Origin of the sequence: Achromobacter sp. B7, from assembly GCF_003600685.1 — a bacterium.
Classification (GTDB): domain Bacteria; phylum Pseudomonadota; class Gammaproteobacteria; order Burkholderiales; family Burkholderiaceae_B; genus Achromobacter; species Achromobacter spanius_B.
This window is the reverse complement of the sequence record NZ_CP032084.1, coordinates 5,643,659-5,698,266: the sequence shown is the minus strand read 5'-3', so window position 1 is coordinate 5,698,266 and position 54,608 is coordinate 5,643,659. Positions and strand designations below refer to the sequence as shown.

Here is a 54,608-nt window from a genome sequence, read left to right as displayed (position 1 = left end):
GGCGCGTGGCGAATCGCCCGAAGCCGTGCTGGAACAGCTGGCGCACGGGCTGACGCAAAAATACCTGCACGGCCCGCTGGCGGCCTTGAACCGCAGTGAAGGCGACGACCGCAAGCAACTGCTTGCCTGGATGCCGCGCCTGTTTCCCGGCCGCGACTCCCGCCGTTAGCGAATCTGCCCCACGTCCCGCCTCCTGGCGGGCGTTCGTCTTGTGGGCGCCCGCTATTCCCGTTTTTTCTTTGGTCATTCCCCCATGAAATCTTCCATGCGCAGCCGGCTGGAGCATCTGTGTAACCGCCTGACCGAGGTGGACGCGTTGCTGGCCCAACCGGAAACCGCGTCCGATATGGACCGTTTTCGCAAGCTCTCGCGCGAACGCGCCGAGCTGGAACCCGTGGTCGACGCGTTCACCGCATTTGCCCGCACTGAAGAAGACCTGGCGACGGCGCAGGAAATGCTGTCCGACCCCGACATGAAGGCCATGGCCGAAGACGAGATCAAGTCGGGCCGAGGCAAGCTGGAAAGCCTGGAAAGCGCGTTGCAGCTCTTGCTGCTGCCGCGCGACCCCAACGACGGGCGCAGCGTGTTCCTGGAAATCCGCGCCGGCACGGGCGGCGACGAAAGCGCGTTGTTCTCGGGCGACCTGCTGCGCATGTACACCCGCTATGCGGAAGCGCGCGGCTGGCGCGTCGAGCTGATGTCGGAAAGCGCCTCGGAGCTGGGCGGCTACAAGGAAGTGATCGCGCGCATTGATGGCGACGGCGCCTACGGCCGCCTGAAGTTCGAATCCGGCGCACACCGCGTGCAGCGCGTGCCGGCCACCGAAGCGCAAGGCCGCATCCACACGTCGGCCTGCACCGTGGCCGTGATGGCGGAAGCCGACGAGATGTCGGAAATCGTCATCAACGCCAACGACCTGCGCATCGACACGTTCCGCGCCAGCGGCGCGGGCGGCCAGCACATCAACAAGACCGATTCAGCGGTGCGCATCACCCACTTGCCGACCGGCCTGGTGGTGGAATGCCAGGATGACCGCTCGCAGCACCGCAACAAGGACAAGGCCATGCAGGTGCTCGCCGCGCGCCTGAAAGACAAGGAAACGCGCGAGCGCCAGAGCAAGGAAGCCGCCGAGCGCAAGAGCCTGATCGGCACGGGCGACCGCTCCGAGCGCATCCGCACCTATAACTTTCCGCAGGGCCGCGTGACGGACCACCGCATCAACCTGACGCTGTACAAGTTGCAGCAGATCATGGAAGGCGACCTGGAAGAGCTGACCGGCGCGCTGATCGCCGAGCATCAGGCCGAGCAGTTGGCGGCGCTGGGCGACGACCTCTGACGCGCGCGCCATGACGACGCCCCAGCTCAAAAGCCTGCTGCTCGACACCCGCCTGCCGCGCCTGGAAGTGCGGATGCTGCTTGAGCACGTGCTGCAAAAGCCGCGCGCATGGCTGCTGGCGCACGACACCGACCCGCTGGACCCCGACGTTGCCGCCGCGTTCAACGCGCTGCTGGCGCGCCGGCTGGCGGGCGAGCCGATGGCGTACCTGCTGGGCCACCGCGAATTCATGGGTCACCGATTCACCGTGACGCCCGACGTGCTGATTCCCCGTCCCGACACCGAAGTGCTGGTGGAAACCGCGCTGGAGTGCGTGGCGGGCATCGCCGGGCCTGCCGTGCTGGACCTGGGCACGGGCAGCGGCGCCATTGCGATCTCCATCGCCCTGGCCCGACGCGATGCGCGCGTGATGGCGTCCGACGTCAGCGCCGCCGCGCTGAAGGTGGCGGCGGCCAACGCGTGGGATCTGACCGCATCGGTGCGGTTCGTGGAAGGCAGCTGGTTCGATGCGGTGCCGGCCGGCGAGGGTTTCGATCTGATCGTGTCCAACCCGCCCTATGTGGCCAGCAACGACCCGCATCTGGACCAGGGCGATCTGCGCTTTGAACCTCGCGGTGCGCTGACCGACGGCGCGAGCGGGTTGCAAGACCTGAGCCGCATCGTGACGGGCGCCGCCCAGCACCTGAGGCCGGGGGGCGCGCTGTGGCTGGAACACGGCTGGGACCAGGCGCAGGCGGTACGCGGCTTGCTGGCCGATGCCGGGTTCGAGAATGTGCACAGCCGCCACGACCTGGCCGGCATCGAGCGAATTTCCGGCGGACGCCGGGCTGCCGCGCGCGGTTGACCCGGGCCGTCTGTTACAAGAGTTTGGCGCGGAAAACGCGTTTGGCCTGACCCGCTTCCGGGGATTTCGGGCGGATTTTTCCGCTGTACCTATAATTGGCGTATTCCGTTATGCCTGTCCAAGAGACCACCATGAGCGACGTTCAAGAATTCATCCGCGAAACCGTGACCCAGCACCCCGTTGTGCTGTTCATGAAGGGCACCGCCCAATTCCCGCAGTGCGGCTTTTCCGGCAAGGCCATTCAAATCCTGAAGGGCTGTGGCGTGAAGAAGCTGGTCACCGTCAACGTGCTGGAAGACGACGAAGTCCGCCAGGGCATCAAGGAATTCTCCAGCTGGCCCACCATTCCCCAGCTGTACGTGGCCGGCGAATTCATCGGCGGCTCGGACATCATGAACGAGATGAATGAATCCGGCGAACTGAAGACGCTGCTGGAGCAATCCGGCGCCACGGCTTAACGCCGCGATGCGGCGGCTTGTTATCGGCATCACCGGCGCCACGGGCGCGTTGTACGCGGTGCGCATGCTGCAAGCCTTGCGCGGCGTGGATGATGTCGAGACGCATCTGGTGGTGTCCGCCTCTGGTGTGCTGAACATCAAGCACGAGCTTGATGTCAGCCGCCACGACGTCTACGCGCTGGCCGATCACGTGCATTCGGTGCGCGATGTGGGCGCCACGCTTGCCAGCGGCGCGTTCCAGACCGCCGGCATGGTGATCGTGCCGTGTTCAATGCGCACGTTGGCGGCGGTGGCCCATGGCCTGTCCGACAACCTCATCACCCGCGCGGCCGACGTCACCTTGAAGGAACGCCGGCGCCTGGTGATGCTGGTGCGCGAAACGCCTTTCAACCTGGCGCACCTGCGCAACATGACGGCCGTAACCGAAATGGGCGGCATCGTGTTTCCGCCGCTGCCGGCCTTCTATCACCGCCCGTCGTCCATTGAAGAAATGGTGGATCACACCGTAGCGCGCGTGCTGGAATTGTTCGACATCATCGTGCCCGGCCCGCATTGGGAAGGCATGAAGTAGCCAGGCCGCTGCCGGTGTGCCGCGTGAAATGAAACAGCCCCGCATGCGGGGCTGTTTGCATGGTGGCGGCGCCCCGGGCTTACTCCACCAGCCCCAAGCCATTAAGCGCTGCCAGATTTTCCGGCCATTGACGCGCGCGGGCGTTTTGCAATTCGATGCGCGCCCAGGCCATCCAGCCCGCCCACTCAATGCGCTTGTCCCACGCCGTGCCCCAGGCCTGCAAAGCCGCCAAGCCAGCTGCCGCATGCGTTTGGGCCGCGTCGAAATCGCCCGAGGTCAGCGCCAGTTGCGCCAGCAGCAAACGCGGTTCGCCCACCCACGGGTTATGCGCCACGGCGGCTTCCAGTAGATGGCGCGCGCTGTCCATTTCCGTCAGCGGGTGCATGCGCGTGATGACCTGCCAATACAGCGCGCTGGCGGCGGCTTCGTCGCGCGGGCTGAGCGTGGCGCGGCACGCGTCGAACGCCGGCGGGACGGGGATGCCGGTATCGGCTGGCATGCCAGACAAGGGCGCCAGCAAGTGCGACAGCATCGACAGGATATTTGACGGCGGCTTCAGCGGGCCGGGCCACAGCGACGATGCCCAGTTGGCTTTCAGATCACGCCGCTGCTGCTGCGGATAACCGGCGAAGATTTCGTCTTGCCAGCTGTGCCATTGTTCGCCGATGTCGGCGGCGGACACGACGATGAACGCGGCGACCTGGCGCGGCGTCAACGTAAATACCTCGCCATCGGTGCCTTCAAGCGTCATGCCCGCACTGCCCGTGCCTTGGCCCGCCAGCACGGCCTGCACGAACTTCGTGCGAGGCATGGCGCAGAACAGGCTGACCCATTCCTCGGCTTCGTCGCCCAGCACGTTGCGCAACGTCTCGCGTTCGCGCTCGCGGTCGAACAAGGTCAGGTCCACGTATTCGTTGCCGTACACGCTGTGGAACAAGCCCAGCATGCGCACTTCGCGCGGCTGGTTCCACAGCGCCAGCGTGCGGTACACGCCCAGCAGATGGTGCTTGAAGGTGCCGGCCTTGTGCCAGTCTTCACCGGCGCTGCGGGCGAACAGCAGGTCCAGCAACGCGGGCAGGTCCGCATCGATGGCTTGGTAGTGGTCGGCAAGCAAGGAGCGCGCGTGCGGGTGTAGTTCGGCGGATGTGGGCATGGCGTGAATGCGGATGATTGATGGCAGCCGCTATTGTGTCCGCATGACGCGGGCTTGTCATGGCGCGGCGCTTTATACGATTTCGCGCATATCAATATGAATATTCATCGCTTCCGGTTTTGTAGGGCCCTGCATAGAATCGCGGGTCATTCTTTCTACTTTCAGAGATCCCTATGCGCCCCATGCGCCTTCGCCATTCCCTCGCCGTATTCGCCGTTGTGCTCGGTTTTGCCGGCACCCAAGCCATGGCGCAGGACGCCGAACTGAAGGTCGGCGTCACCGTGGGTCCGCACGCGCAGATCGGCGAAGTGGTGCAGCAGGTGGCGGCCAAGCAGGGCCTGAAAGTGAAGCTGATCGAATTCAGCGATTTCATCCAGCCCAACGCCGCGCTGGACGCCAGGGAACTGGACCTGAACATCTATCAGCACAAGCCTTTTCTGGACTCGCAGAACAAGGCGCGTGGCTACAAGCTGGTGCCGGTGGCCACCGCCGTGGTGCAGCAGATGGGCATCTATTCCAAGCGCCTGAAGTCGCTGGACGACCTGCCGCAAGGCGGCAAGGTGGCGATACCCAATGACCCCACCAACGGCGCCCGCGCGCTGCTGGTGTTGCAGGCGGCCAAGCTCATCAAGCTCAAGGACGGCGTGACGGTGACGGCGTCGCTGTTCGACATCGTTGAAAACCCCAAGCAGCTAAAGTTCATAGAGATCGAAGCGGCGCAGTTGCCGCATTCGCTGTCGGACGTGGACGCGGCGGCGGTCAACTCGGCCTACGCCATCCCGGCGGGCCTGTCGCCCGCTAAGGATGCGCTGGCGCTGGAAAGCAAGGACGCGCCCTTTGCCGCCGTGGTGATCGCCGCGCGTGAAGACAATAAGAACGACCCGCGCATTGCCCGCTTCATCAAGGCGTACCAGTCGGACGAGGTGAAGGCGTTTGTGGCCAAGCAGTTCCCGGGGGCGTACTCCACGTCCTGGTAAGCGTCGCGCCTGCGTCTGGCGCCTGACGATCAGGCGTAGCGCCTGAGTCCGGCGCCCACGATCAGGCGTACTTGCCCGTCAGCCCGCCGTCCACGACCAGCTCGGTGCCGGTGATGTACGACGCATCGTCCGACGCCAGGAACGCCACCGCTTTCGCCACCTCCCAGGGCGTGCCCATGCGGCCCATGGGCACCTGCTTGTCGCGCGCGGCCAGCGCGGCTTGCAGGTTGTCGGGGTCGAACATGCGCGCCACGTTCTGCGCCACGCGCGGGGTGTCGATCAGCCCGGGGATCACGGTATTCACGCGGATGCCGTCACCGGCATATTGCTGCGCCGCCATGCGCGCAAAGTGGATGACGGCAGCCTTGCTGACGCTGTAGGCCAGGTGTGGGTAACCCGTGTACCGGATGCCAGCAATGGACGACACCGTGACGATGGCGCCGCCGCCCTGTTGCCGCATCACGGGCGCCAGCAGGCGCGTGGCGATCAGCAGGCTGGTCACGTTCACCTGCTGGATGCGGTCCCAGTCTTGCAGCGAAATATCTTCCGGCCCGCCCACCTTGCCGATGCCCGCGTTGGCTTGCAGGATGTCGATGCGGCCATAGCGGCGCAGCGCGGCGTCCACCGCCGCCTGCATGGCGTCGGGGTCTGCCACGTCGGCTTGCACGGCCAAGGCGCTGCCGCCAATTTTTTCGACTTCATGGGCGGCGTCTTGCGCGGCCGCCAGGTTCACGTCCAGCGCCACGATGGCGGCGCCTTGCCGCGCCATCGTCACGCAGCTGGCGCGGCCGATGCTCCAGCCGCTGGCGGACGCGCCGGCGCCGGCCACCAGCGCGACCTTGCCCGCCAGCCGGGTATCGGTGCCCTGCGCCGCCGTCATGCCGGTCCTCCGTCCTCTTGCTGATGCGTCTTGCCCTTGCCGACGTAAGGAATGGCGTGGTCAATGGTTTCCCAGATGTAGCGGCCCGATGGGCTTTGCTGTTCTTCGGCCACGTGCGACACCAGGCCGGCCGCGCGCGAGATCACGGCAAAGCCGCGCATCAGGTTCGTGGGTACGCCGATTTCGCTAAGCAACGCGGCCACCGCGCCCGTGGCGTTGATGGTGATGTGCTTGCCATAGGTCTCGTCCACGGCGGCGGCCAGCAGGCGCAGCGCGTTCAGCGACGCGCCCTCCAGGTCCGGCTCGGCCTCGGCCAGCGCCAGCAGCTTGATCGAACGCGGGTCGTCGGGCTTGTGCAGATGGTGGCCAAAGCCGGGCAGCGCCTGGCGCTGTTCGCGGAATTCGCGCGCGATGGCCAGCGCTTCGGCACGGCCGTCCGCCGCCTGCTTGATACGGTCCAGCAGGCGCGAGCAATTTTCCATGGTGCCCACGAATTGGCTGCCCACCGCCATCAAGCCGGACGCGACGGCGCCTTGCAGGTTTTCGGGGGCGCTCATGTAGATCAGGCGCGTGGCGATGGCGCTGGGCGTCATGCCGTGTTCCATCAACGTGACCAGCACCGCGTCCACGATGCGCATGTCCACCGGGCGCGCGTCGCGGCCCAGGATCTGCATGATCATGACTTCGGTAAAGGTCTTCTTGCCGATCAGGCCGTCAACCAGATCGACGTCGCGGTACGACATGCCGGTCAGGTGATGGGCGCAAAGGCGGGTTTCAGGTGGGTTCATGGCGTCTCCTTTTGTGCGGCGTCGCGCACGGCATTCTTCAGGACCTTGCCCACGCTGGAGCGCGGCAGGCTGTCGTGGATATGGAATTGCTTGGGCGTGGCGACCGGCCCCAACAGTGCGCGCACATGCGCCTTCAGCGCGTCGGCATCGGCCTGCGCGCCTGGGTGGAACTGCACGGCGGCGTGCACGGCTTCGCCCCATTTGTCGTCGGGCAGGCCGAACACCGAGCATTCGTACACGGCCGGGTGCGACGACAGCGCGTTCTCGACATCGACCGGGTACACGTTGAAGCCGCCGGTGATGATGACGTCGCGCAGCCGGTCTTTCAGGAACAGATAGCCGCGTGCGTCGATCAGGCCCGTGTCGCCGGTGTGCAGCCAGCCGTCCACCAGCGTTTCGGCGGTCTTCTCGGGCAGGCGCCAGTAGCCCGTCATCGTCAGGTCGCCCTGCACCACGACTTCGCCGATGTCACCGCGCGGCAACAGCGTGCCGTCGGGCGCCATGATGGCGACGTCGGACAGCCATGTCGCCCGCCCGACCGAGGCGCGGTTGCGCGGGTCGTTCAAGTCCGACGGGCGCAGCACGGTGGCGATTTGCGGCGCTTCGGTCTGGCCATAGGTGGTGCCCAGCACGGGGCCGAAGAAGTCGCGCGCGCGGTCTATTTTCTCCGGCGGCATCGGCGCGCCGCCGTAGATCAGGTTGCGCAGCTTGGGAAAGTCGGCGCGCGACACGCCGTCCTGCGCCATGATCATGTAGATCAGCGTGGGCGGCATGAAGCTCAGCGTGCCGCCGCGCTCGCGAAAGGCGGCGGTGATGGTGGCCGGGGTCACGCTGTCCAGCAGCAGGTGCGCGCCGCCGCAGGCCAGTATGGGCAGCATGTAGGTGCCGGTGCCGTGGGTGATGGGCGCGGACACCACGTAGCGGTCCTCGCACGTCAGCTGCCAGCTGGCGATCTGGTTGATGATGCCGGCGTTCCACGCGCGGTACGGTTGCATGACGCCCTTGGGCAGCCCGGTGGTGCCACCCGTGAACTTGATGGCCTGCGTGGCGTCACGGGACAGCGCGTGGCGCGTGGGCTCGTGTCCGGCGTACTGACGCAGCAGCGCGTTCAGGCGCAGGTTTGCACCGGTGCGGGTGCTCGCGCCCTTGCCGCTGCCCGTGGAGGTATCAGCGGCTGTGGCTGTGCCCGTGTCAGCGTTCCCGTCTCCGTCCCGGTCGGCATCGTCAAGATGGATGCGTGCGCCGTCCGCCCACGGCGCCAGCGGGTCGCCGGTGGCGTCCACGATGACGATGGACGGCGTGGTCGCATCCAGGATGCGCCCGATCTCGCGCGCGGTGCTGCGATAGTTAAGCGGGACCCAGATCTTTCCGCTGGCCAGCACGGCCAGCAGCGCCAGGATGTGCCGCGCGGAATTTCCCGCGCACAGGGCCACGCGCGTTTGCGGTTCGGGGTCCAGGTCTTGCAACGCGGCCGCCAGGGCGCGGGTACGGGCAGCCAGTTCGGCGTAGGTCACCGCGCCTTCGGGGCCGTCCAGCGCAATGCGTTCGGGATACTGCTCGGCCGCGCGGAAAAAGAAATCGATCGGGTACACCCTGTGCTCCTGAAAACTAGTTGGCCTTGATGTCGGCGCGTTTGACGACGGCGGCCCATTTGTCGATTTCGCTGTCGATCTTCTTGGCGAAGGTCTCCGGCGTGTTGGGCGTGGTCGGCGCGTAGAAGCCGGCCTGCTTGTAGGACGCCTGCAAGGCGGGGCTGGCCAGTGCCTGGTTCAGCGCTTCGTTCAGGCGCGCGATGACGGGCTGCGGCGTGCCGGCGGGCGCGACCAGGCCAAACCACGATTCCACGTCAAAGCCCGGCAACCCGGATTCAGCCAGCGTGGGCACGTCCGGCGTGGCGGGCAGGCGCTGCGGCGATGTCACGCCAATGGCGCGCAGCTTGCCGGCCTGCACGTGCGGCAACGACGAGGGCAGGTTGTCGAACATGGAATCGACCTGGCCGCCCAACAGGTCGGCCACGGCCGGACCGCTGCCGCGATACGGCACGTGCAGGATGTCGGTGCCCGTTTCCATCTTGAACAGCTCGCAAGACAGGTGGATGGACGAGCCGCTGCCCGACGAGGCGCAGGTCAGCTTGCCCGGATGCGCGCGGGCATAGGCGATGTATTCCTGCACCGTCTTGACCGGCACCTTGGGGTTGACCACCAGAATGTTCGGAATGGTCGCGACCAGGCCGACGGGCTTGAAGTCCTTGATGAAGTCGTAGTTCAGCTGGCTGTACAGGCTGCGGTTGATCGTGTTGGCGATGGAACCCACGTACAGCGTGTAGCCGTCCGGGGTGGCGCGCGACACGATCTCGGCGCCGATGTTGCTGTTGGCGCCCGTCTTGTTTTCCACGACGAAAGTCTGGCCCAGCGCCTCGGACAGCGACTTGGCCATCAAGCGGGCGACGATATCGGTGGCGCCGCCCGCCGCGTAGCCCACCACCAGCGTGACGGGGCGATCGGGGTAGGGCTTGGCCGCCAGGGCAGGGGCGCCGGCGACCAGCGCGCTGCCCAGGGTCAGCGCAAAGGCGGCCAGCCGCCTTGTGTATGCAGTCTTCATGAATGTCTCCGTCCTGTTTTGTCTAATATTTGGACAGATCTTCGTCTGCCCGTTTTGATATTGGGCTTTGATGCAAGCGTCAGCAACGCAGGGTGTCCAAAATATGAACAAAGCGGAATCGGAGTCGGAATCGCAGTCCTCGGGGCCCGTGGTCTTGCGCCGGGGCCTGCGGGTGCTAGGGGTGTTGCGGCAAGCGGGGGCGGGCGGCATGCACGTCACCGACATTGCTCGCGCGGCGGGTATGCAGCGCTCTACCGCGTATCGCTACCTGGAAGTGCTGGTGCAGGAAGGCTATGCCCTGCGCGAGTCCGAGGCGCCGCGCTGGCGCATCGCGGAACTGGGCGTGATGATGGCCGGCGACCCGCATGCGCAGTCCGTGCGCGGCCTGCGGCCGGTGCTGCGCCAGATCAGCGACGTGACGGGGGATTCCGCCTTTCTGATCTGTCGCGCGGCAAACGATTCGCTATGCCTGCATCGCGAAGTGGGCAATTACCCGGTGCAGGTACTGGCGGTAACGGTGGGGCACCGCCAGCCATTGGGCGTGGGCGCGGCCGGCCTGGCGCTGTTGGCGGCATTGCCGCCGGCCGAGGCCGATGAAGTGGTGACGCAAAACGAAAACGCCTTGCGCGCCTATGGCGGCATGACCGGTGTGCAGATGCGGCGGCTGGTTGAGAACACGCGCGACCGGGGCTGGTCGGTGGTGGGCAACGCGGCGGTGCCCGGCGTGCTGGGCGTTGGCGTCGCCGTGTGCGACGCCAACGGTTATCCGCGTCTGGCGGTCAGCGTATCCAGCCTGATCGACCGGATGCAGGCGCCGCGCCAGCGCAGCATCGCGGAACTGATCCGCGGCCAGCTGGCGCAAGACGACGTCAAGCCGCGGCCGGGGTCGGTGCGCGATACGTTTTCTGGTAGTGCACCGTGAACGTATTGAAGGCGTCCAGCGCCTTTTTGGGGTCGTGGCCCGGCTTGACCAGAAAGCTGCTGAAGCCGACGCGCGCCTGGTAGTGGATGGTGTCGATCATCACGTCGCCCACGGCGCGCAGTTCGCCCGTCCAGTGGTATTGCGTGCGCAGCAGCTGCGCCAGCGAATAGCCACGGCCGTCGGTGTAGTTGGGAAAGTCCACGGCGATGAAGGCGATGCCGGTGGGGTCCAGCGTGCCGTCCGGCTCAGCCAGGTCACGCAGGTCGGCGTCGGGTTCCAGCAGCACGGCCACGGGATGCTTGTGGCGGCGCAAGGTGGAGCGCGAGGTTTTCCAGATGGAAAGCGGCACGATCCAGCCGGGCTCGTCCGTGGGCACCTGGCCCTCGGCGGCCACTTCGGGTTCGGGCACGAACGGGCGCGCCGTGTCGGCTTGCAGGCGGCCGTCGCGGATCAGGTGCGGGCCGGGGGCGTCGTGGGCGTAGAGGTCAGGCATGGGCGGGTTCGGCGCTTTGTACGGGTTTGGCGAAGGCGGGATCGGCGTAGACGTCCTGCTTGAAGGGGTCGATGCCGACGCGGTCCACCACGTCGATGAAGCGTTCGGTTTCGCTGTCGCGCAAGCCCAGGTAGGTGCGGATCAGGCGGTCGACAACGCCGGGCACCTGGTCGCGTGCGAATGACGGGCCGATGATGCGGCCCACGGCAGCGCCGCCGCCGCGCGTGGATTCCAGGTCGGGCAGGGGCTTGGCGGCGCCGTTCTGGCGGCCACCCAGCGTGACCTGATACCACTCTTCGCCGGCCTTATCGACACCCAGGATGCCGATGTGCCCCACGTGGTGGTGGCCACAGGAATTGATGCAGCCGGAGATGTTCAGGTCCAGTTCGCCGATTTCGAACAGGTAGTCCAGGTCGTCGAATTGGCGTTGGATGGCTTCGGCCACGGGGATGGACACGGCGTTGGCCAGCGCGCAGAAGTCGCCGCCCGGACAGGCGATGATGTTGGTCAACAGGCCGACGTTGGGCGTGGCCAGGTTCAGCGCTTCCAGCTTCTGCCAGAGCTCGTGCAGGCGGGCGCGGCGCACGTCGGCCAGAATCAGGTTCTGTTCGTGCGAGACGCGCAGTTCGCCGTAGCCATAGGCATCGGCCAGGTCGGCCACGGCGTCCATCTGGTCGGCGGTGATGTCGCCGGGCGGCACGCCGGTGGGTTTCAGCGAGACGGTGACGGCGGCGTAGCCCGCGACCTTGTGCGCGTGCACGTTGGTGCGCAGCCAGCGCGCAAAGCGCTTGTCGCCGGCGGCCAGCGCGTCGGTGTTGTCGGCATCTTGCGCGGCGGCGGCATCGTATTGCGGCCACACGAAGCGGGCCTTGATGCTGTCCACGAAGTCCTGGGTGATGGTGTCGGGGCCGTCTTTGATCAGTTGCCACTGCTCATCGACCTGCTGCGCATAGACCTCGGGCGTCAGGTCCTTGACCAGGATCTTGATGCGCGCCTTGTACTTGTTGTCGCGGCGGCCGTGCAGGTTATAGACGCGCAGCGCGGCTTGCAGGTAGGTCAGCAGATGCTGCCATTCCACAAACGGGTTGATCAGCTTGCCGACGATGGGCGTGCGGCCCATGCCGCCGCCGACCCACACGCGAAAGCCCAGCGTGCCGTCGCGTTCAACGGCTTGCAGGCCGATGTCGTGCACGCCGACGGCCGCGCGGTCTTGCACGGCGCCGCTGACGGCGATCTTGAACTTGCGCGGCAGGAAGGCGAATTCGGGGTGCAGGGTGGACCACTGGCGGATGATCTCGCACCACACCAACGGGTCGACGAGTTCATCGGGCGCGACGCCGGCGAAGTGGTCGGTGGTGGTGTTGCGGATGCAGTTGCCGCTGGTCTGGATGGCGTGCATCTGCACGGTGGCCAGTTCGGCCAGGATGTCCGGCACGTCTTCCAGCTTCGGCCAGTTGAACTGGATGTTCTGGCGGGTGCTGAAGTGGCCGTAGCCGCGATCCCATTTACGGGCGATGTGCGCCAGCGTGCGCAGTTGGCGCGACGCCAGCATGCCGTAGGGAATGGCCACGCGCAGCATGGGGGCGTGGCGTTGGATGTACAGGCCGTTCTGCAGGCGCAGAACGCGGAATTCATCTTCGGTGAGCTGGCCGTCGAGGAAGCGGCGCGTCTGATCGGCAAACTGCGCCACACGCTGCTCGACAAGCTGCTGGTCGACGGGGTCATACACGTACATGTCTACTGCCCTTGTGGTCTTCTCGGTCTATGCCCTGTAGCGTCCGGCGCGCAGCGTCGGAAAAGGGGATTCATAACCGTAACAGCCAGCAGACGGCAGCGTCTAAGTCATTCTCGTAATATGGAAATACCTTCGCGCAGCGCTATTACAAGGCGGCAGTCACTGCCCAGCGCGCGACCAGGACCAGCAGGATCACCAGGACCGCCGCCAGCAGCAGGCCGGTTGCAATCAGCGGGCCGGGTTTGTTGTGGGCGATGTCGGCGTGGTAGCCGCGGCCGCGCCGCACGCCGAAGAAACCCCAGAGCACGGAGCGGACCGTGCGCAGGAAACTAAGCATATGCGCCTCGTGGCGGATGAGGGGAACTGGCACTGTAGGCGCTGGCGGGCGCGCCAAACAGAGGCAGATTCGCGTCAGGCGACCGTATCAGTTGGCGGCGGCGCCGGGGTGCCGATGCCGCGCACGATGTGTTCCAGCAATTCGCGCGCAGCGGGCGAAATGTGGCGGCCGGCGCGGCTCAGCACGTGCAGGCTGCCCTGGTTCAGGATGGGGTTGGCCAGCGGCAGGCTGGCCAGGCGCTGGGCGCGCATGTCGGCCGTGACGGCGATGGGCGGCGTCAGCGCGTAGCCGATGCCGGCCGCCGCGAACTGCCACAGCGCCTTGAACGACGACGTCGTCAGCACGTTGCGCAAGCGCACCTGTTCACTGATCTCGGCCGCCTGAATGTGTTGCCGCACCCCAAACCCTTCCTGCATCGACGCCCCGGGGTAATCCGCCAGATCGGTCAGCAGCAGGGGGCGGCCCAGCCGGGTCAGCGGATGGTCCTGGCGGACGATGGCGCGGATGGGTTCGGGCCGCGAATAATGCGTGCGCAGCCGCGCGTCGTTGGGCGGCTGGAACACCAATCCTATATAGGCGCGGTCGTCCACAATGCGCTGCACGATCTCGGACGTGCGCGCCACATCGATGTCCAGCGTGACTTCCGGGTGGCTGCGCCAGTACCCGGGCAGCACGCGGTCGAACATCAGTTCGACGAAGCCTTCGCCCAGCACCAGGTCGATATGGCCGCGCTCGGCTTTGCGCAGGCTGTCGATTTCAGAGAAGAAGCTTTCCTGGATGTTCTGCTGCCGCTTCACATAGCGGGCCAGGATGTGGCCGGCGTCGGTAGGCACCACGCCGCGCCCGCGCCGTTCGAACAGCGCCATGCCGCAGTCGCGTTCCAGCGCGGCGATGGCGCGGCTGACGGCGGACGGGTCCATGTCCAGCACTTCGGCGGCGCCACGCACCGAGCCCCGGCTCATGACCTGCATGAAATAGTGGGTGCGGCGGGCGTCGAGTTTTTCGTCCATGGCGGGTTCCAGGCGGGCGGATGCGGCGGCAGATACACAGTCCCGGTTAAGGGTTTACCCGTATCGAAAGCGATGCCGTGCAAAATTTTCCCAGGAAAAGGCCGTGCGTTGCATTTTACGCAACGTTTATGCGCGGGCGGTGTCATGGTTGCTTGAAAGACCCCCGGCGAAAATTCCGCCTGCTGCCGCAGCGCTGCGTTTGCCCGGCACGCGCACAAAATCTACTCACGTTCATCAGGGGAAATCGATGTCTCTCGCCAGCGCCAGTCTGGCCGCGCCTTCCATGTCGCTATCCGCCCGCGTTCGAATGCTTGCCGCCATTTTGTTGGTGGTGGGTATTTCCGAAGCGATCGGCAGCGTCACGTTTTCGGTGGGTCCGGGCAAGATCGTTCTGCAACCGATGCTTTGGGCCATCTTCATCGGCGCCATCGTGGCGGCTTTCGGCCAGCGGCTGCCCGTGGGCGCCGGCATCGACAAAGCCATGCAGACCCGCATCAGCGGCTATCTGCAATACGCCTTGCTGCCCTTCCTGGCCAAGCTGGGCCTGATGGTGGGCGGCGCGTTGCCGCAGGTGCGCGAAGCCGGCTGGGCGCTGGTGTTCCAGGAATTCGGTCACTTCTTCGGCACCATGGCCATCGGCCTGCCGCTGGCGTTGCTGCTGGGCATCAAGCGCGAAGCCATCGGCGCCACGTTCTCGGTGGGCCGCGAGCCCAGCCTGGCCATCATCGGTGAACGCTACGGCATGAATTCGCCCGAAGGCCGCGGCGTGATGGCCGAGTACATCACCGGCACGGTGATCGGCGCGCTGTTCGTCGCCCTGATGGCCGGCTTCATCACCAGCCTGAACATTTTTGATCCGCGCTCGCTCGCCATGGGCGCCGGCGTGGGCTCCGGCAGCATGATGGCCGCGGGCGTGGGCGCCATCGCCTCGCAGCAGACGCCTGAAATGGCGCATCAGGTGGCTGCGCTGGCCGCCGCCGCCAACTTGCTGACGACCGTGGTTGGCGTGTACTTCACGCTGTTCATCTCGCTGCCGACCACCATCTTCCTGTACGGCAAGCTGGAGCCGGTGCTGGGCCGCTGGTCGCGCGGCAAGGCGTCTGAATCGGTTGTGGACGACAGCGTGTCGGAAGACGTGCCGGCGCATAACGCCAAGATGGGTTTTGGCGACCGCCTGACCGCCTATGTCATCTGCGGCCTGTTCGCGCTGGTGGGCAACCGCCTGGGCTACAACGTGCCGTTCATGGACGCCTTGCCCGGCATGGGCATCATCATCCTGCTGGTGGTGCTGACCGACCTGGTCCTGCGTGTCGTGCCCAAGCTGCCGGCCGTGTTCGTGCTGTCGCTGATCGCCATGACGGCCGGGTGCCCGGGCGTGCTGCCGTACTCGGACCAGATCATCGCGCTGGTCGGCAAGGTGAATTTCCTGCCGTTCACCACCGTGATCCTGGCCATGGCCGGCCTGTCGATCCTGAAAGACCTGCCGGCGTTTCGCAAGCTGGGCTGGAAGATCGTGGTGGTGTCCCTGGCCGCCAACGCCGGCACCTTCATGGGCGCCACGATGATCGCGGAATTCTTCCACTGATCGATCCGCGCGGGGCGGCGCCGATGGTGCCGCGCTGAACGCGAATGAAAAAGCCGCCTGGCGTTGTCAGGCGGCTTTTTCGTTTCAGGACATGCGTGCGGCAGCGCCCGAGCGATAGCGCGCGTTGTCCGTCACGTTTTCGGTCGCTCCGATGTTGACGACCGCCGGCACGGCGACGGCGGCGGCCTTCACGGCCACGGCTGCCTGCAATTCCACTTGCGGGTTGGCCATCGCAACGCGATACGGCTGCAACGGCGTCAGCCCTTCGATGGTGCCCAGATCGTTCGCGTTGCCGGCGCGCTGAGCGACCGGATCCGATTGCGCCGCATAGGCGTCCAGCGCGCGGCGCAAGCGCGCATCGGCGAATTGATCGCGCAGGATATCGGGGTTGAGTACGTCGGCGGCCAACGGCGCCAGCGCCTCGGCGCGCAGGCCGGTGTAGGCAGTGGTGTCGGTGTGGGCAGTGGTGTCGGTACGGGTATTGGCGGCCGGTCGGGTTCGCGCAGCCTCGGAGGCCTCGCGCGCGCGGGCAAGGCGTTGCGCTTCCCAGGCGGCCTGGGCCTGCTTGGTGCGCTGGGCTTCGCGCAGGGCAGCCTCCCGCACGGCGGCTTCCCGCGCCAGGCGCTCGGCTTCAAACGTGGGGCGGGTGTCGTCCACCAGCGGCACGCGCGCCGGATAGGGCGCGGCAACACGGGTAATGGGCGAAATCGCAGAGACGTTCATGGTTGCTCCCTGTGCAAGTCGACAAGACCCGAATCGTCGGGTCTGCCGGGGGCTGACATGGGGAAAATTTACCGCGTTGCGGGCGCGGCGTCGTGTCAGCCCGTCGCACTAGGAGTCAAGGCGTAACCGCGTCAGACGGGGGGCAGGGTCGCCTGCATGGAGGGGCGCGCGTTGAAGGTCTTGAACCAGGCGGCAACGCCCGGGTGCGTGGCGCGCCAGTCGTAATCGCCGAAGCGGAAGTCCAGATAGCCCAGGGCGCAGCCGATGGCGATCGTGCCGATGTCCATGCGGCCGTCCAGGCGGACCACGTCTTTTTCCAGCTGAGCCAGGGCGTCGTGCGCCTTGCTCAGTTGGCCGTCGACCCAGTCGGTCCAGCGCAGGGCTTCGGGGCGCAGCGCCACTTCATAGCGCGCCAGCAACGCGGCGTCCATGACGCCATCGCCCAAGGCCTGGTCGGCCAGTGCCTGCCAGCGCGCGGGGCCGTTCGCGGGGAACAGCGTGCCGCCGCCCAGGTCGTTCAGGAATTCGCAGATGACGCGGCTGTCGTACAGCACCTGGCCGTCGTCCGTGATCAAGGTGGGCACCTTGCCCAGCGGGTTGCTGGGGATGATGCTTTTGTCGCGGGCGACGGGGCCGGCGGCGCTGGGCAGTTTCTCGATGCGGTCGGTCAGGGCCAGTTCGTGCGCAATGACCATGCATTTGCGCACGAAAGGCGAAGCCGGCGAGAAGAACAATTTCATATCGGTCCTTGGGGTTGCGTAACGTCTTTGAAGAAAGCGAAAAGCAGCCGCAAGCGTACCGGATATGAGGCTTATTCGGTGATGCCGGTTTCCAGGCAGGGATTGAATTCGCCGGTTTCCGGATCGCGCAGGAACAGCACGCCGGTGGCCACGCCGAAGTACGTGCCGTGCAGCTCCAGCTCGCCCTTTTCAACACGGCGGCGAATCGACGGGAACGTCATCAGGTTGTTCAGGCTGTGTTCGACCACGGCCAGTTCCAGGCGCTTGAGCTTGGTCTGGCGGTCGCCGCTGCCCGGGCCCAGGCGTTCGGCCACGGGTTCGATCTGCGACATCCATTTGCCGATGAAGTCGCCCTTGGACAACGGCTTGGCGTCGTCGAAGAATGAACGGATGCCGCCGCAGGACGCGTGGCCCAGCACGACGATGTGCTTGACGTTCAGGCCGTTGACCGCGAATTCGATCGCGGCGCTGGTGCCGTGATAGGACGATTCCGAATCCGGCTCACAGGGCGGAACCAGGTTGGCCACGTTGCGCACGACGAACATCTCGCCGGGGCCGGCGTCAAAGATCACTTCGGGCGACACGCGGGAATCGCAGCAGCCAATAAGAAGAATTTCCGGGCTTTGCCCGAGTTCAGCCAGCTTCTGATAACGGCTGCTTTCCGAGTGGAAACGGCCGTCCAGGAACGATTGATAGCCTTCGGTGAGTCTTTTGGGGAACATGATGGTCGCTTCCTAGAAACAGGGCCAGGCTTGCTGGCACGCCGACAGACGCAATAAGGGGCTTCGTTTGGAAGCCCCTGTTATCGAGTCGACAAGCGGAATTTTCCCATATTTGTCCCTACAACCCCCTGTCTAAACCCTGATTCGATCAGGGTTTTTTGAGGTCGTCTCCGTCATCGGCTATTGCGCCCGCACATCCAGCACCGTGACCTTGGTGAATTTCAGCGGCGTCATCGCCTTGACCAGGCGGATCTGCCCCGGGGGAATCGGGCCGATCACGTCGTCATTCACCCGGCCCACCTCGCGGCCTTGCGCGTCGTACAGCACATACGTCAGCACCGCGCTGGACACCGGCCGGCCGGACAGGTTGGCCAGCGAACCCGTGATGGTGGACATGTTCATATTGGTGTCGCGCACCGCCTGCACGTTGCCCAGCGTGACGCCGTACGTCAGGCTTTGCGCGCCCGCGGCGCCGGACAGGCCGGCAAGCAAAAGAACAAAGGCATGGGCAAGTTTCATGGCGGTCTCCTGGTGTGCCGGCGTAGGGGGCGCTTGACTGTCCGCGCTGCCGTTTGCGCCGTCCGCGCTTCTAGCGGACAGGGCTATCTCACTCCATTCCCAGGCCAGGCACAACGGGTCAAAAGGATGAATCGGTAACAGGTTGCGTGGGTTGTTCCGATATTCGTCGCTTACTGACAAGGATGCGTCGGAATGTCTCCAAATTGAGATCTTTCGGCCTTGTCTTTTCCTAACTTTTCGATGCTTGCCGTGTGTGGCCGTTTGTTCGATGATGGCGGGGCCGGCACGTGGCCGGCCGCTCGTCCGGGTGCGCGCATCCACGCAAACGGGCGCCTAACGCAAGGGAGAAACTCATGCTTTCCCGTACTAGCCAGTTGGCCTCGGCCATCGTGTTGTCCGCATGTTTTTTCGGGGCCTACGCCCAGACCCCCGCCGCGCCCGCGCCCGCCAAGACGCCCACGCCGCAACAGCAACGCATGGCCGACTGCAACAAGTCCGCCACCGGTAAAACGGGCGATGACCGCAAGGCCTACATGAGCAGCTGCCTGAAGGGCGAAGCCCCCGGGGCCGAAAAGAAGCTGACGCCGCAGCAACAGAAAATGAAGGACTGCAACGCCAAGGCCGGCGATCAGAAGCTGACGGGCGATGCGCGCAAAACCTTCATGAGCACCTGCCTGAAGGGTTGAAATCCTTCCACGAATAAAAAAAGCGCCAGGCTCTCGTCTGGCGCTTTTTTCGCGTGGCCGTTGGCCGCGCCGATTGCCGTGGACTTACACCGTGGCAATCGGCGTGACCGGCGACCCGATCGCATGCGGCAGGCGCAGCGGCGGGGCGGTCAGCATGAAGTGATGGCGGCCGTTGGCATGGAGAAAGTCCGCCAGGTCTTTCAAATACCAAAGCTCCGCCAAGGGCAGGCCCAGCTTGAACAGGCAGTGATGGTGCAGCGGCAGCATGGCGCGCGGGCCGGTCTTTTCCCGCGCGGGATAGGCCTCAACCGCGTAGTTGTCGGCGCAGATCGCGGCGATGCCGCTGTCCGTGATCCATTGCAGCAAGGCCGTGTCGGTGCCGTCCAGCGCGGCGCCGTAGGTGTGCAGCACTTGCGGGTCCGGCGTGCCGTTCATGGCCACGACCGCCTCGGCGTAACCGGTGCGCAGCACCAGCATGTCGCCGCGTTCAACCGTGATGCCATCCGTGTTCAGCACATGCATCAGTTCGGCATGGCCGATCAGCGTGCGGCCCGAGCCGTAGTGTCGGAACAGGTCCACCAGCACGCCGCGCCCCTGCATGCCTTTTTGCGCCAGGTTTTCCACGCCCAGCTTCAACGCGGCGGACGGGCCGCCGGTTGAGCAAGCGCAGCCGGTATGTTCGCTATCGGCCGGGCCGACCACGTCCACGCCCGCCTGAAAGCCGTTGTAATAGCGCAGTTCCGGCGTGCCGTCGCCATCGGCGTCAAACAGCGCGCCCACGTGCGCCAGCGCGTCCCACTGCGTGGAATATTGCATCGACAGCAGCACCTGGTCGTCGCTAAGCACGTCCACCGCATCCGGATTGACGTTACGCAGCGGAAAGTTCAGGTACGGCGTGTCGGCCAGCCGCGTCGGGCTCAGTTGCGGCGGGTGGCGGCGCGGGTTCAGCACGTTGCCGCCGGGCAGGTCCAGCGGCAACGACAGGCAGAACGTCTTGCCCGCGCGGATCTCGCGCGCGCCCTTCAGCACTTGTTCTTCGGTAATGAGATTCAAACGGCCCAGTTGGTCGTCGGGTCCGAAGTCGCCCCAGTTGGAGCCTTCGGGCCGATGTTTCCAGCGCTGCATGCGGTTACTCCGTCAGGAAGTCGACGACCGCGCGGGTGAAGGCTTCCGGTTGCTCCCAGTTCGAAATATGGGAGGTGTTCAATTCGACATAACGCGCGCCGGCGATGGCGGCGGCCAGTTCCCGGCCTTGCACGGGTGTGGCGGCCATATCGTGCGAGCTGCTGATAACCAGCGTGGGCGCGGTGATGGCCGAGACTTGATCGCGGTAGTCGGCGTCGCGCAGCGCGGCGCAGTTGGCCGAATAGCCGGCGTCCGGCGTGCGGCGCAGCATGTCGATCAGCACTTGCGTCAGGCCCGGTTCGGCGGCGCGGTAGCCATCGGTCAACCAGCGTTCGACCAGCGTGGGCGCCATTTTTTCCAGCGTCTGCTCGGCCACGGCGGCAATGCGCGTGCTCCAGCCTTCCGCCGATCCGATGCGGGCGGCGGTGTTGCACAGGATCAGCTTGCCGATCCGTTCCGGGTGCGCCAGCGCCAGCGCGATACCGGTGGGGCCGCCCATCGACAGGCCGCAAAAGTGCGCGCGCTTGATGTTCAGGTGCGCCAGCAGTTCGGCAACGTCGCCGGCAAGCTCTGCAAAGGTGTATTCGCCATCGGGCACCGACGACTTGCCATGGCCGCGCGTGTCGTAGCGCAGCACGCGGAAATGCTTGGTCAGTTCGGGAATCTGGCGCGCCCACATGTCGGAGCAGGTGCCCAACGAATTGGAAAGCACAAGCACCGGCGCGTCGGCGGGGCCATCGATGACGTAGAACAGCCGGGCCTGGCTGAGATCGGCGTAAGCCATGTGGGAAGTCCTCGGATGAAAACGCGGCCGCGCAAAAGGCGGCCGCGACAGGATTACAGGTGGCAGGTGCCGTCGACGTAGGCTTTGCGCCAGCGCGTGATGGTCACACGGTCGAACAGATTGGCTTGCGAAAACGGGTCGGCGTCGATGAACTGTTGCGCGGCTTCGCGCGTGTCCAGATCAACGATGTACAGGCCGCCGCCGGCGTCCTTGCCGTCGTCTTGCAGTTTGGCGCCGCACGCCAGCAGCAGCTGCTTGTTGGCGTCCAGGTACTCCAGGTGCGCCGCGCGATGTTGCTGGCGCACTTCCTGGTGGTTGGGCTTGTCGAACGTTTCGATGATGTAGGGCATGAAGTGCTCCTGTCAGATCGCCGAGGGATGGCGCGCCAGCGCCGTGACGTTGATGTCCATGTACGGAAACAGCGGCAGCGACGCCAGCAGCGTGTGCAGCTCGTCATTGCTTTCGACGTCGAAAATGCTCACGTTGGCGTAGCGGCCCACCACGCGCCACAGCTCTTTCCACTTGCCGTCGCGTTGCAGTTGTTGGGCCAGGGCCTTTTCGTCCGCCTTGAGCTTGTCGGCGCGTTCGGCCGGCATGTCGACGGGAAGATTGACTTGCATTTGAACCATGAACAGCATGATGGGGGCTCCTGATTAGCGGGAAAACTTCAACGGCAGGCCGGTCAATGCCAGCAGTTCGTCAGCGGTGACATCGCCGAACATGTCGGTCACGGTGACGCCGTCGGCGCGGATGTCGAACACCGCCACGTCCGTGTACACGCGCGACACGCAGCGCACGCCCGTCAGCGGATACGTGCACGCCTCGACCAGTTTGCTTTGGCCTTCGCGCGTTTGCAGTTCCATCATCACGAAGACGTCTTTGGCGCCGATGGCCAGGTCCATCGCGCCGCCCACGGCGGGGATGGCGTCGGGCGCGCCGGTGTGCCAGTTGGCCAGGTCGCCGTGCTGCGACACCTGGAAGGCGCCCAGCACGCAGATGTCCAGGTGGCCGCCGCGCATCATCGCGAACGAGTCGGCGTGATGGAAGAACGAGCAGCCGGGCAGTTCGGTCACGGGCTGCTTGCCGGCGTTGATCAGGTCGTAGTCTTCCTGGCCCTTGGCGGGCGCGGGGCCCATGCCCAGCATGCCGTTTTCGGTATGCAGGATCACTTCGCGGTCAGCCGGCAGGTGGTTGGCCACCAGCGTGGGCAAGCCGATGCCCAGGTTGACGTAGGCGCCTTCGGGGATGTCCTGCGCGACACGGGCGGCGATCTGGTCGCGGGTCAGTTTGGTGCTCATTGCTGCTCCTTGGCGGCCGGGGCGGCGTCGATCTGCACGACGCGCTGCACGAAGATGCCGGGGGTGACGACGGTTTCGGGGTCCAGCGTGCCCAGTTCAACCACTTCGCGCACCTGCGCCACGGCCACGCGCGCGGCGCTGGCCATGATGGGGCCGAAGTTGCGGGCGGTCTTGCGGTAGACCAGGTTGCCCCAGCGGTCACCGCGTTCGGCCTTGATCAGCGCGTAGTCGGCGTGCAGCGGATATTCCAGCACGTAGTGGCGGCCGTTGATCTCGCGCACTTCCTTGCCATCGGCCAGCGGGGTGCCGTAGCCGGTGGGCGAGAAGAACGCGCCGATGCCGGCGCCCGCGGCGCGGATGCGCTCGGCCAGGTTGCCCTGGGGCACCAGTTCCAGCTCGATCTTGCCGCTGCGGTACAGGCCGTCGAAAATCTGCGAATCGACCTGGCGCGGGAACGAGCAGATGATCTTGCGCACGCGGTTCGCGCCCAAGAGGGCGGCAAGGCCGGTGGTGCCGTTACCGGCGTTGTTGTTGATGATGACCAGGTCTTTGGCGCCCTGTTCGAGCAGGGCGTCGATCAATTCCATGGGCTGGCCGGCAGTGCCGAAGCCGCCGATCATGACGGTGGCGCCGTCGGGTACGTCCGCCAGGGCGGCCGCCGCGCTTGCAACAAGCTTAGAGATCATGATGTTCGCTCATAGGTGGCGTGTCATAATTTGTTCTTCACTAGAACTTTCGTTCTTCTGAAGAACATCGTTTCATGGGGACCGCACAGCGTCAAGGCAACCCGACGCATGACGATCCTCCATCGTTTGGCGTTGCCCGCAATGGCAACGAACGGCTCGCCAGCGGCGAGCTTTTTACTCTTGGGACCTACCGGATGGCCGAGCAAGACCCCCAGCAGCCCAGCGACAGCTACGTGCAATCCTTCGCGCGCGGCCTGTCGGTGATCCGGGCGTTCGGCCCGGGCCGTTCGCAGATGACGCTGTCCGAAGTGGCCGCCGTGACGGGGCTGACCCGCGCCGGCGCGCGCCGCATCCTGCTGACGCTGGAACACCTGGGCTACGTCACCGTCACCGACCGCAAGTTCGAACTGACCCCGCGCATCCTGGAGCTTGGCTACGCCTACCTGTCCGGCACGCCGCTGTGGAACCTGGCCTTGCCGTACATGGAAGAAGTGGCCGAGCAGACGCGCGAATCGTGCTCGGTGTCGGTGCTGGAAGGCGCCGACATCGTGTACATCCTGCGCCTGTCCACGCACAAGGTGATGACCATCAACCTGGCCGTGGGCAGCCGCCTGCCGGCGTGGGTGACGTCGATGGGCCGCGTGCTGCTCGCCGGCCTGTCGGACGCGGAACTGGACCGGGTGCTGGCCATGAGCCAGATCCAGGCCTACACCCCGCAAACCGTTACCGACGTTGTTGAACTCAAGCGCCTGCTGGCCGGCGTGCGCGCCGATGGCTACGCGTGCGTGGCGCAGGAACTTGAACCCGGCCTGCAATCGGTGGCCGTGCCCATCGTTGACCGCAGCGGCCGCGTGATCGCCGCGATGAACGTCAGCGGGCAGTCCAACCGCTTCACGCGCGAGGCCATGCTGGACGCGTTTTTGCCGCCCTTGCGCCACGCCGCCGACCAGATCAACCACGCGCTGCTGCGCCGCTAGGCGCGGCGGGCAGGCACGAAGGTCGGTGCGGTTCGGCATGGCGAGCGGGCTCAGATGGGCGCGACGCCCAGCGTCGTGCCGCCGCACACATACAGCATCTGGCCCGTCACGAAGCCGTTGTCGGGCGACAGGAAGAACATGGCGGCGCGCGCCACATCTTCCGGCGTGCCCAGGCGCTTGACGACGATGCTGTTGATGATGCGCTCGGTTTGCGGAGCGCCCGCCGGGTTGCTCTTGGTGAACAGGTCGGTTGCGATCGGGCCGGGGCCGATGGCGTTGACCGTGATGCCGTCGCCGCCCAGCTCCATGGCCAGCGTGCGCGTCAGGCCCACCAGCCCGGCCTTGGTGGCCGAATAGACCACGCGATCCGGCTTGCCTAAAGCGGCGCGCGACGACATGTTCACGATGCGGCCAAAGCCGGCTTCGCGCATGGCGGGCAACGCGGCCTGCACCAGGATCAGCGCGGTGCGCAGATGCAGGTTCACCACATAGTCCAGATCCGCCAGGGTGGCCGTGTCGGCCGTGCCCGGGCGGGTGGCGCCGGCGTTGTTCACCAGGCCCACGATGTTGTAGGCGCTGGTGACTTCGGCGGCGACTTCCTTGGTGCGCGCTTCATCGGTCAGATCGGCCTGATACGAGACCAGCCCGGCCGGCGGATTCTCGGGCAGTCGGTAGTCGATGTTGACCACCTTGTGGCCCGCATCCAGCAGCATGCGGATGATGGCGGCGCCTATGCCGGCGCTGCCGCCGGTGACGAGATACGCAGTCGGTTTGCTCATATCGGTTTCCAGTCTTGTTCAAAGAAAGCGCGTGGGGATCAGTGCGTGGCGTAGCCCCAGGCCAGCACGGCGGTGATGTGGATCACGCCCACCCACAGCATCATGATGACGGTGTAGCCCATCACGTCGCGCAGCTTCAGCTTGGACAGGGCCAGCGCCGGCAGGATCCAGAAGGGTTGCACCAGGTCGTTCCAGGCGTTGCCCAGCATGACGGCCATGGTCGTCTGGTTCATTGCGCTGCCGATTTCCTTGGCCGCGTCGATCATGAACGGACCCTGGATGACCCAGTGGCCGCCGGCCGACGGCGCAAAGAAGTTGATGAAGAACGAGCTGATCAGGCCCCAGAACGGCAGCGTGGCCGGCGTGGCAAGATCCACGAACACTTGCGAGATCGACGTCACCAGGCCGGACGCGGCCATGATGGCCATGATGCCGGCGTAGAACGGGTATTGCAGGATGATCCCGGAAATCGTCTTGATGCCTTCGGTCAGCTTGGCCACGTAAGCGGCCGGCGTGCCCAGCAGGATGATGCCCAGGAACAGGATGATGAAGTTGATCAGGTTCAGGTCCAGCGAGCCGCCGTCCATGAAGTGGAACGTCACGTAGGCAATGCCCAGCGCGCCGATGAGCAGGCTCAGGATGCGGCTGTTGTTCAGCTTCGAGGCGATGGTGCCTTTTTCCAGCATGTCTTCACTGGCGTTGGAGGCATTGGCGTCGCGGTCGATGCCCGGGTCCACTTCAACGATCTTCTCGCCCTTCTTGGGGTGCAGCCACGCGTTCAGCAGCGGCAGCGTGATGATGATGACCAGGCTGGTGATCAGCATGGGCACCGAGAAAATGGTTTCCGACAGCGGGATGGTGCCCATCTGCTTGGCGGTGGGGTGGCCGGGGGTGGCGACAAGCACCGGGATGCTGGCGGACAGGCCCAGGCCGTACATCGTGAAGCCGCTATAGGCGGCCGCGATGATCAACGGGTAGTGCACGCCCTTGACCTTCAGCGCCAGCTTCTTGGCGACGATGCCGCCGATGACCAGGCCAAAGCCCCAGTTCAGGTAGCTGCCCACGCCGCCAACCAGCGTGGCGACGATGATGGCGGTGTGCGGCTTGTGCACGTGGCTGACGATGCGGTTCAGCAGGCGGTCGGTCAGCGGCGCGGTGGCCAGCACGTAGCCCATCGCCAGGATCACGGCCATCTGCGTCGTGAACGCCAGCAGGCTCCAGAAGCCCTTGCCCCAGGCGCGGGTCACGTCGCCGATGCTCTGGCCTTCGATGCCCATGGCCAGCAGCACGGTCAGCAAGGTCAGTGCAATCGCGAAAACGAAAGGATCCGGCAGATACTTGCGCATCAGCTCGGTAAAGAATGAAGCGAGTTTATTCATGGTGCCTCCAACAACTCCGTAGGCGGGTTCTTTAGTGCCGTGCCCCGCGCGCCATCGGGTGGCGATGCGCAACGGGGATCGACGATTGGTTTTCTTTGTGTGGTGGGGCTCGTGGCCCGATGGCGCGGTGGGCAATGCCCCGCGCCTTATCTGTTGTGAATTCGAAAAAGAAACGCCGTCAGGAGTCGTCGGCCTTGCTGTTCAACCATGCCGCCAGTTCGCCCAGCGCCGCGCTTTTCTCGCGCAGCACGCGTTCGCGGCGCTCGGGGCTCCAGGTGTAGAAACCCTGGCCGCTCTTGGCGCCGATCTGGCCGCTGTCGACCTTGCTTTTCAGCAGGTCGGAAGGCTCGGTGCGGTTTTCGAGATCTTTGTACAGGTAGCTGGCAATCGCGTAATGCACGTCGATGCCGTTCATGTCGCGCTGTTCCAGCGGGCCGGACAGGGCCAGCCGGATGCCCAGGCTCCACTTGACCACTTCGTCGATGTCCTCGGCGCTGGCCACGCCCTTTTCCAAGAGCGAGATGGCTTCGCGCGCCAGCGCATGCTGGATGCGGTTGGCGATGAAGCCGGGGATGTCCTGGCGCACCAGCACGGGCCGCTTGCCGGCAAAGCGCAGCGTCGCCATGACCTGCGCGACGGTGGCGTCCGACGTGTCGTCGTTGCGCACGACTTCCACCAGCGGGATGACGTCGGCGGGCGTGAAGAAGTGCGCGCCCACGAAGCGGTCGCGGCGCGCGACGGCGCTGGCGATGGCGTTGATGGACAGGCCCGACGTGTTGGTGGCGAAGAGCGTGTGCGGGGGGCACAGCGCGTCAAGCTTGGCGAAAATGCCGCGCTTGAGCTCCAGGTTTTCCGGCACGGCCTCGATCACCAGTTCGACGTCAGCCGCGGCCTCCAGGCCGGCATCCATGCGGATGCGCGCCAGGGATTGCTGCACCTGGTCGGGCGCGTAGACGTTCAACTGACGGTCGATGACGGCGCGGGCACGGTCCAGCGCGCCGGGCATCGGGTCGATCAGGACGATGTTCAGTCCCTTCGAGGCGAACAGGGCGGCAATGCCGCTGCCCATGGCGCCTGCGCCGATGACGGCGAGATTCTTGAGGGGAGTATCCATGACAGTTCGCTTGGGGCTGCTTGCAGCCGGGCGTTGCAGGCGGGCACGCGGGGAACCAGGCGGTTTCTGTCTCGTCCTCAGGGTGCCTTTCTGTGCGGCGCGGCCAGAAAAATCGTTATGTTCTACATACGAACATTTGTGCGTGTATAGAATTTCTGTCAGGGATAGTACTAAAAGTCTCCCGGGGTGGACAAATGGCCCCTCAACGGTGTTCGGCAGGTGGACGCTGCCGCCTAGCCGGAATTGCGCAGGCCCGCCGCGATGCCGTTGATGGTCAGGTGGATGGCGCGCTGCACGCGTTCGTCTATTTCCGCCTTGGGATTGTTCTGCGCCGCGCGGTGGCGCCGGATCAGGTCGATCTGCAAGTAGTTCAGCGGGTCGATATACGCAAAACGTTCGCGCAGGGAATCTTGCAGCGTGGGGTTGTCGGCCAGCAACTCGCGTTGGGTCAGCAGTTTCAGCATGGCCAGCGTGCGGCCATGTTCGGCGCTGATCAGCCCGAAGACGCGCTCGCGCAGGCCGCGTTGCGGCACCAGCTGCGCATAGCGCGCCGCGATGGCCAGGTCGGACTTGGCCAGCACCATTTCCATGTTGGACAGCAGCGTGCGGAACGCGGGCCAGTCGCGCGCCATCTCGCGCAGTTGCGCCAGCCGCGCGCGTCGTGAACGCGGGCCGCCTTCGGCGCCCACTTCCAGATAGGCCTCGATGGCCGAGCCCATGCCGTACCAGCCGGTCAGCATCAGGCGGCATTGCGCCCACGAAAAGCCCCACGGAATGGCGCGCAGGTCTTCGATGCGCTGGCCCTTCTTGCGCGAGGCAGGACGCGATCCGATGTTCAGGCCGGCGATTTCACTGATGGGCGTGGCGGCAAAGAAATACTCGGCAAAGCGCGGCGTGTCGTACACCAGGCCGCGATAGGTGCGCTGCGCGGTGTCAGACATGAACGACATGGCCGGGCCGTGCTGCGCCATGTGCGCATCTTCCGCGCTGGTGGCTTCGGCGCGCGGGGCCAGGCTGGATTCCAGCGTGGCGGCCACCAGCAGTTCCAGGTGCCAGCGGCCAACCTCGGCGTCCTTGTACTTGCTTTGGATGACTTCGCCTTGCTCGGTCAGGCGGATCTGCCCGGCGACCGTGCCGGGCGGCTGCGCCAGGATGGCGTCAAAGCTGGAGCCGCCGCCGCGTCCCACCGAGCCGCCGCGGCCGTGGAACAGGCGCAGGCGCACGTGGCGCGATGAAAACACGTCCACCAGTGCGCGTTCAGCCTGGTACAGCGACCAGTTCGACGTCAGGAAGCCGCCGTCCTTGTTGCTGTCGGAATAGCCCAGCATGACTTCCTGCGCGCCGTTCTGCGCCTGCTTCACGCGCTGGCGCACTTCGGGCAGGTCCAGCCAGGCAGCCATGATGTCGGCGCCGCGCTGCAAGTCGGGAATCGTTTCGAACAAGGGCACGACCATCAGGCCGTCGTCGGGGTCCAGGTCCTGCCCGACCGGGGCGATCAAGCCCGCTTCCTTTTGCAGCACCATGACTTCCAGCAGGTCGCTCAGCGTTTCGGTGTGCGACACGATGGTCTGGCGCACGGCCTGCTTGCCGTAACGCGCGCGACCGGCGGCGGCGGCGCGCAGCACGGCCAGTTCGCGCGTGGTGTCTTCGCTGTAGGCGATCCACGGCGAAGCCAGCGGGCGCGCCTGTGCCAGTTCGGCACGCAGCAGCGCCACGCGGGCGTCTTCGTCCAGCGCCAGGTAGTCCAGCGGCTTGCCTTCATGCAGCGTGCCGGCGCGCTCGAACAGTTCGGCCAGCGCGCGTTCGTGCACGTCGGAGCTTTGGCGCAGGTCGACCGTGGCCAGGTGAAAGCCGAACACCTCCACCGCTTGTTGCAGGCCCGACAGGCGCAGCTTGGCGATGGGCGAGGCGTGGTGCGCGGCCAGCGACGCGGCAATCACGGCCAGGTCGGCGGACAGTTCCCGCGGTGCTTGATACGCGGGCGCCGCCACGGTGCTGCGGCGCGCCAGGTCCTGCCCCGTCAGCGCTTGCGCCGTGGCGGCCAGTCGGGCATAGACGCCGACCAGCGCGCGGCGATAGGGCTCGTCGCTGCGGTGGGGGGAATCGTCGCCGCTGTTGTCGGCCAGCGCCAGCAGTTCCGGGTCGGCGGAGATCAGCAGGGTGGTGATCGACAGTTCCGCGCCCAGCGCGTGGACCTCTTGCAGATAGTGTTCAAACAGCACCGTGGCCTGGCGCAGCAGCGCGCGTTCCAGCGTGGCGGCGTCCACATTGGGGTTGCCATCGCGATCGCCGCCGATCCAGCTGCCCATGCGCAGAAACGGTTCCAGCGGCGCGGGCGGCGCGGCAAACGGCTTGGTCGGTTCGCGGTTCAACAGCTTGGACAGGTCTGCGTACAGGCGCGGGATGACTTGCAGGAAGGTGCTGCGGTAGTACGACAGGGCGTTTTCGATCTCGTCGGCCACCGTCAGGCGCGTGTAGCGCAGCATGCGCGTCTGCCACAAGGTGGCCACGCGGCCAAGCAGCGCGGCATCCAGCTCGGCCAGCTCGTCGGGCGTCAGCACGCCGTCGCGCTGGGTCAGCGCCAGGGCAATTTCGCGGTGCACATCCAGCGTACTCTTGCGCTGCACTTCGGTCGGATGCGCGGTCAGCACCGGCACCACGCTGGCGTCGGCCAGCAGCCGGCGGATGCGCGCCACGCCCACGCCTTGCCTGCCCAATGTCTGCACGGCATCACGCAGGCTGCCACGCGGCGCGGTGTCGCCGGCCAAGGCGCGGGTGCGCTGGCGGCGGTTCTGGTCGCGGTCTTCGGCAATGTTGGCCAGATGCAGAAAATAGCTGAAGGCGCGCGCCACGGAATTCGGGTCATTGCCTTGCAAGCGCTTGACGCGCTGTTCCAGCAGCTTGCTGTCCGCCTCGTTGCCTTCGCGCCGGAATTTCACGGCGGTGCGGCGCAACGTTTCAATGGTGTCGAACACCCGTTTGCCTTCGCATTCCGCGATCACGGCGCCCAAAAAGCGGCCTAGCAGGCGGATATCGTGGCGCAAGGGTTCTGCGGACTCGGACTGCGGGCGGCTGGCTTTCATCGGGCGGGGGTTCCGTCAGGCTGAATGAAGAAAAGAAAGACGTGGGCGTTGCGGCACTACCAGGAAAATCGGACCGATTGATTTTACGCAGCGTTCCTTACGGGAACGGCGCTTTGCCTCGGTTAAAGTCCGGGATGTCCCTTCGTCTTTGTAGAAGCCCCCTTTATGCAAAATCATCAACGTCGCGCGCTCGTGCTGTTCTCGGGCGGCCAGGATTCCACCACTTGCCTGGCGTGGGCGCTGGACCGCTATGCCCATGTGGAAACGGTGGCGTTCGATTACGGTCAGCGCCATCACATCGAACTGTCGGCGCGCTTGAATGTGCTGCGCGACATCCGCGCCAACTTTCCGGATTGGGCGCCGCGCCTGGGCGAAGACCACTTGCTGGACTTGAAGGTGCTGGGTCAGGTGGGCGACACCGCCATGACCAGCGACCGCGCCATCGAGATGCAGGCTAACGGCCTGCCCAACACTTTCGTGCCGGGGCGCAACCTGCTGTTCCTGACGCTGGCGGCGGCGCTGGGCTATCGGCGCCAGCTGGACGTGCTGGTGGGCGGCATGTGCGAAACGGACTTTTCCGGCTACCCCGATTGCCGCGACGACACCATCAAGGCGCAGCAGGTGGCGCTGGGCCTGGGGCTGGGCACGCGGATGACGATCGAGACGCCGCTGATGTGGATCGACAAGTCCGAAACCTGGGCGCTGGCCTATCAGTTGGGCGGCGACGCCCTGGTGGAAACCATCGTCGAAGAAAGCCATACCTGCTATCTGGGCGAGCGCGGTGCGCGGCACGACTGGGGCTACGGCTGCGGCGAATGCCCGGCGTGCAAGCTGCGCAAGATCGGCTGGGAAAAGTGGGTGGTGGCCTCGGCCGCGGAAGGCTGATGGCCAGTGGCGGGGGGGGATGCGGGCTTGGGGTTGCGCAGGCGTAGCCGGTGCACGCCGGCGCGTCCGGCCCTCCAGGCCTAAGCCCGCCTGGACGCGGGCACAGCCACCACCCTGCCGATAAACCGCCGTCTTAATAAATAAGCCGCCGCCGCGATCACGCCCGCCAAGGCCGCCGACATCGCCATGGCGGCGCGCGCACCCTGCGTCTCGATCAAATACGCATACGCCACGGGCGCCGTGGCCGTCAGCAAAAAGCTGGGCACCAGCAGCGCACCGACCAGCGTGCCGTAGCTGCGGAAGTCAAACAAGGCCAGCGGCAGCGTGCCGCGCGTGATGGTCAGCAGCCCGTTGCACGCGCCGTAAAGCAAGGCATAGGCGGCAATGGCGTACACGCTGCCGTTGGACAACCACGCCAGCACAAAGCACAGCGGCATCAAGGTGGTGACGACCCACGTCAACGTCAGCGGATGCAGCCTTGCGCCCAACGTCACGTCGGCCATGCGGGCGGCGAACTGGCCGACGCCCCACAAGGCCGCCACGCTGGCCGCCGACGCGCCGGCCACACCCAAGCCCGTCATCAGCGCGATCAAATGCGCGGCGTTGCCGGCGGCCAGGAAGTTGGTCAGCATGGCGATTACCGCGTAAAGCGTGCCGGCCAGGCGGCGTTCGGAGGCGTTGCGCGTCAAACCGGCGCCCGGGCGGTCGGCGACAGCGGCGGGCGCGGCATACCGTTGGCGAGGCAGCGCCAGATACAGCGGCAAGGTCGCCAACGCCAGCGCGCCATAGACCAGCACCGCGCCGCGCCACCCCAGCCAGCCGGATAGCGCGTGTCCGGCCGGCCACATCACCGTGGATGCCAGCCCGCCAAACAGCGTGATCTGCGACATGGCCCGGCGCGCGGTCGGCCCGGCGGCGCGCGCCAGCGACGCAAACGCGGCGTCGTACAGGCACAGCCGCATGCCCACGCCCAGCACCAGCCACGCCAGGTAATAAGCGGCCAGCGCGTGCGCGGCGGCCAGCAGCGCACAGCCCGCTGCCGCGATCAGCACGCCCACCGGCATCACGCGATGCCCGCCCCAGCGGTCCACGGCCCGGCCCGCCAGCGGCGACACCAGCGCCATCGTGACGATGGCGGCTGAAAACCCGCCATAGACGAGGGACGCGTTCCACCCCAGGTCGGCCGTCATGGCCGGGCCGAACGCACCAATCAGGTAGAACGTGACGCCCCAGTTGACCAGCTGGGTCAGGCCCAGGCAGACGACGGCGCGCGGCGCGATCACGGGCGCTGCGGTGGCGTCGTGTCGCCTTCGCCCAGGCTGCGTTGCATCAGCACCGTGTCACGCCATTCGCCATGCTTGTGGCCCACGGATCGCAGCGTGCCCACCGGATGAAAACCCTGGCGGGCATGCAGCGCCAGCGACGCGGCGTTGCGGCTGTCGCCCACCACCGCCAGCATCTGGCGCCAGCCGGCAGCGGTGCAGCGGTCGATCAGCGCGGCCAGCAGCTTGCCGCCGATGCCAAGGCCGGCGCGGCCGGCTTTCACATAGACAGAGTCCTCAACCGTGTGCCGGTAGGCCGGGCGGGGGCGGTACGGCGTGACATAGGCGTAGCCGACCACTTCGCCGTTGATCTCCGCCACCAGGTACGGCATGTCTTTTTCCAGCACGGCCGCGCGGCGCAGCCGCATGTCGTTGATGGAAGGCGGCTCCAGTTCGAAGGACGCGGTGCCGTGTTCAACGTGGTACGCGTAGATGGTCTTGATGGCGGGCAGGTCAGCATCCGCGCTGTCGCGGATGAGCAGGGTTGGCGTGTTGGGCGACATAAAGGGGGCGTAGCGAAGAGTAGGGGAAATGGGCCAGCCGCCAGTTTGGTCCGAAATAAATCATAAATGAAGCTTTGGAAGATTATGATTTGCATAAGAAAAACTTTTGGTTGGCGTCATGCGAGGCTTGAACCTGGTCCATCTACGCATCTTTGCGCAGGTGATTGAGCTTGGCAGTTTCTCGGCGGCCGCCGAGCGCGGGGGCGTCACCCAGCCAGCCGTCAGCCTGCAAATCCGCCAGCTGGAAAGGCGTTTTGGCCTGAAACTTGTCGAACGGGTCGGCCGCCGTGCCGGCCCGACTGCCGCCGGGCTTGAACTGCTGACCCATATCCGCGTGATCGACGCGGCGCTGGCGCAGGCCGAACAGGCCATGACCGCGCATGCGTCCCAGGTGTCCGGCCGCATCCGGCTGGGCACGGGCGCAACCGCCTGCACGTATCTGTTGCCGCCCATCCTGGCGCAGCTGCGCCGACGCTTTCCCGCGCTGGATATCGTGGCCAGCACCGGCAACACCGCCGATATGCTGCGCGCCCTGGAGAACAACACGCTGGACATGGGGCTGGTGACCCTGCCCGCGCCCGGCCGCATGTTCCAGGTGACGCCGGTCATGGAAGACGAGTTCGTGGCGATCTTCCCCGTTCGCGACTCTGCCTCGATTCCGGAGCAGGTGACGCCACAGGCCTTGTCTCCGTGGCCCTTGGTGCTGTTTGAGCCTGGCGCACGTACGCGCCGCCTGGTGGACGACTGGTTCGAGGTGGCGGGCGTGGCCTGCAAGCCCTTCATGGAGCTGGGCAGCACCGAGGCCATGAAGGAAATCGTGGCGGCGGGCCTGGGCTGCGCGGTGCTGCCCAAGCTGGCCGTTTCCGGCGCGGGACACCGGGACGCGCTGGTGGTGCGTTCGCTGACGCCGCACTTGGCGCGCGATCTGGCCATCGTGATGCGCCGCGACAAGCCGCTGAGCCGGGGCTTGCGCCATTTGCAGGAAGCGTTACTGGCGCTCAGGGCATAGGCTGCCGGCACGCCTGCGCCCGATCCAGCGTATTATTTACCGTTTTGCCGCCACGCTAACAGCACTCGAGACAAATCATGCCGAACTACCGTTCCCGCACATCGACCCACGGCCGCAACATGGCCGGCGCCCGCGCCCTGTGGCGCGCCACTGGCATGAAGGACGGTGATTTCGGCAAGCCGATTATCGCGGTAGTGAACTCGTTCACGCAGTTCGTGCCCGGCCACGTGCACCTGCGCGACCTGGGCGCGCTGGTCGCCAAAGAGATCGAAGCCGCCGGTGGCGTCGCCAAGGAATTCAACACGATCGCCGTCGATGACGGCATCGCCATGGGCCACGGCGGCATGCTGTATTCGCTGCCGTCGCGCGAACTGATCGCCGATTCGGTCGAATACATGGTCAACGCGCATTGCGCCGACGCCATGGTCTGCATTTCCAACTGCGACAAGATCACCCCGGGGATGTTGATGGCCGCCATGCGCCTGAACATCCCGGTCGTGTTCGTGTCCGGTGGCCCGATGGAAGCGGGCAAGGTCAAGTCGCCCACCGACGGCAAGGTCATCGCCAAGATCGACCTGATCGACGCCATGATCAAGGCCGCCGACCCCAACGTGTCGGACGCCGAAGTGGCCGAAGTGGAACGCAGCGCCTGCCCCACGTGCGGCTCCTGTTCCGGCATGTTCACCGCCAACTCGATGAACTGCCTGACCGAAGCCATCGGCCTGGCCCTGCCTGGCAACGGCACCATCGTCGCCACGCACGCGTGGCGCAAGGGCTTGTTCGAACAAGCCGGCCGCCTGGTCGTCGACCTGTGCCGCCGCTACTACGTCGAAGAAGACGAATCGGTCCTGCCGCGCAACATCGCCACCAAGAGCGCGTTCCAGAACGCGATGGCGCTGGACGTGGCCATGGGCGGCTCGACCAACACCGTGCTGCACTTGCTGGCTGCTGCGCAGGAAGCGGGCGTGGATTTCACGATGGCCGACATCGACCGCATCTCGCGCAAGGTGCCGTGCCTGTGCAAGGCGGCGCCCGCCACCGACAAGTACCACATTGAAGACGTGCACCGCGCCGGCGGCATCCTGGGCATCCTGGGCGAACTGGCGCGCGCCGACCTGCTGGACCTGTCTTGTGGCAACGTGCACAGCGGCACGCTGGGCAACGCCATCCAGAAATGGGACGTGGCCGGTGACGCAAGCGAAGAAGCGCAGAAGTTCTACCGTGCCGCGCCCGGTGGCATCCCCACCACGGTCGCCTTCAGCCAAGACGCCACGTTCCTGACGCTGGACACCGACCGCAAGACGGGCTGCATCCGCAGCAAGGAAAGCGCCTATTCCAAGGACGGCGGCCTGGCCGTGCTGTACGGCAACCTGGCCGAGAAGGGCTGCATCGTCAAAACCGCCGGCGTGGACGAATCGCAATGGGTTTTCACGGGCCGCGCCCGCGTGTTCGAAAGCCAGGACGACGCCGTTGAAGGCATCCTGGGCGACAAGATCGTGGCGGGCGACGTCGTCGTGATCCGCTACGAAGGCCCCAAGGGCGGCCCCGGCATGCAAGAAATGCTGTACCCCACGTCGTACCTCAAGTCCAAGGGCCTGGGCAAAACCTGCGCCCTGTTCACCGACGGCCGTTTCTCAGGCGGCTCGTCCGGCCTTGTGATCGGCCACGCCTCGCCGGAAGCGGCCGAGGGCGGCACGATCGGCCTGGTGGAAGAAGGCGACATCATCGAAATCGACATCCCCAACCGCAAGATGCACCTGGCGGTTTCCGACGAAGAACTGGCTCGCCGCCGCGCCGCGATGGACGCGCGCGCTGACGGCTGGGAGCCGGTCGGCCGCGAACGCGTGGTATCGCAAGCCCTGCAAGCCTACGCAGCATTGGCCACGTCGGCCGACCGCGGCGCGGTGCGCGACCTGTCGCAGCTGAAGCAAAAAGCCAAGCGCTGATCGCGGCGCGAGTGTGGGAAGAACGGCGCCCGTGGGGCGCCGTTTTATTTGCGCGGTGCGGCGTCATTGGGGTCGCAAGACACCGCGCAATGTAGCGGGATACTGCGAAATACAGGGTTAAAGCGGTAAATTCGATCTACAACATATAGGCTGTTTTTTAGGCTTCAAGGACGCCCGACATGGCTTTGAATTCCGATGCATTGCGCGTGTTTCTCGGCGTGGTTGACGCCGGGTCGCTTAGCGCCGCGGCCGAGCTGCTGGGGCAGACGGCGTCGGGGGTCAGCCGGGCCTTGGCACGGCTGGAAGATGACTTGGGCGTGATGCTGCTGAACCGCACCACGCGGCGCATGGAGCTGACCGAAGAGGGCGCACACTTTCTGCCCAAGGCGCGGCAGATTGTCGCGTCGCTGGACGAGGCCGAAGAGTGCATGCGCATGGTGCATCAGCGGCCGGCGGGCAGATTGCGGGTGGATGCGTCGGTGCCGGTGATGCTGCATTGCGTGGTGCCGCACGTGGGGGAATTTCGGTGTGAGTATCCCGAGATCACGTTGGAACTGACCAGCAACGATCGCATCGTGGACCTGATAGAGCACCGCACCGACATCGCGATTCGCATGGGGCCGCTGACGGATTCCACTTTGCATGCGCGCGTATTGCGGCCGTCGCCGCGCTGGATGATGGCCAGCCCCGACTACATCGCGCGGCGCGGCGCGCCGGAAACGGTTGAGGATCTGGCGCGGCATGAAGTGCTGGGATTCACGCAGCCCGAAAGCCTGAACCTGTGGCCGCTCAAGCACGCGGGCGGCTCCAGCTTTCAGGCGACGCCGACGCTGGCCACATCAAGCGGAGAAACGCAGCGCCAGTTGGCGCTACGCGGCGTGGGCATCGCCTGCCTGTCGGATTTCGTGGTGCGCGAAGATATCGCGGCGGGCAGGTTGGTGAAGGTGATGGAAGGCGTGTACAGCGATCACCTGCAACCGATGCACGCCGTGTACCACCGCAACACGCAGCTGTCGCGGCGCATTGCCTGCTTTCTGGATTTCTTTGCGCAGCGGGTTTGAGGCGTTCTTGACGCGTTCTTGACGCGTTTCTGAAGCGCTCCTGAAGCGTTTCTGGCGCGCGACTTGCACAGCCATGCAAGCCGCGCGAAGGTCGAAGTGAAGGCGGCCCCGCCCGCCTGCCGCCTTCTGCTCCTTACGCGTGCAGCGCCCGTCCGAACGCAGCCAGCACCGATTCGTGCAGTGTTTCCGACAGCGTCGGATGGGCGAACACGGTGTGCATCAAGTCTTCCTCGGTGGCTTCCAACGACGCCGCCACGCCATAGCCGGTGATCAGCTCGGACGCTTCGGGATGGATGATGTGCGCGCCCAGCAGTTCGCCTGATGTCGCATCGAACACGGTCTTGACCAGCCCTTGGTCTTCGCCCATGGCGATGGCCTTGCCGTTGCCGGCAAAGGTGAATTTGCCAACGCGGATCTCGCCGCCGTGGGCCTTGGCGTGTTCGCGCGCGCGGGCTTCCGTCATGCCGATGCTGGCCACTTGCGGGTATGAATACGTGCAGGCGGGGATGCGCAGCGGATCGATGGCGTGCACCGTCTTGCCCGCGATGGCTTCCACGCACAGCACGCCTTCATGGCTGGCCTTGTGGGCAAGCCAGGGCGCGCCGGCCACGTCGCCGATGGCGTAGACGCCGGGTTCGCCGGTGCGGCAGTGTGCATCGGTGACGATGTGGGTCTTCTCGACCTGCACCCGCGTCTTCTCCAAGCCCAGATCTTCAACGTTGCCAACGATGCCGGCCGCGACGATGACGCGGTCCACCTCAAGCTGCGTCTTTTTACCTTGCTGTTCCAGCGTCACGTTGACGCCCGTGGCGCTTGGCGACGAGGCGGTGACGGCGCATTGCGTCAGCACGCGGATGCCTTGTTTCTCGAACGCCTTACGCGCCAGCTGCGAAATTTCCGCGTCTTCTTGCGGCAGAATTTCGGGCGTCATGTCGATCAGTGTCACGTCCGAACCAATGGCGCGGTAGAAGCTGGCGAACTCCGCGCCGATGGCGCCCGCGCCCACAACAAGCAACGTCTTCGGGATCTGGGTGGGCGCCAGGGCCTGGCGGTAGGCCCAGATGCGGTCGCCCAGCGGCAACGCGGGCAGTTCGCGGGCGCGCGCACCGGTCGCCAGGATGATGTGCTTGGCGGACAGGGTCGCGCCGTTGTCCAGCGCCAGCTTGCCCGCGCCGGCCAATTGCGCGCGCGCGGCGTACACCGTCACGCCGTTTTTCTTCATCAGATGCGCCACACCCTGGCCTAGCCGGCCCGCTACCTTGCGCGACCGCGCCACCATGGCGGCCAGGTCGGCGCGCGCCTCACCGGTGCCGGTGACGCCGTAGTGTGACGCTTCCTGGCAGGCGCGCAGCACCGTTGCGCTGTGCAGCAAGGCCTTGGTGGGTATGCAGCCCCAGTTCAGGCAGATGCCGCCCAGCTCGGCGCGTTCCACCAAGGCCACCGACATGCCCAGCTGCGCGGCGCGGATGGCGGCCACGTAGCCGCCGGGGCCGCCGCCAACGACGACTAGATCAAACACGTTCTTCGTCATCGTGGGGCTCACAGCAAAATGCGCACGGGGTTTTCGATCAGCGTGCGCAAGCCAGCCAGCCAGCGCGCGCCCACCGCGCCGTCCACCGCGCGGTGGTCGGCGGACAAGGTCACGGTCATGACGGTGGCGGCGACCAGTTCACCGTTGTCGCCGACGACGGGCCGCCGTTCGGCCGCGCCGACGGCCAGGATGGCGGCCTGCGGCGGGTTGATGATGGCGGCAAATTGGCTGATGCCGTACATGCCCAGGTTGCTGACCGTCAGCGAGCCGCCCGTGAATTCCTCGGGCTTCAGGCGGTTGATCTTGGCGCGCCCGGCCAGCTCGACGATTTCACCGGCAATGGCCGACAGGGACTTGATGTCCGCGTCGCGCACGATGGGCGTGACCAGGCCGCCGTCGGTGGCGACGGCCACCGAGATGTCGGCGCCCGCGTGATATTCGATGGCGTCTTCGTGCCAGCTGACATTCACTTCGGGCACTTCGCGCAGCGCCAAGGCGGCGGCGCGAACGATGAAATCGTTGACCGAAAGCTTGACCGCGCCGCCGTGATTCGCTTGCGCGCGCAGGGCCAGCAGCGCGTCCATCTTGCAGTCCACCGACAGGTAGAAGTGCGGCACGTTCTGCTTGCTTTCCGTCAGGCGGCGCGCGATGGCGCGGCGCATGCCGGTGTGCGGCACGCGGCGCGCGGCCGGACGGCCGGACGGTGGCGTGGTGGTCGCGGTGGGCGACGGCGCACGGTTGCGCGCGGCTTCCACGTCGCGGCGCACGATGCGGCCATGCGGGCCGGTGCCGGTCACGCCCAACAGGTCCACATGCCACTGCGCGGCCAGGCGGCGCGCCAGGGGGCTGGCGAACAAGCGGCCACCGGGAACGGGGGCGGTGGAGGCGGGAGCAGCATCAGAGGGCAAGGGGGGCGGGGCCGCGGGTGCTCCCGCAGACCCGGCGGCGGCAGCCGATGAACCAGCAGCCGATGAACCAGCAGCGGATGAGCCGGCAGATTTCGCTGCGGACGTTTCCCCAGCCGCCGCCGCCGCCGCCGCGCCGCCATGTTCCGCCAACGCGCGATCAGCCGCCGAGGCATCTTCGCCTTCGGCCAGCAGCACGCCGATTACCGTGTTGATCGGCACCGACGCCGCGCCGGCCGGGACCACGATGCGGGCCAGCACGCCCGCATGCTCGGCGTTGATTTCGACGATGGCCTTTTCGGTTTCGATTTCCGCCAGCGCATCGCCGACGGCGACCGTGTCGCCTTCCTGCTTGAGCCACTGGTGCAGGTTGCCGCCCGAGGTATCGGCGGCAACAGAGGGGAGCTTGATTAGGTGAGCCACGATGTTCGTCCTAGTTGGCGGCGCCGGCCAGATCGGGCCGGTAGTCGGCGGGGTCGTCGTATTCGACCAGTTCCAGCACGTTGCCTTCGGGGTCGCGGAAGAACGCCAGCCACGTGCCGGGGCGCACTTCCATGGGCGCGGGCGTGCTGTCGAAGACCACGCCCCGGGCTTGCAGGTTGCGCACCACCCCTGCCAGGTCGCGCACGATGAAGGTCAGGTAGGTGGCGCCCTGGCGATCCAGGATTGCCGCGCCGCGCACGGCCGTCTCCGGCGCCACGCTCGGTTGCAGCAGCTTGATGCGTTCGCCGTACGGCGTCTGCAAGCGCGCCACGTCGTAGCCATGCGCGGTAAGGCCCGTTGCCCGTGCCTTGTCGGCGGGCACGCTGACGCGGTTCACCAGCTTCAGGCCGACGACGTCGGTGTAGAACGCCAGCAGCGCGTCCAGATCCCGGCAGCAGATGCCGACTTCCATCGGCACGGTCATGTGCATCGCAGTCATGCCTGTTCCCCCAGATCGGCCAGCACGTCGGCCAGCCCGGCCAGCACTTCTTCGGTGTCCGCGAACGCCGCGCGTTCCAGCACCTTCGAGATGCTGGGCGACGCCTCGCCACCCGTCACGCGCTTGATCGGCTGATCCAGCCAGTCGAAATAGCGGCGCTGGATTTCATCGGACAGCATCGCGCCGTACGACGTACCGCGCGCGCCTTGCTCCACGATCAGCACGTTGTTGGTCTTCTGGATGCTGGCGCCGATGGTGTCCCAGTCCAGGCTGGCGCGGTCCAGCGTGCGCAGGTCGATGACCTCGGCGTCCACGCCCGCCTCTTCGGCCGCCTTCAACGCCCGGCTGACCATCGACAGGTACGTCAGGATGGTGACCTTGCCGCCCGTGCGGCGCACGCGCGCCTTGCCGAACGGAATGGCGTAGTCCAGGTCGCCGTCGGGCACCTCGCCCGTCGAGGCGTACAGGTCCACGTGTTCGATCACCAGCACGGGGTCCTTCGAGGCCAGCGCGGTATTCATCAGGCCCACGTAGTCATACGGCGTGGACGGCGCCACGATGCGCCAGCCCGGCGCCGTGGCAAAGATGCCGGCTGGGTCCATCGAGTGTTGCGAGCCATAGCCCGTGCCCATCGCAACCTTGGTGCGCAGCACGAACGGCACGTCGATGTCGCCGCCAAACATGTGACGGGCCTTGCCGATCTGGTTGAAGATCTGGTCAGCCGCCACCCACATGAAGTCGGGGTACATGAATTCAACGATGGGTTTGTAGCGCCCGTCCATCGCCAGGCCGCCGCCCAGGCCCGCGAACGCGTTCTCGGAGATGGGCGTGCCCAGCACGCGGTCGGGGTACTTGTCCTTCAGCCCGCGCGTGGCGCCGTTGGTGCCGCCCTTCAAGCGGTGCACGTCTTCGCCCAGCACGACCACGCCGGCGTCCGTTTCCATGCGGCGGTCCAGCACGTCTGCCACTGCGTCGACAAACTTGCGTTCGACTTTCGCGCCCGTGTGGTCGTCGGCGTCCTGGTAGCGCAGGCCGGCCAATTCGGCGCCGTCGCTGCGCAGGCCCACGTCGCGGAAGTCGGGGCGCGGCCACAGGTCGGCGCGCACGCGGCGCTTGCCGCCGTCAGCGGCTTCGGTCAGGCGGCCGCACACGTCTTTCATGACGTCCTTGCAGCGCTGGCGCAGCGCATCCACCTCGGCTTGCGTGATCAGTTTGCGGCCGATCATTTCGGTAGCGATCTTGTCCAGCGGATCACGTTGGCGCCACTGGGATTCTTCGTCTTTGGTGCGGTAGCCGAAGGCGCTGCCGGGGAAGGGGCCGTTCTGGTGGAAGAAGCGGTACACGTCCACTTCGACAATCGTCGGGCCATTGCCGGCGCGCATGTGCGCCACGGCTTCGGACATGGCCAGGTGCACGGCCAGCGGGTCCATGCCGTCGACTTTCCACGACGGAATATTGAACGCCAGGCCGCGTGCGGACAGGCGCGGTTCGGCGGTGGATTCTTCCACCGTGGTCGACACCGCGTAGCGGTTGTTCTCGATGAAAAAGCACAGCGGCGTTTTCCATGCGGCCGTCAGGTTCATCGTTTCCAGGACCGAGCCGATGTTCACCGCGCCGTCACCAAAGTAGGTCACGGCCACGCGGTCGGTGCCGGCGTGCTTGTGTGCCCAGCCCGCGCCCGCCGCCAGCGGCACGCCGCCACCCACGATGGCGTTGGTGCCCAGCGCGCCCGCTTCCAGCCAGCGCAGGTGCATGCTGCCGCCACGGCCCCGGCAGAAGCCTTGCGCCAGGCCCATGATTTCAGCCAGCGTCTTTTGCAGCACGTCGTCGATGGCGGGCGTCAGCGGGTTGCGCGGGTCCAGGCCCAGCGGCGCCACGTGTTGCAGCGCCTTGGCCAGAAATTGATGGTGGCCGCGATGCGAGCCGTTGATCTGGTCGCCCGCGCCCAGCGCCAGCACCGACCCGACGGCGCCGCCTTCCTGGCCCACGGACGAATGCGCGGGGCCGTGCACCAGGCCTTCGGCGGCCAGGTCCAGCACGGCCTCTTCAAAGGCGCGGATCCAGTGCAGCTGGGTCAGCATCGTGCCCAGCAGGGCGGGGTCCGCCTGCTGCCAGTCACGCGCCTCGACCGTCAGTTGCCGCCAGGGCGCTTGGGGCTCAAGCGATTGGTAGGTGGCCATGAGTGAATCTCCAGAATGTTTTTAAGCGTCGGTGCGGTTAGAGGTAGCTGTAGCGGCTCCAGCCGCCGTCGGCCACCAGGGTGTGTCCGGTGATATAGGCGGCCTGGCGTGAAGCCAGAAAGACCGCCAGGTCGGCCATTTCGGCCGGCTGCGCCATGCGGCGCAGCGGGGTGCGCTGCTTCAGGCGTTCGGGGTCCAGGCGGCCACGCGCGGCCAGGTCGCGCACCAGATCGGTCTCGACGTAGCCGGGGGCCAGCGCGTTCACGCGTACGCCCATCGGACCCCATTCCACGGCCAGCGTTTCGGTCAGCAGCACCACCGCGCCCTTCGTGGCGCAATACGCTGCGCGGTCGGGCGCCGCCACCACGCCGTACATCGATGCCAGGTTGATGATGCTGCCCGCGCCCGCCGGCACCATGCGGCGGCCGGCGGCCTGCGCGCACAGGAACACGCCGGTCAGGTTGATGTCCACGGCGCGGCGCCATTCGTCCACGGTGACTTCCAGCGTGGGCTTGTTGGCCGAGATGCCGGCGTTGTTGACCAGCACGTCAACGCCGCCCCAGGCCTGTTCGACCTGCGCAAACGCGCGCTCGACGGCGTCGGCGTCGGTGACGGACGCCTGCACGGCCATGGCCTGGCCGCCGGCCGAGGTCAGTTCGGCCACGGCGGCCGCCAGCGCGGCGGCGTCCATGTCCAGCAAGGCCACGCGCGCGCCCTGGCGCACGAACGCGTGGGCGGTGGCCAGGCCAATGCCCTTGGCGCCGCCGGTGATGACGACGCGTTGGCCGCGCAGGTCGCTATGGATGACTTCTGTGGTGTGGTCCAAGGTAGATGCCTGTAAAGGTTGTGCGTTGCGGCGGGGTCAGACCGCCAGCCATTCCTGGACCACGTCCTGGCGCTCATGCAGCTGCGCGGGCGGTCCTTCGAACACGATGCGGCCGTGGCCCATGACGCTGACGCGCGTCGATACCTTCAGCGCGATCGTCAGCTTCTGCTCCACCAGCACCACCGACACGCCGCGCTTGTGGATATCGCGGATGACGTCGGCGATCACTTCCACGATCTTCGGCGCCAGCCCTTCGGTGGGTTCGTCGATCAGCATGACCTTGGGGTTGCCCAGCAGCGAACGGCACATCGTCAGCATCTGCTGTTCACCGCCCGACAGGTTGCCGGCCTTTGTGTTGCTGCGTTCCTTCAGGCGCGGGAAGTAGTCGAACATCTGCGCCACTGTCCAATGGGGCGCGTCGTCGCGCTTGGGCTGTTCGCCCATGCGCAGGTTTTCGTCCACGGTCAGGTTGGCGAAGACCTCGCGTTCCTCGGGCACGAAGCCCACGCCGGCGCGCGCGATTTCAAAGGGACGTTTGTTGGTAATGTCGCGCCCTTCAATGGCGATGTGCCCGCCGGTTACGTCCACCAGGCCCATGATGCTTTTCATGGTGGTGGAGCGGCCGGCGCCGTTGCGCCCCAGCAGGCTGACGACTTCGCCGTGCCCGATGGATAGATCGATGCCGTGCAGGATGTGGCTCTTGCCGTAATGGGCATGCACGCCGTGCAGGCTGAGCAGGGGCGTTTGTAGTGAGGCTTGCGTCGTCATACCGTTTCCTCTCCCAGATACGCTTCGCGCACACGGGCGTCGCCACGGATGTCGGCGGGCGTACCGGTGGCAAGAATTTCGCCGTACACCAGCACGCTGATGCGATCGGCCAGCGAGAACACCACCTGCATGTCGTGCTCGACGATCAGCAAGGTGCAGTCGCGCGTGACGTCCTTGATCAGCTCCACCGTGTAATCGACTTCGTGTTGCGACATGCCGGCCATGGGCTCGTCCAGCAGAATGACCTTCGGGCGCGAAGCCAGCGTCATGCCGATTTCCAGCGAGCGCTGCTCGGAATAGTTCAGGTCGCCCGCGGCCGTTTGCTGCTTGGCCGTCAGCCGCACTTTTTCCAGCAGGCGGTCCACGTCTTCATTGACAGCGCGGTGCCGCGCAATGGGACGCCAGAAGTTGTAGACCAGCCCATGCATGCGCAACACCGCCAGGCGCAGGTTTTCGCGCACGGACAGGCGCGGAAACACGTTGGTGATCTGGAACGAGCGGGCCAGGCCCAGGCGGTTGATGGCTTCGGGGGACAAGCCGCCGATGGCGCGCGAACGCAGGTTGATGTCACCCGAGGTGGGCGCGAACGAACCCGACATCAGGTGAAACAGGGTCGACTTGCCCGCGCCGTTGGGGCCGATGACCGCATGGCGCTCGCCGGCTTCAATGGCCAGGTTCACGCCGCGAATGATCTGCGCTTGGCCAAAGGACTTGCGCACGTCGGTCAGGGTCAGGATGGAATGGCTCATTTTGCGGGCTCCAGCACGGGGGCGGCATCGCCGTCGTCGCGCCACAGGGCCAGCGCCCAGCGACACGCCAAGAGGCCCGTGGCGAACAAGGCCAAGGGCACCAGCCAGGTAGACAACGCCAGCGGCGCCCAGTCGTGACCGAACAGCGCAATGGGGGGCCAGCCCGCATCCGGGTTCATGGCCAGAAGCGCGCGGTAGTCGCGCGCGAACATGCGTTGCAGCAGCTCTACCAGGAAGACGGTGGCGGCGGTCAGCAGCAGGCCGGCAGCCACGGACACGACGGCGCGCGGCAGCCAGTTGGCCAGGCCCCGTTCGCGCAGCGACTTGGCGGCGCGCTGCACCAGGCCCACCAGGCCGTCCGGCACGAACAGCATCACCAGCACGAACAGAATGCCCTGGTACAGCAACCAGGAACGGGTAATGTCGGCCAGCGTCTGCGACAGGAATGTCAGTGTCGCCGCGCCCAGCACCGGACCCAGGAACGCGTTGACGCCGCCGATGTAGGCGAACAGCACCGCGTCGGTCGACAGCTTGACCTCGAACAGCACGTAGTTACCCGCTTCGATGTTCAACGCCTGCAAGCCGCCCGCGATGCCGGCGAACATGGCCGACAACGCAAACACCATCGTCTTGAGCGCATGCGGGCGATAGCCCAGATAGCGCAGCCGGTTGGCGTTTTCGCGCAGGCCCAGCGTCAGCCGGCCCAAGGGCGTGCGGGTCAGGCCATACAGCGCGGCCAGCGATATCAGCACCCAGGCCAGCACCAGGAAATAGACCTCGATGTCGGACCCGAAGGTAAAACCCCAGGCCGGCATGCGCATGGCGGACACGCCCGCTTCGCCACCGAACACGCCTTTCAAATGCGGCGCCAGCGCGTGCAGCAGTTCAGCCAGCGCCAACGTGATCATGGAAAAGTAGACGCCGGAACGCATGGTGGCGAACCAGCCCGCGACCAGGCCGAACAGCAGGCCGGCCACGCCGCCCACCAGCGGCATCAATGGCGTGGGCAACAAGCCCGCGCCGCCCAGCGCGTTCATGGCGTGAATGGTGGCAAAGGTGCCCACGCCAAAGTACGCGGCGTGGCCGAAGGACAGCATGCCGCCCTGGCCAGCCAGCAGGTTGAAGGCGCAGGCGAACAGCGCGGCGATCAACATCTGCACCGCCGCCACCAACTGGCCGGGCGGCAGCAGCCACGGCAAGGCGCACAACGCCGCCACGCAAACGATCAGCAGCAGCGCGCCGGATGCAATACGGGTCTGGCTCATGCCTGTTCTCCTTTCAGGCCCGACGGCTTGACCAGCAGCACCACCAGCATCAGCAGGAAGGGCAGGGTGGCGGCCAGGCTGGAAATCTTCACGGTCATCAAGCCGCCTACGCTTTCGGCCCATTCGCCCGCGCCGAACAGGCCGAACAGGGACGCCAGGCTGGCGTCGATACCCACCGAGAACGAACTGATCAGGCCGATCAGCAGCGAGGCGATCATGGCGCCTTCCAGCGACCCCAGGCCGCCTACGACGACCACCACGAACACCAGCACGCCCAGCTCAAGCGCCATGTTCGGGTTGGTGGTGTAGAACGCGCCGGCCACCGCGCCCGCCAGCCCGGCCATCGCCGCGCCCACGCCGAACACGCTCATGAAAACCAGCGGCACGTTGTGGCCCAGCGCTTCGGCCATGCGCGGCCGATAGATGGCCGAGCGCACCACAATGCCCACGCGAGTGCGCGACAGCAGCAGGTAGATGACGGCAAACATCGCCAGCGACACGCCGCCCATCAGCAGGCGATAGAAGGGGTAGTCCGCATCGAACACGCGAAAGGCCGCGAAGTTCAGGAAGGCCGGCACGCGGTAATCAACCGGAAAGTCGCCGTAGAACAGCTTGATGAGCTCGGCCACGATGAACGCCAGGCCAAAAGTCACCAGCAGTTCCTGCGCGTGGCCGAACTTGTGCACGCGGCGCAGGAAAAAGCGTTCGACGCCCATGCCCAGCACGCCCGAGATGATCGTGGCCAGCACCAACGCCGTCCAGAAACCCGTGACGGGCGTCAGCGTGTAGGCGGCGTATGCGCCAATCATGTAGAACGAGGCGTGTGCAAAATTCAACACGCCCATCATTCCAAAAATCAGTGTCAGGCCCGCCGACACCATGAATAGCAGCAGGCCGTAAATCACGCCGTTCAACAGCGAGACGGTAAAGTATTCCATGTCCGCTCCATAAATCTTTCGCGCTCAAGCCCGTGGCTTGCGCGATCCATTACGCACCTTGTTTTTCCGGCCCGCGCCGGCGTGCGCTTTTTTGTCAGGCGACGAACAAGGCGGGCGCGCAGGTTGCGCGCCGCCTTGCTTGGCGTCTTATTGCGGACGCTGCATCTTGCAGGTGGCCTGCACCGGGGCGGACACGTCCGCCGCCGCCAGCACCTTCACCGGCTCAAAGCCCATGTCGGTGCCGTCGGCCTTGTACTTGGCGTTCTTGCTGACCTTGGACACCACCATCGGCAGCTGCACCTGGTGGTCTTCGGCGCGCATCGTGTAGGTGCCCAGCGCAGACGTGTAGGTGACCTTTTCCAGCGCCAGCGCCAGGTCCGGCACGGACAGCTTGCCGTCCTTGGGCTTGACCTGCTTTAGCGCTTCACCCAGGAAGCGCACGCCGATGACGGTCTGCGGTTCGGTGTAGCTGGGGTAGTGGCCTGTCTTGGACTTGTAGTCCTCGGCGAACTTGGCGCCTTCGTCGCCGGCGGCTTCGATGTTGTACGGGTGCGCGATGTAGTGGCCCAGGGCCACGTCGCCGGCGTTGGCCAGGTTACCCACCTGGTCCAGGAACACGGTGGCAAAGCGCACTTTCAGGCCGGCGGATTGCGTGGCCTTCATCAGCAACAGCAGGTCGTTGGACCAGTTGCCGGTGATGACGGTGTCGGGCGTGGCCGAACGGATGCGCGCCACGTAGGGCGCGAAGTCCTGGATCTTGTTGACTTCGTGCAGCGTCTTGCCCACCACTTCATAGCCGTACTGCTTGGCAAAGCGCTCGGTGGCGCCTTCCATGTCCTGGCCCCAGGAATAGTTCTGGTTGATGGCGTACACGCGCTTGCCCAGCGTGCCGTCGGCCGACATCACCGACGCCAGCGACTTCACGCGCAAATCGGCGTTGGTGGTGAAGCGGAAGTGATAGAAGTGGCACTTCTGGCCGGTCAATTCCAGCGCTTCGCCGCCCATGTTCAGAAAGACGACTTCCTTGCCCGGGTTGCGCAGGTTGTGCTTGCGCACGTCTTCGGTCAGCTGGCCCGAAATGGCGGACGACGAGCCCTGCACCAACACCTGCACGCCTTCGGCGGCGGCGGCGCGGAAACGGTCGGACGCGCCCACGGGGCCGCCCTGGTTATCGAACTCGACCAATTCCAGCGGCTGGCCGTTCCAGCCGCCGGCGGCGTTGATGCGGTCCAGCTCATATTTGACCGCGGCGCGGAACATCAGGCCGGTCGAGGCCTGCGGGCCGGACAGCGTCTCGATCAGGCCGACCTTGACGGGTGCGGCGTGCGCCGATGCGGCGATGCCGGCCAGGCACAGCAGGCCGGTAGTGAAAGCCAATTTCATGCGTGTCTCCTCCGTGGAACGGGAGTGGTGTGTGCGTACGTAAAGATGCGTGCGACCGCCCTAGCAAGCGCGCTTGGTGGCGCCTATTCCATGGCCGTGAACGAGCAAATCGGGGAAGGGGATATCGCAAGATGGGGACGGACACCGTCGTGCTGCCGGGGGTGTCCGCCCTGTTGTCTCCGTCCTGTTTTTGCGGCGCTTCGGCCTTTGTTTTTTCTGACTGGCTTGCCTGAAAACGCGACTTGATTTACGCTTTCCGGATAAGTTGTCAGGTAACTTTATTAAGTTGTCTGATAAATAATAGGGCAAGCGTTTTTCTCGTGTCAAGCGGCGGATTGAGGAGTTCAATCACAGTGCCGGGGCGGCCGAGACACCAGGCGCGCCCACTTACACACGCTGGAGACAGGATGATTTCATTTGAAGGGCAGGTGGCCGCGATCACGGGCGCGGGCAATGGCATCGGCTTGGCAACGGCGCGCCTGATGGCCGCCCACGGCGCCCGGCTGGTGCTGACGGATATCGACGGCGCGCGGTTGGAAGAGATCGCGGCCGAACTGGACCCGACGGGCCAGCGCGTCTACACACATGCGCTGGACGTGTCGGTGTCGCATGAATGCGAGCGCGTGTTCGAGGCGGCGGCCAAGCATTTTGGCGGGCTGGACCATCTGGTGCATTGCGCCGGCATCTATCCCGAACAACTGGTCAAGGACACCAGCGACGAGGCGTGGCGCACACTGATGCGCGTGAATCTGGACGGCACGTTCTACGTATGCCGCGCCGCCCAGCGCCACCTGCGCCACAACGGGTCGATCGTGCTGCTGACCTCGTTGGCGGCGCAGCGCGGCAGCTACGCGCACGCGGCCTATTCCGCGTCCAAGGGCGCGGTGCAAAGCTTCACGCGCAGCCTGGCGCTGGAACTGGCGCCGCAGATCCGCGTGAACGCGGTGGCTCCGGGCATCATCGCCACGTCCATGACGCACGACCTGATCGGCCAGAAAGGCACGCATCTGCTGGAAAGCACGCCGCTGCGCCGCTTCGGCACCGCCGAGGAAATCGCCGGATCCATCGCATTCCTGTGTTCCCCGCTGGCCGGTTTCGTGACGGGCGAAGTCATGCAGGTCAACGGCGGCATCTACATCGCTTAAAGTGAAGGACGCCGCCATCACCTTTTCCCGATTTCCCATGTCGACGAATCACGATCAGGACACGCCGCGCAATCCGCCCAAGAGCTCGCTTTCCGCGGCCTTGGGCGATGCGTTGGCCGAACAGATACGCCAGGGCGTGCTAGCCCCCGGCGACCGCCTGCCCACCGAAAAGCAGCTGACCGAAACCTATTCGGTCAGCCGAGCGGTGGTGCGCGAGGCCTTGGCGCGCTTGAAATCCGAAGGCTTGATCACGTCGCAGCAGGGCAGCGGCGTGTTCGTGGACCCCAACTTCCAGCGCAACGCGTTTCGCATTGCCGCGCCCACGCCCGGCGACACCGAAGACCTGGAACACATCCTGGAATTGATGTTGTCCATCGAGGTCACCGCCGCGCGCTACGCGGCGCAGCGGCGCACCGATCAAGACCTGAAGAAGATGCGCCAGGCGCTGGTCGGCATGGAATACGCGCTGATCAACGACAAGCTGGGCGACGAAGAGGACTACCAGTTTCACCAGGCCATCGTGCAGGCCACGCACAACCCGCATCTGGTGTCGCTGAATGATTATCTGGAAGCGAATGTGCGGCGCGTGATCCGCAGCGCGCGCAACAACACGGCGCGCCGTTATGCCGAACGGATGGCCGCCGTGCAAAGCGAGCACCAGGCCATTTTCGTGGCCATCGAAGGCTCGGACCCCGACGCTGCCGGCCGCGCCGCCGAACAGCATCTGCGCAACGCGGCGGACCGGCTTCGCTTGTTCCAGGCCGAGCGCCCGGCGCCGGTGTAAGCGGCGCGGCGGTGACGCGCAACGGCGCTGGCTTCGCCCGTGTCGGGCCACCCTTTTCGGCCGCCGCTACGCGAAGGTCTGCTCCATTTCGCGCCGGAACTGCACCGCCGTCGAGCGCTCGTCATATTCCACGTCGCGCCAGCGAATCGCCTGCGACTGCCGCACCGGATGCTTGAGCTTGACCTGATGCGACAAGCCCAGCGGCAGATAGCCTTCTTCGACTGAATCGCGCGCCGGCATCAGCCGGCCGTACACCGTGTAGCCACCCTCGCCATCCAGGATCTGGCCGGCCTGCAAGTCGCGCTTGGCAGTGGCCACGACGTCGCCGTGCCAGCCGGCGGGCGCGCCGGTGGGTTCGCGCCGCAAGCCCACGCTGGCCACGCTGATGCCAAGCTCAAGGCCGATCAGGTGATACGGCTTGTACATGGCGGTGTAGTTGCCGCTGGGGTCGGTGACCAGCCCGTATTCCTGGAAGCAGCGGCGCACGTAGTCGCTGTCGGCTGCCAGCGTCACGTACACGCCCCAGCGCAGGTCGCGAAACACCGGGCGGCCGTCGCGTTCCAGCGATGAAATGACTTCCACCTGACCCCGGTGATGCAGGATGCCGCCGTCCTCGCGCGGGCGCAGCACACGCGCCAGATCGTCCACGCCGCAAGGCGGAAAGTGCAGGCCGGACGGTGACGGCAAGAGCCCCGTGGCGTTGGACACCGCCGCCATCTCGATGGCGCTTTTGGTGCCGTCCAGAAAGCTGTTGAACATCTGCGCGTTGAAGTCGCCGGCGGCCACCATTTCGGCGGTGAAGCCGTAGTACGGCCAGACGGTGTCGGGTGTCGAGGTGTGGAATTCCGGCAGGTACTTGGTGCCTTTGCCCGCCGCCATGACTTCAAAGCCGGCGGCGCGCGCCCAGTCCACCATCTCGCAGATCAGCGCGGGCTGGTCGCCATAGGCCAGCGAATAGACGATGCCCGCCTCGCGCGCGCGGCGCGCCAGCAGCGGGCCGGCCAGGGCGTCGGCTTCGACGTTGACCATGATGATGTGCTTGCCGTATTCGCAGCAGGCCAGCACGTGGGTGATGCCGGCGGCGGCCTGCCCGGTGGCGTCGATGACGATGTCGACGTCGGGGCTGGCAATGACGGCCAGCGGGTCGTCGCTGAAGAAGACCTTGCCGTTTTTCAGGGCGTCATTGGTGCTGGCGGCATTGAGCGCGGTGGCCGGCCAACCTACCCGTGTCAGTGCCGCGCGGGCGCGATCGGGCGCCAGATCCGCCACCGCCACCAGTCGCATGCCCGGCGTGCGAGGGGCCTGGCTCATGAACATGGCGCCGAACTTTCCGGCGCCCAGCAATGCAACACGCAACGGCTTGTGATCGGCTTCTCGCTGCTTGAGCAGACGGTACAGATTCATGGTGCGGGCTCCTCCGGGGTGGGGGTACAGCCAACACAGAATAGTCCTAAATCATGACGGCTGAACAGCAGCCGCCCGGACTCATTCGTCCGCCGTATAGAGCTCGCCCGCCAGCACGTTGCGCCAGTTTTTCCAGGTAACGCGAGGGCGGTCGGTGACCTGGCGGTTATAGGGCGCGTCAAACAGAATGTGCTTCCAGCGCGGCTTAACGGCGCCTTCGATATGCGGCTTGTCGTCGATCAGCAGGTCGCCGTGCACCAGCGTCTTGTCCTTGGTCAGGATCAGCCGGGCGGTGGCGTCGCGCCCCAGGTTCTTTTCGACCCACAAGTACTTTTCGGCCACGCAGTTTTCAAACTGCGACAGCGGCGACGTGCAGATGCGCACGTCCATGCCCAAGGCCAGCAGTTCCTGCACGGCCTCCAGGGCGCCGGGCACGGGCGGCAAGTTGCGGATGAAGCCGGGCGCCGTATAGATGGCTTCGGCCATGCCGCGAAGTTCGGGCAGATAGTCCTCGCGGATGTGGAAGGACTTGCGGTCTTCGAATTCAATGGGGGCGATATCGGGATGGCGCACGCGCCAGGCGTCGATGAACGCATGTTCGAAATCGGCCAGCACGCCGTCTTGGTCCAGCAGGATGATCATGGCGATCCCAGGGGTTGCAACCCAGCGATTGTGCCAGAGCGCGGCTATGCGTCCAGCGGCCGGGATTGGGCAACGATCCGGTAGCGGCTGCCGCCCGACAGAGACTCCGAAGCCACCAGCACCAGGCGGTCATAGCGCCAGATCAGCGGTGTTCGGGCGCCGTCAGCGGCGTCGGCGGGCAGGCGCGGAGGCGGCTCCGCGTGTTCGATGTTGCGCAGCAGCGTGACGTGGGGGCGAAAGGGTTGGGGTGGCTTGGCAAGACCGTAGCCCGCCAACCGTTGCCACAGATCATCGTGCACCGCTTGCAGCGCGGGCGGCGTGTCACGCGGCCCCGCCCACAGAATGCGCGGGCGCTGAAAGACGTCCAGGTGGTCCAGCGGCACCTCGCCCGGCGCGATGCCATAGCCGGGCGTGGCGGCGGCCAGCGTGTCGGCCAATTGCGCCTCGACCGGCCCCAGAAACGCCAGGGTCAGATGCAGCGTCTCGGTGCGCATGACGCGGCCGCCGCAGGCGGGGCGGGCGGCTTGCGCCCACTGGGCCAGCGATGCTGCCAGTTGCGGTGACGGCCACAGGGCGTAGAAAAGGCGGACGGTGGACATGCGCCGATTGTAGGCGCGCCGTCTGCGGTTCGTCGTCCGCAGTTCGTTCCGTGCAGTTCGCTCCGCGCCGTTCCCGGCGCGCTTTCGGACGCGCGTCGGGCGATGGATCAGCTGCCGGTGTTTTCCGACTTGCGCAGGCGCGACAGCGCGGTGTCGAAGCGTTCGACGCCAGGGCGTGCCGGGCGATCAAAACGCTCCACGCCGGGTCGCGTCGGCTTGTCGAATCGTTCCACCCCCGGTCGGGCGGGCGCATCGAAGCGCTCGACGCCAGGGCGGGTGAAGCGTTCCACGCGTTGCGGGGTCTGCGTCTTGGCTTGCACGCTTTGAGCGGCGGCCTGTTCACGCTTGGCGATGATTTCTTCGGCGCGCTGGTGGTGCGGCGCCATCTTGCGCACCATCACGCGGCCATCGCGGGGAAAGTAATTGATGCGGCGCGCGTGCACGTCGCCCAGATCCTTGCCCTTGACCGGAATGCCTTCCATCTTCAGATAGTTCAAGACGAAGATGGCGTTGCGTTCGCCGATGTTCATTTGCTGCATGGCGCTAAGCACCGCGCCGCCGCCGAACACCTTGGCTTCCAGGCGGTCGCGCACGGCGCCGGCCTTGAGCAATTCGTTGATCAGCACTTCCATGGCGAACGCGCCGTAGCGCATCGTCGCCGAGGCGGGCGACTGCATGTCGCCTTCCGGCAACATGAAGTGGTTCATGCCGCCCACGCCGGTAACCGGATCGTGAATACAGGCGGCAACACACGACCCGAGTACGGTCGAAATCATCAGGTCTTCGTCGGTGACGTAGTACTCGTTGGGGAGTACCTTCACCGCCTGACACTGGAACGCGCTATCGAAATAGTGGCGCGTTGCACGGGCTTCAAGACGGGAGACCATGGGACTTATCAGGCAAGAACGGCGATTGGGACACGAAGGACGGTGCTCGGCAAAACGTTGAATGTTTCAAAAAGTATAGAAAAATTTCGCTTTATTCTTACATATCCCGCGAGACAACGGGGGAAATGCTTGTAACGGCGGCGAACGATACGTCCCTGATTCATAACGCGCTTTGCCTCCATGGCGGCGACCCGCCACGACGCGTATGACGCCGCGGCGCGGGCGGGCGTCAGCAACGACGCCCGGAAATCATCGTACACAGGCGCGCGCGCGGTCTTTCCCCGGATCACGGGGACGTTCCGGCTTTATACGTAGCTTTAGAGATTGGGCAGGGCGGTTTTAGAACCGGGTGCTGCGCGTAACCGACCAACGCGCCGACAAGGCGCCCAGTGCGGCCGATGCCACCACGGCAGCCACCAGCACCGGCGTGCCGGGCAGGTGCAGCGCGAACTCGGCGCCGTAGCTGCGGGCCAGCCCCAGCAGCGCCTCGTTCAAGGGCGACAGCGCGATGGCCGATACGCCGATCGCCAGCAGCGACGCCACGGCGCCGGACAGTGCGCCCAGGTACAGGAACGGGCGACGCACGAAGGATTCCGTGGCCCCAACCAGCCGGGCGACGGCGATTTCCTCGCGTTGCGACAGCGCTTGC

Annotated in this window: 56 protein-coding genes (2 of these 56 running past the window's edge); 16 read left to right on the top strand and 40 right to left on the bottom strand. The window is 65.9% G+C overall.

Annotated elements, in window-relative coordinates; genetic code table 11:
• The 5 genes from hemA to DVB37_RS25720 all read left to right on the top strand — a co-directional run.
• Positions 1-169 carry the 3' portion of a glutamyl-tRNA reductase gene (gene hemA / locus DVB37_RS25740; RefSeq protein ID WP_046803238.1) on the top strand. The gene continues 1,106 nt to the left of window position 1, outside the view, so only the last 169 of its 1,275 coding nucleotides appear in the window; the start codon falls outside the window, past its left edge; the stop codon is at positions 167-169.
• An 84-nt stretch (positions 170-253) separates the two neighbouring features.
• A complete protein-coding gene (gene prfA, locus DVB37_RS25735; RefSeq protein WP_046803353.1) occupies positions 254-1,336 on the top strand; it encodes a peptide chain release factor 1 in 1,083 nt (360 codons plus the stop codon).
• A 10-nt stretch (positions 1,337-1,346) separates the two neighbouring features.
• Positions 1,347-2,180, top strand: a complete 834-nt coding sequence (gene prmC, locus DVB37_RS25730) for a peptide chain release factor N(5)-glutamine methyltransferase (RefSeq protein ID WP_120157139.1) — start codon at positions 1,347-1,349, stop codon at positions 2,178-2,180.
• 131 nt (positions 2,181-2,311) lie between these two features.
• A complete protein-coding gene (grxD, locus tag DVB37_RS25725; RefSeq protein ID WP_006227137.1) occupies positions 2,312-2,638 on the top strand; it encodes a Grx4 family monothiol glutaredoxin in 327 nt (108 codons plus the stop codon).
• 7 nt (positions 2,639-2,645) lie between these two features.
• On the top strand, positions 2,646-3,209 hold the full coding sequence (locus DVB37_RS25720; protein WP_046803240.1) for a UbiX family flavin prenyltransferase: 564 nt from the start codon (positions 2,646-2,648) through the stop codon (positions 3,207-3,209).
• Positions 3,210-3,288: 79 nt separating this feature from the next.
• Here the strand turns inward: DVB37_RS25720 and DVB37_RS25715 are convergent, their stop codons facing one another.
• Entirely contained in the window at positions 3,289-4,362 is a 1,074-nt protein-coding gene (locus DVB37_RS25715) for a tetratricopeptide repeat protein (protein WP_120157138.1), read from the bottom strand.
• Positions 4,363-4,544: 182 nt separating this feature from the next.
• Here DVB37_RS25715 and DVB37_RS25710 point away from each other — a divergent pair, with 182 nt between their 5' ends.
• A complete protein-coding gene (locus tag DVB37_RS25710; protein WP_120157652.1) occupies positions 4,545-5,339 on the top strand; it encodes a MetQ/NlpA family ABC transporter substrate-binding protein in 795 nt (264 codons plus the stop codon).
• A 61-nt stretch (positions 5,340-5,400) separates the two neighbouring features.
• On the opposite strand, the gene DVB37_RS25705 is transcribed toward DVB37_RS25710, so the two are convergent.
• The 4 genes from DVB37_RS25705 to DVB37_RS25690 are packed head-to-tail and all read right to left on the bottom strand — an operon-like array spanning position 5,401 to position 9,608.
• The gene (locus DVB37_RS25705) at positions 5,401-6,219 is read right to left on the bottom strand and encodes an SDR family NAD(P)-dependent oxidoreductase (RefSeq protein WP_046803243.1); all 819 of its coding nucleotides are present in this window, start codon (positions 6,217-6,219) and stop codon (positions 5,401-5,403) included.
• Positions 6,216-7,007, bottom strand: coding sequence for a citryl-CoA lyase (locus DVB37_RS25700; RefSeq protein WP_046803244.1), 792 nt, complete (start codon positions 7,005-7,007; stop codon positions 6,216-6,218). Before DVB37_RS25700 ends, DVB37_RS25705 begins: the two co-directional genes overlap by 4 nt.
• On the bottom strand, positions 7,004-8,599 hold the full coding sequence (locus DVB37_RS25695; RefSeq protein WP_120157137.1) for a class I adenylate-forming enzyme family protein: 1,596 nt from the start codon (positions 8,597-8,599) through the stop codon (positions 7,004-7,006). Before DVB37_RS25695 ends, DVB37_RS25700 begins: the two co-directional genes overlap by 4 nt.
• A 16-nt stretch (positions 8,600-8,615) precedes the next feature.
• Positions 8,616-9,608 carry a tripartite tricarboxylate transporter substrate binding protein gene (locus DVB37_RS25690; protein ID WP_046803246.1) on the bottom strand — a complete coding sequence of 331 codons (993 nt, stop codon included), beginning with the start codon at positions 9,606-9,608 and terminating at the stop codon, positions 8,616-8,618.
• Between the two features lie 103 nt (positions 9,609-9,711).
• Here DVB37_RS25690 and DVB37_RS25685 point away from each other — a divergent pair, with 103 nt between their 5' ends.
• Positions 9,712-10,530, top strand: a complete 819-nt coding sequence (locus tag DVB37_RS25685) for an IclR family transcriptional regulator (RefSeq protein WP_120157136.1) — start codon at positions 9,712-9,714, stop codon at positions 10,528-10,530.
• On the opposite strand, the gene DVB37_RS25680 is transcribed toward DVB37_RS25685, so the two are convergent.
• The 4 genes from DVB37_RS25680 to DVB37_RS25665 form a co-directional block, all read right to left on the bottom strand.
• Positions 10,478-11,023, bottom strand: a complete 546-nt coding sequence (locus DVB37_RS25680; protein WP_120157135.1) for a DUF934 domain-containing protein — start codon at positions 11,021-11,023, stop codon at positions 10,478-10,480. The two genes, DVB37_RS25685 and DVB37_RS25680, sit on opposite strands and share 53 nt — an antisense overlap.
• A complete protein-coding gene (locus DVB37_RS25675; RefSeq protein ID WP_046803249.1) occupies positions 11,016-12,758 on the bottom strand; it encodes a nitrite/sulfite reductase in 1,743 nt (580 codons plus the stop codon). The genes DVB37_RS25680 and DVB37_RS25675 overlap by 8 nt, the downstream gene beginning before the upstream one ends.
• A gap of 145 nt (positions 12,759-12,903) precedes the next feature.
• Positions 12,904-13,095 carry a DUF2970 domain-containing protein gene (locus DVB37_RS25670; RefSeq protein WP_046803250.1) on the bottom strand — a complete coding sequence of 64 codons (192 nt, stop codon included), beginning with the start codon at positions 13,093-13,095 and terminating at the stop codon, positions 12,904-12,906.
• Positions 13,096-13,169: 74 nt separating this feature from the next.
• The gene (locus tag DVB37_RS25665; RefSeq protein WP_046803251.1) at positions 13,170-14,105 is read right to left on the bottom strand and encodes a LysR family transcriptional regulator; all 936 of its coding nucleotides are present in this window, start codon (positions 14,103-14,105) and stop codon (positions 13,170-13,172) included.
• A 247-nt stretch (positions 14,106-14,352) separates the two neighbouring features.
• Between DVB37_RS25665 and DVB37_RS25660 the strand changes: the two genes are divergently transcribed.
• Entirely contained in the window at positions 14,353-15,690 is a 1,338-nt protein-coding gene (locus DVB37_RS25660) for a DUF3100 domain-containing protein (RefSeq protein ID WP_120157134.1), read from the top strand.
• A gap of 84 nt (positions 15,691-15,774) precedes the next feature.
• Here DVB37_RS25660 and DVB37_RS25655 read toward each other — a convergent pair whose 3' ends face one another.
• The 4 genes from DVB37_RS25655 to DVB37_RS25640 form a co-directional block, all read right to left on the bottom strand.
• A complete protein-coding gene (locus DVB37_RS25655) occupies positions 15,775-16,413 on the bottom strand; it encodes a hypothetical protein (RefSeq protein ID WP_120157133.1) in 639 nt (212 codons plus the stop codon).
• A gap of 131 nt (positions 16,414-16,544) precedes the next feature.
• Positions 16,545-17,153: a glutathione S-transferase gene (locus DVB37_RS25650; RefSeq protein WP_046803254.1), complete on the bottom strand. Its 609-nt coding sequence runs from the start codon at positions 17,151-17,153 to the stop codon at positions 16,545-16,547.
• Positions 17,154-17,224: 71 nt separating this feature from the next.
• Positions 17,225-17,875, bottom strand: a complete 651-nt coding sequence (locus DVB37_RS25645; RefSeq protein WP_046803255.1) for a carbonic anhydrase — start codon at positions 17,873-17,875, stop codon at positions 17,225-17,227.
• 180 nt (positions 17,876-18,055) lie between these two features.
• The gene (locus DVB37_RS25640) at positions 18,056-18,394 is read right to left on the bottom strand and encodes an FxLYD domain-containing protein (RefSeq protein WP_046803256.1); all 339 of its coding nucleotides are present in this window, start codon (positions 18,392-18,394) and stop codon (positions 18,056-18,058) included.
• A 353-nt stretch (positions 18,395-18,747) separates the two neighbouring features.
• Between DVB37_RS25640 and DVB37_RS25635 the strand changes: the two genes are divergently transcribed.
• Positions 18,748-19,080 (top strand): PsiF family protein, encoded by a 333-nt coding sequence (locus DVB37_RS25635; RefSeq protein ID WP_046803257.1) that lies wholly within the window; start codon positions 18,748-18,750, stop codon positions 19,078-19,080.
• Positions 19,081-19,164: 84 nt separating this feature from the next.
• Here the strand turns inward: DVB37_RS25635 and DVB37_RS25630 are convergent, their stop codons facing one another.
• Genes DVB37_RS25630 through DVB37_RS25605 form a run of 6 tightly spaced genes read right to left on the bottom strand, consistent with a single transcriptional unit; the run spans position 19,165 to position 22,973 of the window.
• The gene (locus tag DVB37_RS25630; protein WP_046803258.1) at positions 19,165-20,205 is read right to left on the bottom strand and encodes a cyclase family protein; all 1,041 of its coding nucleotides are present in this window, start codon (positions 20,203-20,205) and stop codon (positions 19,165-19,167) included.
• 4 nt (positions 20,206-20,209) lie between these two features.
• Complete coding sequence (gene pcaD, locus DVB37_RS25625) at positions 20,210-20,989, bottom strand: 3-oxoadipate enol-lactonase (protein WP_120157132.1); 780 nt, start codon at positions 20,987-20,989, stop codon at positions 20,210-20,212.
• A 53-nt stretch (positions 20,990-21,042) separates the two neighbouring features.
• A complete protein-coding gene (locus tag DVB37_RS25620; protein WP_006216052.1) occupies positions 21,043-21,339 on the bottom strand; it encodes a YciI family protein in 297 nt (98 codons plus the stop codon).
• Positions 21,340-21,351: 12 nt separating this feature from the next.
• A complete protein-coding gene (catC, locus tag DVB37_RS25615; protein ID WP_006227165.1) occupies positions 21,352-21,627 on the bottom strand; it encodes a muconolactone Delta-isomerase in 276 nt (91 codons plus the stop codon).
• A 15-nt stretch (positions 21,628-21,642) separates the two neighbouring features.
• On the bottom strand, positions 21,643-22,287 hold the full coding sequence (locus DVB37_RS25610; protein ID WP_046803260.1) for a 3-oxoacid CoA-transferase subunit B: 645 nt from the start codon (positions 22,285-22,287) through the stop codon (positions 21,643-21,645).
• Positions 22,284-22,973, bottom strand: coding sequence for a 3-oxoacid CoA-transferase subunit A (locus DVB37_RS25605; RefSeq protein WP_046803261.1), 690 nt, complete (start codon positions 22,971-22,973; stop codon positions 22,284-22,286). Before DVB37_RS25605 ends, DVB37_RS25610 begins: the two co-directional genes overlap by 4 nt.
• A 194-nt stretch (positions 22,974-23,167) precedes the next feature.
• Between DVB37_RS25605 and DVB37_RS25600 the strand changes: the two genes are divergently transcribed.
• Positions 23,168-23,950 carry an IclR family transcriptional regulator gene (locus DVB37_RS25600; protein WP_104141683.1) on the top strand — a complete coding sequence of 261 codons (783 nt, stop codon included), beginning with the start codon at positions 23,168-23,170 and terminating at the stop codon, positions 23,948-23,950.
• Between the two features lie 50 nt (positions 23,951-24,000).
• Here the strand turns inward: DVB37_RS25600 and DVB37_RS25595 are convergent, their stop codons facing one another.
• The 4 genes from DVB37_RS25595 to ppc all read right to left on the bottom strand — a co-directional run bounded on the left by DVB37_RS25595 (position 24,001) and on the right by ppc (position 30,305).
• Positions 24,001-24,729 carry an SDR family NAD(P)-dependent oxidoreductase gene (locus tag DVB37_RS25595; protein WP_100854177.1) on the bottom strand — a complete coding sequence of 243 codons (729 nt, stop codon included), beginning with the start codon at positions 24,727-24,729 and terminating at the stop codon, positions 24,001-24,003.
• A gap of 38 nt (positions 24,730-24,767) precedes the next feature.
• Entirely contained in the window at positions 24,768-26,108 is a 1,341-nt protein-coding gene (locus DVB37_RS25590) for a short-chain fatty acid transporter (protein ID WP_104141685.1), read from the bottom strand.
• 178 nt (positions 26,109-26,286) lie between these two features.
• The gene (locus tag DVB37_RS25585) at positions 26,287-27,222 is read right to left on the bottom strand and encodes a 3-hydroxyacyl-CoA dehydrogenase family protein (protein WP_120157131.1); all 936 of its coding nucleotides are present in this window, start codon (positions 27,220-27,222) and stop codon (positions 26,287-26,289) included.
• Positions 27,223-27,455: 233 nt separating this feature from the next.
• Positions 27,456-30,305 carry a phosphoenolpyruvate carboxylase gene (gene ppc, locus DVB37_RS25580; protein ID WP_120157130.1) on the bottom strand — a complete coding sequence of 950 codons (2,850 nt, stop codon included), beginning with the start codon at positions 30,303-30,305 and terminating at the stop codon, positions 27,456-27,458.
• 165 nt (positions 30,306-30,470) lie between these two features.
• On the opposite strand from ppc, the gene queC reads away from it, so the two are divergent.
• Positions 30,471-31,190 (top strand): 7-cyano-7-deazaguanine synthase QueC, encoded by a 720-nt coding sequence (queC, locus tag DVB37_RS25575; RefSeq protein ID WP_104141686.1) that lies wholly within the window; start codon positions 30,471-30,473, stop codon positions 31,188-31,190.
• 80 nt (positions 31,191-31,270) lie between these two features.
• On the opposite strand, the gene DVB37_RS25570 is transcribed toward queC, so the two are convergent.
• On the bottom strand, positions 31,271-32,473 hold the full coding sequence (locus tag DVB37_RS25570) for an MFS transporter (RefSeq protein WP_120157129.1): 1,203 nt from the start codon (positions 32,471-32,473) through the stop codon (positions 31,271-31,273).
• The gene (locus DVB37_RS25565) at positions 32,470-33,015 is read right to left on the bottom strand and encodes a GNAT family N-acetyltransferase (protein WP_104141689.1); all 546 of its coding nucleotides are present in this window, start codon (positions 33,013-33,015) and stop codon (positions 32,470-32,472) included. The genes DVB37_RS25570 and DVB37_RS25565 overlap by 4 nt, the downstream gene beginning before the upstream one ends.
• Before the next feature lie 118 nt (positions 33,016-33,133).
• Here DVB37_RS25565 and DVB37_RS25560 point away from each other — a divergent pair, with 118 nt between their 5' ends.
• The 3 genes from DVB37_RS25560 (at position 33,134) to DVB37_RS25550 (ending at position 37,031) form a co-directional block, all read left to right on the top strand.
• Positions 33,134-34,024 (top strand): LysR family transcriptional regulator, encoded by an 891-nt coding sequence (locus DVB37_RS25560; protein ID WP_104142281.1) that lies wholly within the window; start codon positions 33,134-33,136, stop codon positions 34,022-34,024.
• Between the two features lie 77 nt (positions 34,025-34,101).
• Positions 34,102-35,970, top strand: a complete 1,869-nt coding sequence (ilvD, locus tag DVB37_RS25555; protein ID WP_120157128.1) for a dihydroxy-acid dehydratase — start codon at positions 34,102-34,104, stop codon at positions 35,968-35,970.
• A gap of 179 nt (positions 35,971-36,149) precedes the next feature.
• Complete coding sequence (locus DVB37_RS25550) at positions 36,150-37,031, top strand: LysR family transcriptional regulator (protein ID WP_120157127.1); 882 nt, start codon at positions 36,150-36,152, stop codon at positions 37,029-37,031.
• Positions 37,032-37,164: 133 nt separating this feature from the next.
• Here the strand turns inward: DVB37_RS25550 and lpdA are convergent, their stop codons facing one another.
• From lpdA to DVB37_RS25500, 10 genes are all read right to left on the bottom strand, one after another.
• Positions 37,165-38,562 (bottom strand): dihydrolipoyl dehydrogenase, encoded by a 1,398-nt coding sequence (gene lpdA / locus DVB37_RS25545; protein WP_120157126.1) that lies wholly within the window; start codon positions 38,560-38,562, stop codon positions 37,165-37,167.
• An 8-nt stretch (positions 38,563-38,570) separates the two neighbouring features.
• A complete protein-coding gene (locus tag DVB37_RS25540) occupies positions 38,571-39,890 on the bottom strand; it encodes a pyruvate dehydrogenase complex dihydrolipoamide acetyltransferase (protein WP_120157125.1) in 1,320 nt (439 codons plus the stop codon).
• Between the two features lie 10 nt (positions 39,891-39,900).
• Positions 39,901-40,389, bottom strand: a complete 489-nt coding sequence (locus DVB37_RS25535; protein ID WP_104141695.1) for a VOC family protein — start codon at positions 40,387-40,389, stop codon at positions 39,901-39,903.
• Positions 40,386-42,569 carry a thiamine pyrophosphate-dependent enzyme gene (locus DVB37_RS25530; RefSeq protein WP_104141697.1) on the bottom strand — a complete coding sequence of 728 codons (2,184 nt, stop codon included), beginning with the start codon at positions 42,567-42,569 and terminating at the stop codon, positions 40,386-40,388. Before DVB37_RS25530 ends, DVB37_RS25535 begins: the two co-directional genes overlap by 4 nt.
• A 37-nt stretch (positions 42,570-42,606) precedes the next feature.
• Positions 42,607-43,395 carry an SDR family NAD(P)-dependent oxidoreductase gene (locus DVB37_RS25525; RefSeq protein WP_046803276.1) on the bottom strand — a complete coding sequence of 263 codons (789 nt, stop codon included), beginning with the start codon at positions 43,393-43,395 and terminating at the stop codon, positions 42,607-42,609.
• A gap of 36 nt (positions 43,396-43,431) precedes the next feature.
• On the bottom strand, positions 43,432-44,163 hold the full coding sequence (locus DVB37_RS25520) for an ABC transporter ATP-binding protein (RefSeq protein ID WP_104141699.1): 732 nt from the start codon (positions 44,161-44,163) through the stop codon (positions 43,432-43,434).
• On the bottom strand, positions 44,160-44,912 hold the full coding sequence (locus tag DVB37_RS25515; RefSeq protein WP_046803278.1) for an ABC transporter ATP-binding protein: 753 nt from the start codon (positions 44,910-44,912) through the stop codon (positions 44,160-44,162). Before DVB37_RS25515 ends, DVB37_RS25520 begins: the two co-directional genes overlap by 4 nt.
• Positions 44,909-46,177 carry a branched-chain amino acid ABC transporter permease gene (locus DVB37_RS25510; protein ID WP_104141700.1) on the bottom strand — a complete coding sequence of 423 codons (1,269 nt, stop codon included), beginning with the start codon at positions 46,175-46,177 and terminating at the stop codon, positions 44,909-44,911. The genes DVB37_RS25515 and DVB37_RS25510 overlap by 4 nt, the downstream gene beginning before the upstream one ends.
• Positions 46,174-47,115, bottom strand: coding sequence for a branched-chain amino acid ABC transporter permease (locus tag DVB37_RS25505; RefSeq protein WP_104141702.1), 942 nt, complete (start codon positions 47,113-47,115; stop codon positions 46,174-46,176). Before DVB37_RS25505 ends, DVB37_RS25510 begins: the two co-directional genes overlap by 4 nt.
• A 147-nt stretch (positions 47,116-47,262) precedes the next feature.
• A complete protein-coding gene (locus DVB37_RS25500) occupies positions 47,263-48,498 on the bottom strand; it encodes a branched-chain amino acid ABC transporter substrate-binding protein (protein ID WP_120157124.1) in 1,236 nt (411 codons plus the stop codon).
• Positions 48,499-48,905: 407 nt separating this feature from the next.
• Here DVB37_RS25500 and DVB37_RS25495 point away from each other — a divergent pair, with 407 nt between their 5' ends.
• Both DVB37_RS25495 and DVB37_RS25490 read left to right on the top strand, forming a co-directional pair.
• Positions 48,906-49,643 (top strand): SDR family NAD(P)-dependent oxidoreductase, encoded by a 738-nt coding sequence (locus DVB37_RS25495; RefSeq protein ID WP_046803282.1) that lies wholly within the window; start codon positions 48,906-48,908, stop codon positions 49,641-49,643.
• A gap of 37 nt (positions 49,644-49,680) precedes the next feature.
• Positions 49,681-50,427 (top strand): FadR/GntR family transcriptional regulator, encoded by a 747-nt coding sequence (locus DVB37_RS25490; protein WP_046803355.1) that lies wholly within the window; start codon positions 49,681-49,683, stop codon positions 50,425-50,427.
• Between the two features lie 66 nt (positions 50,428-50,493).
• On the opposite strand, the gene DVB37_RS25485 is transcribed toward DVB37_RS25490, so the two are convergent.
• From DVB37_RS25485 to DVB37_RS25465, 5 genes are all read right to left on the bottom strand, one after another.
• Complete coding sequence (locus DVB37_RS25485; protein ID WP_120157123.1) at positions 50,494-51,831, bottom strand: NAD(P)H-dependent oxidoreductase; 1,338 nt, start codon at positions 51,829-51,831, stop codon at positions 50,494-50,496.
• Positions 51,832-51,912: 81 nt separating this feature from the next.
• Entirely contained in the window at positions 51,913-52,473 is a 561-nt protein-coding gene (locus DVB37_RS25480) for a 5'-3'-deoxyribonucleotidase (RefSeq protein ID WP_120157122.1), read from the bottom strand.
• A 44-nt stretch (positions 52,474-52,517) separates the two neighbouring features.
• Positions 52,518-53,072, bottom strand: a complete 555-nt coding sequence (gene thpR / locus DVB37_RS25475) for an RNA 2',3'-cyclic phosphodiesterase (RefSeq protein ID WP_120157121.1) — start codon at positions 53,070-53,072, stop codon at positions 52,518-52,520.
• 107 nt (positions 53,073-53,179) lie between these two features.
• The gene (cheD, locus tag DVB37_RS25470; RefSeq protein WP_120157120.1) at positions 53,180-53,959 is read right to left on the bottom strand and encodes a chemoreceptor glutamine deamidase CheD; all 780 of its coding nucleotides are present in this window, start codon (positions 53,957-53,959) and stop codon (positions 53,180-53,182) included.
• 339 nt (positions 53,960-54,298) lie between these two features.
• On the bottom strand, positions 54,299-54,608 hold the final stretch of the coding sequence (locus DVB37_RS25465; protein ID WP_046803287.1) for an ABC transporter permease. It continues 599 nt past the right edge of the window; 310 of the gene's 909 nt are visible here — the last part of the coding sequence; the start codon falls outside the window, past its right edge — the gene reads right to left on this strand; it ends in the stop codon at positions 54,299-54,301.

What these genes read in the sequence shown, in the direction of transcription:
- DVB37_RS25635 (WP_046803257.1), top strand. Translation starts at nt 18,748, where the DNA reads ATGCTTTCCCGTACTAGCCAGTTGGCCTCGGCCATCGTGTTGTCCGCA.
- DVB37_RS25535 (WP_104141695.1), bottom strand. Translation starts at nt 40,389, where the DNA reads ATGACTGCGATGCACATGACCGTGCCGATGGAAGTCGGCATCTGCTGC.
- DVB37_RS25665 (WP_046803251.1), bottom strand. Translation starts at nt 14,105, where the DNA reads ATGGACGAAAAACTCGACGCCCGCCGCACCCACTATTTCATGCAGGTC.
- DVB37_RS25680 (WP_120157135.1), bottom strand. Translation starts at nt 11,023, where the DNA reads ATGCCTGACCTCTACGCCCACGACGCCCCCGGCCCGCACCTGATCCGC.
- catC (WP_006227165.1), bottom strand. Translation starts at nt 21,627, where the DNA reads ATGCTGTTCATGGTTCAAATGCAAGTCAATCTTCCCGTCGACATGCCG.
- ppc (WP_120157130.1), bottom strand. Translation starts at nt 30,305, where the DNA reads ATGAAAGCCAGCCGCCCGCAGTCCGAGTCCGCAGAACCCTTGCGCCAC.
- DVB37_RS25670 (WP_046803250.1), bottom strand. Translation starts at nt 13,095, where the DNA reads ATGCTTAGTTTCCTGCGCACGGTCCGCTCCGTGCTCTGGGGTTTCTTC.
- DVB37_RS25590 (WP_104141685.1), bottom strand. Translation starts at nt 26,108, where the DNA reads ATGAATAAACTCGCTTCATTCTTTACCGAGCTGATGCGCAAGTATCTG.
- DVB37_RS25655 (WP_120157133.1), bottom strand. Translation starts at nt 16,413, where the DNA reads ATGAACGTCTCTGCGATTTCGCCCATTACCCGTGTTGCCGCGCCCTAT.
- DVB37_RS25560 (WP_104142281.1), top strand. Translation starts at nt 33,134, where the DNA reads ATGCGAGGCTTGAACCTGGTCCATCTACGCATCTTTGCGCAGGTGATT.
- DVB37_RS25700 (WP_046803244.1), bottom strand. Translation starts at nt 7,007, where the DNA reads ATGAACCCACCTGAAACCCGCCTTTGCGCCCATCACCTGACCGGCATG.
- DVB37_RS25510 (WP_104141700.1), bottom strand. Translation starts at nt 46,177, where the DNA reads ATGAGCCAGACCCGTATTGCATCCGGCGCGCTGCTGCTGATCGTTTGC.
- DVB37_RS25520 (WP_104141699.1), bottom strand. Translation starts at nt 44,163, where the DNA reads ATGACGACGCAAGCCTCACTACAAACGCCCCTGCTCAGCCTGCACGGC.
- DVB37_RS25650 (WP_046803254.1), bottom strand. Translation starts at nt 17,153, where the DNA reads ATGAAATTGTTCTTCTCGCCGGCTTCGCCTTTCGTGCGCAAATGCATG.
- DVB37_RS25630 (WP_046803258.1), bottom strand. Translation starts at nt 20,205, where the DNA reads ATGCAGCGCTGGAAACATCGGCCCGAAGGCTCCAACTGGGGCGACTTC.
- DVB37_RS25675 (WP_046803249.1), bottom strand. Translation starts at nt 12,758, where the DNA reads ATGTACGTGTATGACCCCGTCGACCAGCAGCTTGTCGAGCAGCGTGTG.
- DVB37_RS25610 (WP_046803260.1), bottom strand. Translation starts at nt 22,287, where the DNA reads ATGAGCACCAAACTGACCCGCGACCAGATCGCCGCCCGTGTCGCGCAG.
- DVB37_RS25605 (WP_046803261.1), bottom strand. Translation starts at nt 22,973, where the DNA reads ATGATCTCTAAGCTTGTTGCAAGCGCGGCGGCCGCCCTGGCGGACGTA.
- DVB37_RS25660 (WP_120157134.1), top strand. Translation starts at nt 14,353, where the DNA reads ATGTCTCTCGCCAGCGCCAGTCTGGCCGCGCCTTCCATGTCGCTATCC.
- lpdA (WP_120157126.1), bottom strand. Translation starts at nt 38,562, where the DNA reads ATGACGAAGAACGTGTTTGATCTAGTCGTCGTTGGCGGCGGCCCCGGC.
- DVB37_RS25500 (WP_120157124.1), bottom strand. Translation starts at nt 48,498, where the DNA reads ATGAAATTGGCTTTCACTACCGGCCTGCTGTGCCTGGCCGGCATCGCC.
- DVB37_RS25620 (WP_006216052.1), bottom strand. Translation starts at nt 21,339, where the DNA reads ATGCCCTACATCATCGAAACGTTCGACAAGCCCAACCACCAGGAAGTG.
- thpR (WP_120157121.1), bottom strand. Translation starts at nt 53,072, where the DNA reads ATGTCCACCGTCCGCCTTTTCTACGCCCTGTGGCCGTCACCGCAACTG.
- DVB37_RS25515 (WP_046803278.1), bottom strand. Translation starts at nt 44,912, where the DNA reads ATGAGCCATTCCATCCTGACCCTGACCGACGTGCGCAAGTCCTTTGGC.
- DVB37_RS25600 (WP_104141683.1), top strand. Translation starts at nt 23,168, where the DNA reads ATGGCCGAGCAAGACCCCCAGCAGCCCAGCGACAGCTACGTGCAATCC.
- DVB37_RS25645 (WP_046803255.1), bottom strand. Translation starts at nt 17,875, where the DNA reads ATGTTCCCCAAAAGACTCACCGAAGGCTATCAATCGTTCCTGGACGGC.
- DVB37_RS25705 (WP_046803243.1), bottom strand. Translation starts at nt 6,219, where the DNA reads ATGACGGCGGCGCAGGGCACCGATACCCGGCTGGCGGGCAAGGTCGCG.
- DVB37_RS25530 (WP_104141697.1), bottom strand. Translation starts at nt 42,569, where the DNA reads ATGGCCACCTACCAATCGCTTGAGCCCCAAGCGCCCTGGCGGCAACTG.
- cheD (WP_120157120.1), bottom strand. Translation starts at nt 53,959, where the DNA reads ATGGTCTCCCGTCTTGAAGCCCGTGCAACGCGCCACTATTTCGATAGC.
- DVB37_RS25720 (WP_046803240.1), top strand. Translation starts at nt 2,646, where the DNA reads ATGCGGCGGCTTGTTATCGGCATCACCGGCGCCACGGGCGCGTTGTAC.
- DVB37_RS25690 (WP_046803246.1), bottom strand. Translation starts at nt 9,608, where the DNA reads ATGAAGACTGCATACACAAGGCGGCTGGCCGCCTTTGCGCTGACCCTG.
- DVB37_RS25710 (WP_120157652.1), top strand. Translation starts at nt 4,545, where the DNA reads ATGCGCCTTCGCCATTCCCTCGCCGTATTCGCCGTTGTGCTCGGTTTT.
- ilvD (WP_120157128.1), top strand. Translation starts at nt 34,102, where the DNA reads ATGCCGAACTACCGTTCCCGCACATCGACCCACGGCCGCAACATGGCC.
- DVB37_RS25490 (WP_046803355.1), top strand. Translation starts at nt 49,681, where the DNA reads ATGTCGACGAATCACGATCAGGACACGCCGCGCAATCCGCCCAAGAGC.
- DVB37_RS25595 (WP_100854177.1), bottom strand. Translation starts at nt 24,729, where the DNA reads ATGAGCAAACCGACTGCGTATCTCGTCACCGGCGGCAGCGCCGGCATA.
- grxD (WP_006227137.1), top strand. Translation starts at nt 2,312, where the DNA reads ATGAGCGACGTTCAAGAATTCATCCGCGAAACCGTGACCCAGCACCCC.
- DVB37_RS25715 (WP_120157138.1), bottom strand. Translation starts at nt 4,362, where the DNA reads ATGCCCACATCCGCCGAACTACACCCGCACGCGCGCTCCTTGCTTGCC.
- DVB37_RS25485 (WP_120157123.1), bottom strand. Translation starts at nt 51,831, where the DNA reads ATGAATCTGTACCGTCTGCTCAAGCAGCGAGAAGCCGATCACAAGCCG.
- DVB37_RS25685 (WP_120157136.1), top strand. Translation starts at nt 9,712, where the DNA reads ATGAACAAAGCGGAATCGGAGTCGGAATCGCAGTCCTCGGGGCCCGTG.
- DVB37_RS25480 (WP_120157122.1), bottom strand. Translation starts at nt 52,473, where the DNA reads ATGATCATCCTGCTGGACCAAGACGGCGTGCTGGCCGATTTCGAACAT.
- DVB37_RS25550 (WP_120157127.1), top strand. Translation starts at nt 36,150, where the DNA reads ATGGCTTTGAATTCCGATGCATTGCGCGTGTTTCTCGGCGTGGTTGAC.
- DVB37_RS25585 (WP_120157131.1), bottom strand. Translation starts at nt 27,222, where the DNA reads ATGGATACTCCCCTCAAGAATCTCGCCGTCATCGGCGCAGGCGCCATG.
- queC (WP_104141686.1), top strand. Translation starts at nt 30,471, where the DNA reads ATGCAAAATCATCAACGTCGCGCGCTCGTGCTGTTCTCGGGCGGCCAG.
- DVB37_RS25565 (WP_104141689.1), bottom strand. Translation starts at nt 33,015, where the DNA reads ATGTCGCCCAACACGCCAACCCTGCTCATCCGCGACAGCGCGGATGCT.
- prfA (WP_046803353.1), top strand. Translation starts at nt 254, where the DNA reads ATGAAATCTTCCATGCGCAGCCGGCTGGAGCATCTGTGTAACCGCCTG.
- pcaD (WP_120157132.1), bottom strand. Translation starts at nt 20,989, where the DNA reads ATGGCTTACGCCGATCTCAGCCAGGCCCGGCTGTTCTACGTCATCGAT.
- DVB37_RS25640 (WP_046803256.1), bottom strand. Translation starts at nt 18,394, where the DNA reads ATGAAACTTGCCCATGCCTTTGTTCTTTTGCTTGCCGGCCTGTCCGGC.
- DVB37_RS25505 (WP_104141702.1), bottom strand. Translation starts at nt 47,115, where the DNA reads ATGGAATACTTTACCGTCTCGCTGTTGAACGGCGTGATTTACGGCCTG.
- DVB37_RS25495 (WP_046803282.1), top strand. Translation starts at nt 48,906, where the DNA reads ATGATTTCATTTGAAGGGCAGGTGGCCGCGATCACGGGCGCGGGCAAT.
- prmC (WP_120157139.1), top strand. Translation starts at nt 1,347, where the DNA reads ATGACGACGCCCCAGCTCAAAAGCCTGCTGCTCGACACCCGCCTGCCG.